Genomic DNA, 57,671 nt, shown 5'->3' on the forward strand with positions numbered 1-57,671 from the left:
CACCGTATCACTTTTTGCTGGCAGTGGTTGGGCTTGGTGAGATATGACTATAGGAATCGTAACTAATTATGCAAACATGATATGAGGTACTTCAAAGTCGTGTTAGAGTACTTCAAACTTTGTCGCACCGCGATCGAGTACACAGGTGCGTAGGCATCGCTCTCATAAATTATAAACATTGTGTAAACTTCAGGCGAAAGTTATGATATTTTTGACCGCAGCCTGATTTGTGAGAATTGAAAAACACAGATTCCCGACTTCGTAAAAGTTGTCGGGGATTTTGTTTTTTTCCAGCAATTAACAAATCTTCAGATCGGTAGATGTATTTTTGTCTAGCTATTCACTAACGATCGCATAAAATTGATTCGGATTAAATTTACATTTCTTTAAAAGACAATATGTTTGCCAGAATTCGCCGAATTTTGAGTCAATTTTTTAGTAATTCCAGAACAATCAACAACGAACCACTGAATAAAGTAAGTTTGATTGTCATTATTATAGTTGATATTTTTATCTTAATTAATGTTTTTACCGGACTCGATGATATTAGCAGATGGCATATCAGTCCAACTGAGGCTTATCCATGTTATTCAGAATGGCAAAATTACCGAGCGAAAACCACTAAAGATAAAGACTATGAAATTGTTAGACTTTCATTGCCATCTGACACGAACAATCAATTTAGTTTTCGGGGAAACTATCAACAAGCTGAAGCAGGACATCTAGGTAAGGTTTCTCAAACCTGTTTGCAATATGCAGATTACAAAGATAAGATTAAGAATTCTGAAAAGCAGCAAATTATCAAAATCATCGAGCAAAAACAGGCAAAAATTAGTAGGTTGGAACAAACCAATAGCACTGTTAAATCTCAGTATGACTCAACGCTCTTAGAAAAAATTGCCGGACAGAGTAGCGAACAATCAATTAATCAAGTCAGTGCTGAAAAAGCTAAACAGACATTAGAAGAGAATAATCGCCAAATTTCTACTCTTCAACAAGAAATTTCTACTCTTAAAAATGAACTGCTAGCTAAACCGGAAAGTATTAGTTTTATAGCCTTTATTAAAGATGACAATCGATTCCAAGAAGTTGATAAAGGCTATCAGCAAGCATCATTTTGGTATCCAAGTATCCAGCTTGGTTTTCAGTCCCTCTTTCTTTTACCACTGATTTTCATTGCCTTATCAGTTCACAAATTTGCCCAAAGAAGAGGATATGGACTCGTCTCGCTAATTAGCTGGCATTTGCTAGTTATCTTTTTTATCCCATTAATCATTAAAATATTTGAATTTCTCCAAATAGGTGCAATATTCAAATTTTTATTTGATATAGTCAGTGCCATTTTTGGCGGTTTACTTTTCCTGATAAATTATGTTTATATCTTGCTGATTCCAGTTATTGGTTTTGGAATCATCCAATTTTTTCAAAAATTTGTCTTTAACGCTAAAGTCCAAGCAGCTAGCAGAGTTCAAAAATCACGATGTGTCAATTGTGCTAAGAAAATTCGACATCTTGATACTTACTGTCCACATTGCGGATATCATCAGTACATTGAATGCCATAACTGTCATAATCTTACTTACAAGCATTTGTCGTACTGTAAACATTGTGGAACTTCTCAAGTTTCCAGTAATTTGTAATCAGTGAAGTCGTCGATCGCCTTTTTAATTTAAATATGGAAAAAGAGAAACAAATTAATAAAGAGAGTAAGTCGCCGCTTGATTTTCTCAAAAACCTGTTGATTGCTCGTTGGCGATCGCTCTTACTCCTCTTGATCGGAGTGTATTTACCTTTGCAGATTTTTGAAATCTTGACAGTGAATATATGGAAGAATCAAGCAGGCTTTCCGTGGGATGCGCCGATTCTGTTAGCGGTTCATTCTACAGCCAACCCACAGTTAGATGTTTTAGCTGTCACCCTAGCTACAATTGGGTTGCCTTGGACGGCGATGGTGATTTTGGGGGTGATCGCACTCATGTTACTACTTCAAAAACGCTGGCGATCGCTAGCTTATTTACTCACCGCCTCAGCAGGAAGCATCATCATCAACCGCACAGCAAAACAATTAATGCATCGAGTGCGTCCACAATTGTGGCAGTCCATTGCACCTGAGTCTACTTTTGCATTTCCCAGCGCTCATGCGATGACGAGTGTAACACTGGTAGCAATTTTGTTATTCTTAACTTGGGCTACTTCTTGGCGCTGGTTGGTTCTCATATTCGGGAGCCTATATATAATAGCTATTGCGTGGTGTCGTCTCTATCTGGGGGTTCATTTTCCTAGTGACATTCTCGCAGGTTGGATGGTTGCATTAGGTTGGACAATTGGTGTCAGTCTAATTATCAAACCGTATATAACTATAGCCAAATCCGTAGATGGCGATCGCCCTGAGAATGAAACTACCTTACTCCCTGAAGAAAAAAAGTTGATAAATGAGGAAGGGTAAGGGGAAAAGGTGAATTAAAACCTTTCTCTTTCTCCTTTCCCCCAAAACCCGAAAAGTATTGATCCAGAACCCTTGTAGAGACGTAGCAATGCTACGTCTCTACATTCTTTTTCACTAAATATCTCACTTTATGAATTATTTTAATTCCAGGCAATGTTAGGAAACATACCATTTAGGGAATTTTAAGTAAAAAGACGCGATTAAACCGAACTATGTAAAGTTTTGTATGGGGAAAGGGAAAAGGGAAAAGGTTAAAGGGGAAAGGGGAAAGGAAAGAATTAAACCTTTACCCCTTACCCCTTACCCTTTTCCCTAGCCGAAGGCTTTTTCCCTTACCCTTCTTAATATAGTTATATTTATTTCCGTCGGCTTACTTAAGTAAAAAATATCCGTGAACTGAGTAATGAAAGCTTCTAGTATTTGGTTTAGTTTAGTCAGTGAAATATTAATCGGTGCGATCGGCTCCAGCTTTGCTAATGCTCAAATAATTCCCGACGGCACGCTCAATACCAGTGTTTCTCAAAATGGCGATAACTTCACCATCATCAACGGTAATCGAGTTGGCAACAACCTCTTCCACAGCTTCAGCCAATTCTCAGTTCCCACCAACGGCTCGGCTTTCTTCAATAATGCTTCAGATATCCAAAACATTTTCAGTCGTGTGACTGGAGGCAGTGTTTCCAACATTGATGGTTTAATTAAAGCCAATGGTATCGCTAATCTATTTCTGCTCAATCCCAGTGGAATCATCTTTGGAGCAAATGCGAGATTAAATATTGGCGGTTCGTTTATCGGTACGACAGCCAATAGCATCAACTTTGCTGATGGTGTTGAGTTTAGCACCATTAATTCCCAAACTACCTCACTGTTGAGCATCAATGTTCCCCTTGGATTGCAAATGGGTAGCAATCCGGCATTAATCAGCGTTCAAGGCACAGGACACTCCTTGAGCAATCCCGGAGGAGCGATTCTTGCCACTCAAAATCCGAGTGCTACAGAATTGCGGCTACAGCCGGGAAAAACCCTAGCCTTGGTGGGTGGGAATCTGGAACTGAATGGAGCAACTCTCACCGCCAAGCAAGGGCAAGTAGAATTAGGCAGTGTGAGTGGTGCAGGGTTAGTTAGTTTGATCCCAACTGCACAGGGGTATACTTTGGGATATGAAGATGGGCAAAAGTTTGGTGATATTCAGCTAGCAGGGCGATCGCTATTAGATATAAGCGGGGTGAATGCAGGTTCCGTTCAAATTCGGGGGCGACACATTCAATTCAGTGATGGCTCCCTGGTGGTAGCGCGAAATTTCGGCAATCTCCCCGGTGGCGACATTCGCTTTCAGGCTACAGAGGCGATTGATTTGATTGGCACAACAGCTGATGGCACAATTCGAAGCGGGGTGCGTACTGAAGCTGTGGGTATCGGAGCTAGTGGGAACATCAGTGTGATTACTCCCAGGCTCACCCTCAAACAGGGAGGGGGGTTGAATACCACTTCAGTTAGAGTGGCTCCCAGTGGCAATATCCACATTGATGCAACAGCGATTGAACTGTCTGGCTTCTCACCAATCAATCCAAATAGCGTTAGTGTCCTTTCTACTTCTAGCTATGGTTCTGGGAGCGCTGGCGATATCTCTGTCAATGCCAATAGTTTACTGCTCTCAAATGGTGCCGCACTGACTTCAGCTACCTTTGGCAGTGGCTCTAGCGGTAAAGTGACGATTCGTAACACCAACACCACGGTGATGGGAGAAAACCCCCTCGGACTTTACAGCAACATTACCTCAATCACTTTTGCGACCGGAAACGCCAAAACTTTGACCCTAGATACCGCCAAGTTGCAAATTCTGGATGGGGGAACAGTTGCCGCCGCCACATTTTTGGCCGGGAATGGGGGAGATTTGAGCATTAACGCCACGGAATCCATCGAGATTAGGGGTCACGGTCAGAACAATAACAGCAGTATCAACTCATCTAGCATCCTACTACCTCCGCTACTGCGGCAAAAATTCCATCTACCGGATCAACTTACGGCAAATGCGGGTAATGTGAGCATTACCACGCCGAATCTGACGGTGACAGATGGTGGAACAGTCAGTGTCACCAGTCAAGGTAGCGGCAATGGTGGCAGTCTCAAGATCGCAGCCAATACCATCCGATTAGACCGTCAAGGAAGCATCCAGGCACAAACAGAATCAGGTAATGGAGGTAATATCGCCTTAGAAGTTGGGAATTTGTTGCTTCTGCGCGACAATAGCGCGATCGCCGCAACAGCAGGTGGTAATGGTGATGGAGGTAATATAAACCTTAATGCACCGATCATCGTTGGCTTAGAAAACAGTGACATTATTGCTAATGCTATTAAAGGCCGGGGGGGCAATATTCAAATCACCACCCAAGGTATCTTTGGGCTGAAGTACCGCGATCGCCTCACCCCAGAAAGTGACATCTCCGCCAGTTCTCAATTTGGGGTGAGTGGCACTGTTCAAGTTAATACTATTGGAGTCGATCCTAATTCTGGCTTGGTAGAACTACCAGCAAATGTCACTGATTCATCGCAGCAAATAGCCAGTGGTTGTTCTGCAAATCAAGGAAGTAAATTTGTCGCCACGGGACGAGGTGGAATACCACAAAATCCCAATCAGCAAGTGACGAGCGATCGCACTTGGTCTGATGTGCGCGATATCTCTGCATACCGTCAAACCCAGACAGTACAAGCACAAATACCTCAATCCTCAGAAGCTCTCATCGAAGCCACTTCCTGGCATCGTCATGCTGATGGCAAAGTTGAATTAGTTGCGGCACAATCTCCCACACATTTACAGCCGCAGTTAAGTTGTGCTGTGGTTCCCAAAAGTTAATTTGCCCTAAAAATTCAACTGGTTTAATGTCGTGCGCTCGCAAATACTTTCAGTATTCAAATAGCTTCCTTGTCGCTGGTGTTAACAACAATAGTATTTCGGGAATATTAAGCTTAGTATAAAATAAAACTAAATATGCAAGCGCTTTCTGTAATCTTGGGCTTGGTTAATCCAATACTGGCAAGTGTCATGCTGCTACCATTAGGAATCATCTTCCTTTGGAACAGCGCTGCTAATGCTCAGGTGACATCCGATGGCACAACTAACACCATTGTCAACCAAAGTGGTAAGAATTTTAATATTATTAACGGTATACAAAAAGATAATAATTTATTTCACAGTTTCAGCAATTTTTCTTTGCCTAGAGGTACTTCAGCAAATTTTGATTTAACCAACACACCAAATATTACAACTATATTTAGTCGGGTTACGGGTGGAAATGTTTCCGATATAAACGGATTAATTCAAACTCTCAACAGTAATTATCCTGTGAGTTTGTTTTTAATGAATCCTGCGGGGATTGTGTTTCGGGAAAATGCTCAATTGAATATTGGCGGATCGTTTATCAGCACAACTGCCAACAGCATCAAATTTGCCGATGGCGTTGAGTTTAGCGCTATTAATTCGCAAGCTGCCCCGTTATTGAGTATCAATGTTCCTATTGGGTTGCAAATGGGCAGCAATCCTGCACCGATTACAATTCAAGGCACAGGGTACTCCTTGGCGAATACGAGTGGACTGACTCTGGCTTCCCTAACTCGGATTCCCAGTTCTACAAAACTCCAGGTACAGCCGGGAAACACCATAGCTTTGATTGGTGGCGACATACATCTAAATGGGGCAACCTTGCTCGCCGAACAAGGGCAAATAGAATTGGGCAGTGTCAGAAGTACAGGACTTATCAGCCTGATGCCAACTGCACGGGGCTATACATTGGGATATGGTGATGTGCAACGCTTTGGCAATATTGAGCTAGTAAAGCGATCGCTATTAGATATTAGCGGCGTGAATGCAGGTTCGGTGCAAATACAGGGTAGGCAAATTCAATTCACCGATGGCTCTCTGGTACTGGCGCAAAATTTTGGCAATCTCCCCGGTGGTGACATTCGCCTTCAGGCTACAGAGTCCATTAATCTAATTGCCAAAACGGCTGATGCCACAATTCAGAGCGGAGTGCGTACCAATGCTTTGGGTATGGGAGCTAGTGGGAATATCAGCGTTATTACTCCCAACTTCACTATCAAGTCGGGAGCGGGGTTAAATAGCACAACTCTTGGAGCAGCTCCGAGTGGCAATATTTACATTGATGCAACCACCATTGAACTGTCTGGCTTTTCACCCAATAATCCTGCTGATGTCACCACGGTAAACACTAGTACATTAGGCACTGGGAATGCTGGTGATGTTTTCGTCAATAGTAATAGTCTACTAGTATCAAGCGGTGCCTCACTATCTTCGGCTACCTTTGGCAGTGGTTCTAGCGGTAAAGTGACGATTCACAACAACAATACCACAGTGATGGGAGAAAGTCCCTCTGGACTTTACAGCAACATTAGCTCAATTACATTTGCAACTGGAAGCGCCAAAACCTTGAGCCTGGATACTGCCAAATTGCAAATTCTAGATGGGGGAGCGGTTGCCACCACCGCATTTTTTGCAGGTAATGGGGGAGATTTGAGTATCAACGCTACCGAATCAATCGCCATCAGTGGTCAAGGTCGGGCAACTAATAGCAGCATTAACGCCTCCACCATCCGACCCGATCCGTCATTGCGGAAACGATTTGGTTTACCAGATATATTAACAGCGAATGCCGGCACTGTGAGCATTACCACACCGAATTTAACGCTGACGAATGGTGGGACAGTCAGTGTCACCAGTCAAGGCAGTGGAAATGGGGGCAATATTAACATCAATTCAGATACCATCCAATTAAAGAATCAAGGGTTTATTCAAGCACAAACAGAATCCGGTAATGGTGGCAATATTAAATTGTCCACCAAAAACCTGTTGCTTCTGCAAGACAATAGCCAGATAACCTCAACAGCTGGCGGTTCAGGGAATGGAGGTAATATCAACATCAATGCACCCATCATCGTCGGCTTAAAAAACAGCGACATTATTGCCAATGCAGTCCGAGGCAGAGGTGGTAATATCCAAATCACCACTCAAGGCATCTTTGGGCTGAAGTTTGGCAACCAACTCACTCCTGATAGTGACATCACCGCCAGTTCCCAATTTGGGGTAAGTGGCACGGTTCAAGTTAATACTATCGGTATCGATCCAAATTCGGGTTTAGTCGAACTGCCAGCAAAAGTCACCGATCCATCGCAGCAAATTGCTACAGGCTGCGCGAGTAGTGAAGGCAGCCGCTTTGTGGCAACGGGACGGGGTGGTGTGCCGCAAAATCCCAATCAGCAAGTGACGAGCGATCGCACTTGGTCTGATATCCGCGATATCTCTGCATACCGTAAAACTGGGGAAGTCACGGCACAAATACCTGAATCCGCAGAAACTCCTGTCCAAGCCACTGGTTGGCGACGCAATGCACAAGGAAAAATCGAGTTAATTGCAGCTAATGCGACTACACAGGTGCAACAAAAATTAACCTGTGCCGGGATTTCCAGATAACATAATAAGTAAGCCGACGGAAATAAACATAACTATATTAAGAAGGGTAAGGGAAAAAGCCTTCGGCTAGGGTAAAGGGTAAGGGGTAAGGGGTAAAGGTTTAATTCTTTCCTTTCCCCTTTCCCCTTTAACCTTTTCCCTTTTCCCTATACAAAACTTTACATAGTTCGGTTTAATCGCGTCTACTTACTGTATTCAATTAGAAATCCCCTAAGAGAATGTCTGAAAAGTTTTTTGTATACACCTAGCCCTTGGAGATCCCCCTAAATCCACGCCACTTGACGGCAGTTGACGGCAGTTGCTCCACTTGGGCAGACCCCTTGGCGCTAGCCTCTCACGAATGGGAGAAGACCGCACTGCCTCCCCGATAAATTGGGGGAGTTTGAAAGCTTTTTGCTCCCCTTAAAAAGCTATCCATTATAGAACCCATTTGATATCTTTTTTTGAGCTACAGTTACTCGACAAAATTCAACAGCAGCAGATCACACAAGCGCCTATTAATTGTTCGGAATTTTCTAAAAACGTTTCTGATGCAGTTCCCCAAGAACACATTCAAATCTTGGAGCGATTTGATGGAGCCATACTTTATGCTAATAGCGGTCATTCTTGGCAAATTTCAAAGTTTAATTCTGGTAAAACCTACGAAATCCTTGAGTCAAATTCTTTGTACTATGATATAACCCACCTAATTGCTCTTGAAGATGGGCGCTGCATAGCCTATATATTTAACTTTTGCAAGAGCGAATGTTTAATTCTTTTGGACAAGCAAACTTCAGATCATAATCAGCTCCAAAATGCCACAGTTATTGCTAAGAGCACTCTGGCAGTTTTTGAACGCATATTTCAAGTCCTATGTATATACACAGTTGATATAATTATTTATCACTAAATATAACTCGTTTGGTAGTTTCATGATTTAAGTAAGAAAATGTATACATTACTCGTATAAACTAAATAAGCTGATTATCTCAGCGATTGTATCAAGTAAAAATATAGTTCTATTAGATATGCGATCGCATATCTTCTTAAAAGAATGCCAAACTCCAACTTGAAAGATGACTCATTATGGTTCAAAAATGCAATTATCTACGAATTAGGTGTTCGCACATTTGCTGACAGTAATGGTGATGGGATTGGTGATTTTCCAGGGCTGACAGAAAAACTAGACTATTTACAAGATTTAGGTATTACTGCCATTTGGTTGTTACCTTTTTTTCCTTCACCACTTAGAGATGATGGTTACGATATTGCCGATTATACTAGTATCAATCCTATCTATGGCACGTTAGAAGACTTTAAAGCGTTTTTGAGCGCTGCTCATCAGCGCGGTATTCGGGTAATTATAGAATTAATTATTAACCATACCTCTGACCAACATCCTTGGTTTCAAAGAGCGCGTCGCGCCCCGAAAGGAAGTCAGGAGCGAGATTTTTATGTTTGGAGTGATACTCCTGAAAAATACCAGGAAGCGCGAATTATCTTCCAAGATTTTGAGACATCTAACTGGGCTTGGGATTCAGTTGCCAAAGCTTATTGCTGGCATCGTTTCTATTCCCATCAGCCGGATTTGAATTATGACAATCCCTTGGTGCGCGAGGCAGTATTTGATGTTCTAGATTTTTGGTTGGAGATGGGTGTAGATGGACTACGCATGGATGCTGTACCTTATCTCTACGAACGACAAGGAACGAACTGCGAAAACTTACCCGAAACCCATGCGTTTTTGAAGGAGTTGCGATCGCACATCGACGCGAAATTTCCTAACCGGATGTTACTAGCTGAGGCCAACCAATGGCCTGAAGATGCAGCCGAGTATTACGGTGCAGGGGATGAGTGTCACATGAACTTTCATTTTCCCCTAATGCCGCGTTTGTTTATGGCAGTGCGGATGGAAGATAATTTCCCGATTGTAGATATTCTTCAGCAAACACCATCGATTCCTGATAACTGTCAGTGGGCATTGTTCCTCCGCAACCATGACGAACTGACTCTAGAAATGGTGACAGATGAAGACCGCGATTTTATGTATGGGGCCTACGCACAAGACCCAATGATGCGGGTAAATTTAGGCATCCGTCGTAGATTAGCGCCGCTTTTGGGTAATGATCGCCGCCAAATAGAGTTACTCAATAGTTTACTGTTATCTTTGCCAGGAACCCCCGTACTTTACTACGGTGATGAAATTGGTATGGGAGATAACGTTTATCTAGGCGATCGCAATGGTGTTCGCACACCTATGCAGTGGAGTTCCGATCGCAACGCTGGTTTTAGTCGCGCCAACCCGCAACGCTTGTATCTACCCGTCATCGTTGACTCAGAATATCACTACGAAGCACTCAACGTCGAGGCACAACGGACTAATAGCAATTCTCTTTGGTATTGGATGAAACGTTTACTCGCTACTCGCAAACGGTTTGCGGCATTGGGTGAAGGGCGTTTTGAATTGCTACAGTCTAATAATCGCAAAGTTTTTGCCTTCAGTCGGATTACTTCTGAAGAACATGTTTTGGTAGTAGCAAATTTATCTCATTACGTGCAAACGGTGACGTTAGATTTATCAGCCTTCAATGGACTAATACCAGTAGAAATTTTTGGTTCCACTGAGTTTCCACCGATTACAGAATCGCCCTATTTCCTCAGCTTAAGTCCTTACGGGTTTTACTGGTTCACCTTACAACGTAAACTTAGCTCAACTCAAGAGCCTAAACCCCAAGCAGATTTAGTAACTCTGCTGGTAAATGGTTCATGGCAAAATGTGATTGGGCAACGAGAGTCAAAAAGCGTTCTAGAATCAACACTGCGGGATTATCTCTATACCTGTAGCTGGTTTGGCGGCAAAACTCAGACTGTACAATCAGTACAAATCATTGAAGCGATTTCTTTACCCTATAACCAGCAGATAGCTCAAATTGTTTGGTTGCAGGTAGACTATACCCAGGGAAATCACGAAACTTATCTGTTATTTCTCGCCTATGCAGAAGGTGAACAAGCAACACATCTTTTGGTAGAAATGCCGCAAGCTATAATTGCACGGCTTGGGGTGCAAAGTAAAATAGACACTCCTCCACCCAATACTCAAGAAGTTGGAATTTTATTTGATGCTTTAGCAGACAAGAACTTTCTCACCTCACTGCTAGATGATGCGATCGCTAATCATCACTCTTATAAAGGGATAACCGGAGAATTATTTGGTACTACTACTGATTCATTTTCCGAATTGCGCCGACAGTTAACCAATCATGAGCCGACTGTCCTGAATAAAGAAGAACAAACCAATACTTATATAGTTTATGGCGATCGCTTGTTGTTGAAACTCTTCCGTAAAGTTGAGGAAGGTTTGCACCCAGATTTAGAAATCCGGCGTTTCCTATACCAGAAAAAAGGGTTGCAAAACTCAGTTTTCCTAGCTGGTGCTTTAGAGTACCGCCGTGCAAATAAAACAGGCAATAAAACAGCCCTACCTACGACTATAGGCATATTACAAGAGTTTATTCCAGATATCCGCAGTGGCTGGGATTACACCCTTGATAGTTTGCAAAAGTACTTTGATTTAGTGACCACAGAACACGCCACTATTGCCGAAGTGCCTCTGCCATCAGGTTCTTTGTTGGATTTACAGAGAATTGAAATTCCAGAAATGGCAATTGCAACTATCACCTCTTACTTGCAAAGTGTTGAGCTATTGGGTAAATCCACAGCCCAATTCCATATAGCGCTGGCTACAAATATAGATAGCTCAAACTTTGCTCCAGAATCTTTTTCATCACTTTATCAACGTTCGATATATCAAAATGCACGTAACTTAACTGGACAAGTATTTCGGTTGTTAAAAGAACGAGTAAAATCCTTGCCAACCGATACTCAACCATTAGCATTAGAAGTTCTGAATAGCCAACAGAAAATCTTAGAACGCTTTCAGTTAGTTGTCGGACAAAAAATTACTGCATTGCGTACTCGTCATCATGGAAACTACCATTTATCGCAAGTATTTTATACAGGAAAAGACTTTATTATTCCTGATTTTGAAGGCAAAGCAGATCGTAGTCTTAGCGAACGACGCATCAAGCGATCGCCTCTACAAGATGTAGCAGGAATGTTGCTATCTTTCAACTATGCAGTTAACGAAGCTCTCCGTTATCAAAAAGAATCTGGGATGATCCTGCCTGAAAATTTACCCCTTATAGAACAATGGGGACAGTTTTGGTATACCTGGGTCAGTACTAGCTTTTTGAACTCTTATTTAGAAACTGCTAATCAAGAATCTTTCCTTCCAAACACAACAGAAGAACTAGATGTGCTGCTGTTTGCCTATCTTCTAGAACAAGCGATTGATGCACTAGGCTATGAACTAAATAATCACTCTGATTGGATAGAAATTCCACTCCAATTTATTCTGCAATTATTAAGTAAAACTGCTTAAGCAGTTTTTGAGATCGCAATCCTAAATGAGATTCAAACCATTCGTGAAATATTAAGGTCGGATACTATTTGTTAATAAACAATAGCACTTAAAATATTGCGGAAATCGCGGTTCTCAACAGAATGTTTGAGCAGTGACCGCCGTAGGCATCACTGAATCTCGACTCACAACGACTGCGCGGTAGTTGAATTTCGACTCACAACGACTGCGCGGTAGTTGAGCGTAGTCGAAACTCAGTGCAAGTCGCTCGATTACCGCCAAGCGATGCACTGAGCTTGTCGTTGTGTCGAAACTCAGTGCAAGTCGTTCGATTACCGCGCAGCCGTACCCCTCCAGGGAAGCAAGCTACGCGGAGCGTCTCGTAGAGAAGTGCGGGCTACACCTACGCGTCATCTTGATAGGCATGATTTATATCGTGTCCGGTTAAAGACTGAAAGTGATTTAGTATCGATAGTCATACTCATGTCTAGAGCGCCATTCACGTTTCTCGTATTCTCTACGTTGCCATTCACGGTGCTCACGTTCTTCACGCTCTCTGCGTAGCCATTCCTGCCTCGCTTGTTCTCGTTCGCGCCACTCATGTCGGTGATCTTTTCCCAAAATTACTTCTACTTGAGCAGATGCACGCTCTGCTAAAACACTCGAAGTCAGCAAAACACCTAACAAACAAGATGAGAGAATTCTTTTCATGTTCATAAAGATATACCTTTTATGGAACCAGAAATCTATAGTTTTAGACTTTTTTCTTTTACAAAAGGTTCAATTAGGGCAGACGGCTTTCAAAAAATATCGGTCGTGTTCTTAATTACTCGTTGTGTGGCGTGGATCTGTTTCATTCTTTTTTCAAATTGATGTCAGTAAAAATTGAGCGATCGCATTTTCGGGCAACTTGGGGTGCGAAGGTGTTGCCTATGACCCAACTTCTAACCCATTTGAACCTTTTTTCCATTCATCCGGTCTAATAAATACAAGCAACGAAACGGATAGAGGAGAACGCCTCAGGTGTTAGTTGTGCCAGCCAAGGTTAATAAAGCAAATCAATTGATTGGTGAATCAGAAAGCGAATCTGACAGTTATCTAGTACAGCAGTGTTTGCAGGGTGATACCCAAAGCTACGGTCAGCTTTACCGTCGCCATCAGCAAAAAGTGAGGTCAATCCTCTACAAACTCTGTACTCCTGCCTGCCTGGATGATGTGGTGCAGGAAGTGTTTCTGCAAGCCTGGAAAGGATTGCCCAAGTTTCGCCAAACAGCAAAATTTTCCACCTGGCTGTACCGAATCGCATGGAACATGGCTTATGACGAGCGACAGGCAGATGTTAAAAGGCGAACTCAATTACAGATTTTGAGTGAAAAAACTCCTACCCAACAGTCAGCGCCTGAGTTAATCAATCTGCATTATCAAGACCTTGTGCAACGGGGACTGGCAAACCTAAGTTTTGACCATCGCACGATATTGGTTTTGCATGATTTGGAAGAAGTACCTCAAAAAGAGGTAGCACAAATTCTAGATATTCCTCTGGGAACAGTCAAGTCACGCCTATTCCATGCTCGTGCTGCCATGCGTCAATTTCTCCAAAACGAAGGAGTACAGCTATGACTCAGCTCCCCAATGATGATTCTGACCTAATTAATTTTCTATGCCAACATTGTCCAGAAGTTCCACCAGCCTCGCCTGATTTGGAACACCAAATCTTACAACAGGTGAAAACTTCGCCTCAAGTACCCTTACGCCACTATTCAAGGCTGAGGTTAGTTCTACCCATTGCTGCTGGATTAGTAGCTGCTATAGTTGGCTACCGTGCTTTTATCCCGGCTCAACCAAGTCCGGCTGAACTTGCCACATTGGAAACTTTTATTGAAAGCAATTGGCAAGGTACAGTCAGTAACGAACATCTGGAAAGTGATATATGGCATTTTACAGATTCAGATACTGAATAGGAGAGCGCTTTGATGTTAAGTAGTCGTGTTTCCATTTTGGCGGTGGCGATGATTGTCCTTGGTAGCACTATTGCTGTGGCCAAGCCAACTTTACTTTTACACCAAGTGATTGCCCAAACCCCCACAAGTGTACCTCATCCAAATCGTGGTCAATCAGGGGGATGGCTCAAGGATTTGAATTTGACATCCCAGCAACTGCAACAGATTAAAGAAATTCGTAATCAATCCAAACAGCAGATAGCCCAAAAATCACAAGAGATACGTCAAGGGCAACAGGAATTACATGACCTGATTGCAGGGACAGCTACTAAAGAGCAAGTGCGTGGTAAATATAACCAAATCAAGCTTGTAAAGCAGCAGCTTGCTGATACCCAGTTTGAAAATACGCTTGCGATTCGGGAAGTTTTAAATCCAGAGCAACGGCAAAAATTTGCCGAACGGATGTATAAGAAAAATCCTCTATCTCCAGCCCAGCACAATTAACTCTATGATTGTAAAGCCGAAATATTGGGTATTGTTGCTGTTGATCTTACTGGGAGGAATTGACCCCAGTCATGCAGCCTCCACACCTGTTGACCCAAAAGTATTACATATAATTAATCGCCTTAGCTTTGGCCCTCGTCCCCAAGATGTGCAAAGAGTTGAGTCTATGGGTGTAGAAAAATACATTCAAGAACAACTCTCACCTGAATCGATTCCTGAACCACAAAGTCTTACCACCCAACTAAAGCAGCTAGATACTCTCCGCTTGAATCCGGTGGAACTTTTAGAATATGGCACAACTCATCTCCCAGGACAAAAACCTAGCCAGTCGGAAAAAAAAGCTGCCAACAAGTGGGCTAAACATGTGCTAGATCAGGCAGTCCAAGCACGGTTATTAGAGGCAACTAGCAGTAAGCGACAACTTCAAGAAGTGATGGTGGACTTTTGGTATAACCATTTTAATGTAGATGCTGCTAAAGGACGCGTTAGCCTCTGGGTAGGAGCTTATGAACAACAGGCGATTCGACCTTACGCTTTGGGTCATTTTCGTGACCTGTTAGGGGCAACAGCTCATCATCCAGCTATGCAGTTTTATCTGGACAACTTCCAAAATCGGGTTGACAGCCGCCCCGATGCCCAAGGTCATGTCCGAGGTTTGAATGAAAACTATGCCCGCGAACTCATGGAGCTACACACTCTCGGCGTGGATGGAGGTTATACTCAGCAAGATGTAATTGCTCTGGCGCGGATTTTAAGTGGTTGGGGTTTCAGTCGTCCCAGTCAGCAGACAGATAATAGTTTCGGATTTTACTTCAATCCAAAGCGTCATGATTTTAGCGACAAAGTTTTTCTGGGACACACAATTAAAAGCGGTGGTGAAGCCCAAGGGGAGGAAGCTTTGGATATTTTGGCTCGAAGTCCGGCAACTGCACGTCATATCAGTTATCAAATAGCTGAATATTTTGTCAGCGATGTTCCTCCGACTACTCTGGTAAACAATCTCACACAACGTTATCTTGCCACTGATGGCAATATTCGTGAGGTTCTTAACACCCTATTCCACAGCCGGGAATTCTGGGATGCAAAAAACTTTAATGCTAAGTTTAAAACACCACTTCAATTCGCTATCTCGGCGGTGCGAGCTACAGGTGTCGAAGTGAAGAACACAAGACCAATCTCCAATCTGCTCCAAGAGTTGGGAATGCCTCTATACCGTTGCCAAACTCCAGACGGTTACAAAAATACAGCTAATGCATGGTTAAATCCCGATGCAATGAACCGCCGCCTCAGCTTTGCATCAGCGATCGCCAATGGAAATTTACCCTTATCAAGCATCCCCACAAATATGCGACAGAGGGAGAGAACACTGGTACAGGAGAAAATCGCCACAGAGCAAAGACCTTTACAAAAGTCTCCCAGTATTCCTGTAGATGCTTGGCAACTAAGCAATACATTGGGTAATTCTTTTTCACTGAAAACGCAGCAGGCGATCGCCTCTAGTTCCCCTCAAATTCATAGTGCTTTAATTTTGGGAAGTCCAGAATTTATGTATCGTTAGTTACACAATTGTCAAGTTATAAAACTAAATTATCAAGTATTCACGCTTGTATTTTTTATACATATAACTCCTAGTTAATATCAGTAATTTTAATTTATGAAAAGACGTGACTTCCTCATCAAGAGTGGAATTTTTTCAGCTTCCGCAATCACAGCCGTAAGTAGCAATGCTTGGATAGCTAAATCTGCTATCCCAAACAGTGATCAGAAGCGCTTGATTGTAATTTTCCTCCGGGGGGCAGTAGACGGTTTAAACATTGTGGTTCCTTACTCAGAGACAGCTTACTATCAAGCTCGACCGCAAATTGCTATCCCCCAACCAGGAAAGGAAGGAGGAGTAATAGATTTAGATGGACGCTTTGGCTTGCATCCAGCATTAGCTTCTCTGATGCCCCAATGGCAGCAAAATAGTTTGGCATTTGTTCATGCTTGTGGTTCCCCCGATCCAACTCGCTCTCACTTTGATGCTCAACAATACATGGAAAACGCTACCCCCGGTGACAAACATACTCAAGATGGTTGGATGAATCGTTTACTAGGGGTGATTTCTCAAAAAACACCCATCCAAGCAGTAAGTGTCGGAGAAACAACACCCGAGATTTTTTCTGGACGGATGCCTGTAGCTAACATCGCATCAGGGAGAAACGCTAGCAGACTGCCAATAGATCGTCCTCAATTAGCAGCAGCATTTGACCAACTTTATAGCGGTAATGATGCCCTAAGTCAGACCTATCGCCAAGGACGGATAGCGCATCAGGCGATCATCAATGACCTGGATAGTGAAATGAATTTGGCAAATAATGGTGCACCTTTACCTAATGGCTTTCCTAGCGATGCCCAACGATTGGCACAACTAATGCTCAAAGATTCTCGAATTGAGTTAGGGTTTATGGCTTTGGGGGGTTGGGATACTCATGTCAATCAAGGTAGCACTCAAGGACAGTTAGCTCGGAACTTAAAAAAATTGGGTTCCGGTTTGGCAGCTTTGGTCAAAGGTTTGGGGAGCGTTTACCAGAATACGACGATTGTCGTGATGTCTGAGTTTGGTCGTACAGTCAAGCAAAATGATGATAGTGGTACTGATCACGGCCATGGTAATGTCATGTGGGTTTTAGGCGGTAAAATTCGTGGTGGTAAAGTTTACGGTGAATGGCCTGGTCTCTCTACAGGCCAACTTTACCAAGGTAGAGACTTGGCTATTACTACTGATTTTCGGGATGTTATCTCTACCGTGTTAGAAAATCATCTGCATCTTAATGAAGCAAAATTGAATCAAGTGTTGCCAAATTATACCTCTACTCAAAAAGTAGCATTAATTGTCAAGTAAGCAATTATTCGTTAAGACAAGAATTTACCTAATAGCATTTGCTCAACTATCCTTGTAATATCGTGTCCGGTTAAAGGCTTATCATTAAAAGCGCAAGGGGGCAGGGGGAAAAGGAGTTTTCAACTTTTTGCACAGATGCAGGAATTATAACTAATCTGCCGGACATGACATTATCATGCATAATAATGGCTCTTTTTGATCCGAAATGTATTGCAAGGTGAACACTATTCAATAGCCTCGTAAATTGGCGAAGCTATTGAATAGTGTTCACTTGAGTGAATATGATAATTGCTTATTTAGTCGTTCGATTCAACATCTATTCTACCTTCAATTCCTACTGAGTCTATCAGCTTTTCTGACGGCGTAAACTCATCAATAAACGTAATTATCACTGCTGCCGCAGGCACTGCAAGCAGCACACCTATAAATCCAAATAGTTTACCCATTACCAAAAATGTTACAATCACCATCACTGGATGAATATTGACTTGCTGACCCATCACCAAAGGCTGAACAACGTGGGCATCTATTTGATTCATTATAAAGAAAAGTATCAACACAAATACTAGTTTTAACGGTGAAATACTCAATGCTACTAATGCTGGTAAAAAAGCACCAATGACCGAACCAAAGTAAGGAATTATTTCAAATAATCCTGCAATAATCCCAAATGGTAGGGCTGACGGAATCCCCAAAATCAAAAGTCCCAACGTTGCTCCAGCACCCAGAAATATCATCGCTATTCCTGTCCCAAAAATCCAGCCTCGCAATCTTGTTTCACAAGCCTTAAGGATTCTTTTAAACCTCTGGTGATGTTGCCTTGGTACTAATCTTAAAATCCCTTTCACTAAGGAATTAGGATCGTAAGCCATGTAAAGCGCTAAAATTAACGTCGCCACCAACTCAACGGTTAAACTTAAAGCTTCACCTAAGAAAACTGGTACTCCTCCTAGCAACTGGTCGGTCAAATTCCGTAATTGTATTAGTGCTTGGGAAATGTCAGGAATAAAAGTGAATTTTTGACGCAGTTGCTCAACATCTCCTGTCAATCTATTGAGATAAGTTGGTAATGTTTTGATTAATTTTTGGGATTCAAATGTCACACTAGGTAGGACTACAGTAGCTAATACCACCACAAATCCAATGATTAATCCAATCAGTAATAAAACAGCAACATCCTGTGATTTGACTAACTTTTGTAAAAATCTTAATAGAGTTCGCAAAATTAAAGCGATCAATGCTGCAACAACTAAAAGTTCTAATACTGGTAAAAGTTGATATAAAATGTAGAGTGCCGCAGCTACTATTACTGCCAATGGCGCACCACGAGTTAACTGCGACCATCCATTGTCTGTATCTCTAGGATTCGACATTACTATCACACTATCACTTATTATGTTTTAACTTTCCAAATTTAGTGCCTGGAATAGCATAGAATTTTTCTCTTGAAAAGTAGCTGTGAGCCTATTTTTATTACTTTAGCCTATAATGACCAGATAAGTTTGATTTTTTTATTTTATGCTTTAAAGATTCCCTTCCAGATTTTCCAGATGATTTTACTGTTATCTTTTTGTTACAGTATTCTTAATTACTAATCACGAAATTGCAACCGTATAATCGCACCCTTCCCACTTGCTGCTTTCAATCCAGAAAAAGGTAAAGTTGATTGGCTGTTCCTGATTATCTTCCAGATAGTAAACCAAATGTTGCTAAAGGTAGAGTAAGCTGTTTCCACTCCATCTTTATTAGCATGAGTCCATCGAGGATCGATACCAGGTGAGCCAAAAGCCTGTACTATGACTAAGAATTTTTACCATAATTAATTTGTTGTGCAGTTCAGGACTGTAGTTGATTTTTATGAAAATTTTATTGAGAATTTTGAGAAGATTTGCGAGATGCAGTTAAGGATTTAGCTTCAATGAAAATTTGTTTGATCTCAGGATGCTTTTGGCGAATATTTGCTTCTAAATTTTCTACAGTTAAGGCTATTTCTTCACCTGTAAGATTATGGGAAAATTGAATTTCTAAGTTGAGTAATACTTCTTTTGGAGCAAGTTGCATTGTTAGCACCCGGATAACCTCTTTTACTCCTGGTTCTGTTTTTGACAAGTAACGGATATTAGCTATTGTTTGAGGATCGGCACTTTCCCCAACTAATAATCCTTTACTTTCCCTCGCTAGTACCACTGCTACTATAGCTAAGATAATGCCAATAAGAATTGAGGCGATACCGTCAAAATAAACATTATTAAATAGATGTCCTAAAAATATTCCGATTAAGGCAACGAATAAACCTAAAATTGCGGCAGTATCCTCAAATAAAATTGTGATTACTGTGGGATCTTTACTATTTTTGATTGCTTGCCAAAAATTTTGTTTACCTTTGATCGGCAAAAACTCTTTTAAAGCTACAGTCCAAGAATAACCCTCCAATAATATTGCCACACTTAACACAATATAATTCCATTTTGGGTCTTCTAAAGGACTGGGGTTAATTAAATGAGTAATTCCCTCATAAATTGACATTCCACCACCGATAGCAAAGATGAGGATGGCAACGATAAAAGTCCAGAAATAAAGTTCTTGACCGTAGCCAAAAGGATGGCTATCATTTGCTGGTTTTTGGCTTCTGCTAATTCCCAGTAAAAGTACTAGTTGGTCGCCAGTATCTACAATTGAATGAATACCTTCAGATATCATAGCCGAACTGCCAGTAATAGAGGCGGCGATAAATTTAGTAATAGCGATCGCTAAGTTAGCCCCCATCGCCGCAAAGATTGTTTTCTTAGATGAATCAGTTGCCATGATTGTAAATATTAGTTACTAAATAGGTAAGTTTTTCACAGACTGGCTTAATCACAATACCTCGCAAGAAAGAACTGTTGCGATATTCAGTAGTAAGTACACCATTTTCCCATCTGGTTTGTGTTTCACCTCGCGTCAAAATTTGCTGTGATTTGACATCAAAAATATAATGATCGCTCTCCTTTAGTCTAAAGTCCAGTGATTAATCAAATACGAGAAGGAGATGCAATTCAAACGATTCAAATACAAGACGCGATAATCGCATCTTGTACTATTTACGGGTATAACGATGTTTCACCCCAATAGGGAAATATTCAAAATCACCCATTGGTGCTAATGTAACCTGTGGTGTCCGATATTCTGCGGGAACATAATTAGCAAACTCGCTATTTAGGCGTAGCAATTGTGAAAGAATAGAAGATGCGATCGCTTCTCTTCGATCTTCACTACCCTCTACCCCTGGTGCTAACTCCACAACCACAGATAAAAATCGATTTTTGTCAGCATCTTCCTTCACCTGCAACACGAATTTACCCGTCACCCATTCTTGAATTCCTGGTTGTTCTAATCCCACCGTCACATTTTCTGGATAGATATTTGCACCAAAGTAGGAAACTGTAAAGTTAGAACGACCGAAGACATAAACAAAAGGTAGCTGATGAATACCTCTAGGTGATTGTTGAGTGTCAGAACGGAGATTTTCAAGCGGGTTAAATCCCCATTCAGCTAAAAATTGCAGCATCGCATCATAACTAATTATCCCGCCAGTATCCAAGATGTCATAACGTACTAAGGGAATACCGTTATCTCCTGAAAACAGCAATCCGCCATCTTGAACTTCAAAAAAGCGAGTGAAAGGATCGTATTGTACTAGCGTGGGTAAACGCGATTCTCTAAATAAAGCTCTCGCTGCATCGGGATTTTCTGCCAAAAAACGGCGAATGCAGATACTTAAGGGTGTTTCATTACCCAAAACTCCTGCATCCGCAGTGCCGTAAAGTGATGCAAAATCATAGCAAGGATTTTGTGAACCAACTCGTTCGCCAACTAAACTCCGCCATTCTTCACTAAATACTTCTCCCGCCATCACTAATTTAATCTGATATTGCTGCCACTCCACACCACGAGCGATACCAGTATCAATCACATCTTTTAAAAATGGCGGGTATCCCAGTAACACCACTTGTTCAAATGCTGAACCAAGTTCTTGGACAACTCGCAAAATTTCCTCTTTGTTGTTACCAGGAGTAATTACAGTGATGGGATAACCTTTGCTAGCAAGATAACGACAGCAATTGCTAGTAAACATCCCACCTACCCAAGTGCCTAAAGTGAAACAAATCACTGCTAGGGTACGTCTGGTATCTGCATAGAAACTATCGTGAAAAATCTGTTCAAAGCGTGTGGCGATTTGGAGTTCATCTGTGAAAAAACGAGGCCAAAATGTCGGTTTACCACTAGAACCTGATGAAGCAGCTATCATGTCGCACGTTTCTAGTTGTCCGTTGTGGCACAAGTCAGCTAAGGGATAACGCAGGATATAATTTTGTTTAGCGATCGCTGGTAGTTTTTGAAACTCCTCTAAGGTTTGAATAGTCGCGGGATTAATTTCCCTTTCTGCTAAAAAAGCCTTGTAGGCAGGTACATTAGCCGCCACATCGTGAAATAAACTCAAAGCTGCCGAAGTTTGAGTGTTAAGATGCCGTTGCAGTATGGTTTCTAGGGGGGTAGATAAAAAATCTTCAAATGCTTTAATTACCTGCTGCTGTCTTGATTTCGGGTTCATGATACTTTTTGTTTATCCTGAAAATAAAATCAACATCGTTAAAATAATTCTTAATTCGTAGAATATCCGAAAATGAGGGTATGCGCGTTGTAGTCATTCAATAAAACCTTAATTTATCCTTCAGCACCATGCAGCTTTATTGCAGTAAACAACACACAAATAATGGTAGTAACCGCTTTTGTACCCATTGTGGTGAACCATTACCTCTTGCTGTGGGACAGGTTGTGGATAATCGTTATCAAATTATCCGCCATCTAGGACAGGGGGGCTTTGGACGCACCTATTTGGCGGAAGATATCAGTAAATCCCATCAAACCTGTGTGCTGAAGGAATTTGCACCCCAAGTACAAGAACATCAAGATTTACAAAAAGCTAAAGAGTTATTTGAGAGAGAAGCCAATGTTCTGAAAAAACTCCAGCATCCACAGATTCCGCGTTTTCACGCCTCGCTACAAGTGAAAATAGGTACTAAAGATTTTTTCTTTCTAGTACAAGATTATGTGGATGGTGATAATTATTACCAATTATTAGAACAACGCGAAACTCAAGGAAAGACTTTTAGTGAAGAAGAAGTAATCATCCTACTGCAACAGATTTTACCTGTATTAGCCTACATCCACTCACAAGATGTGGTTCACCGTGATATCTCTCCTGATAATTTAATTTGGCGGCGTTCTGATAATTTGCCAGTGCTGATTGATTTCGGTGGTGTCAAACAATTGCCAGCTTCTCAAGGTTTTTGGCAGACTAAGTTGGTTGGAAATAACACTTTACTGGGTAAAAAAGGCTACGCCCCAGAAGAACAGTTACGACAAGGAAAAGCATTTTTTAGTAGTGATTTATACTCTTTAGCAGTTACATCACTGGTGTTACTCACAGGTAAAGAACCGCAAAAGTTATACGACAGCTATCAGGGAATTTGGGGATGGGGAAAGGAAATTCGAGTGAGTTTGCAACTGGAAGCGGTATTAAAAAAGATGCTGGCTTATAAACCAAGCGATCGCTACCAACGAGCCGAGCAAATCCTCAGAGATTTACCATCGTCAACTGCAATTAAATCCCCGGCTAATTATATTACCACCAAGATTAAGACGATGGTAGTTGCTCCGGGAAGACAACGCGCCAGTGCGGTTATTAGTAGATTCCAGAGGCAAACGCAAGCAATTGCTAAACCGAGAACTTTCCCTGTTTGGATTCGTCCTTTTGCGATGAGTTTAGGGGTAACGGCTTTAGTTGGATTAACTTTAGCGGCGGGAAATGCAGCCATTCGTGCCGTAACTTCAATCACTATCCCATCAATTTCATTACCTTCATTACCGCAAATCCCACGCTTTCCAACTGGAAAACCAGTCGCCGACAAAGGAAAAAATAGCGACCTCCAGAAAATAATCAGTCGTCGTCAAGAGTTAGAAATTACTGAAGGATTTTTTATTCGCACAGTAGACGATTTATTTTATACAAAAAAACCAGAATTAAAAGGACGTAGCCTGACATCTAAACCTGAAGATGCTGGTTTACGGGATGAATGGTCTGGCATCGCTGACGATTTATTGGATAAATTAGAACAGGCTAACCTCAGTACAGCAGCTCGTCGAAAACTGGGTAAATATACTGCACAAGATTACGAAACATGGAGACGACTTGCGCGATCGGGGCAGTTTGGGAATTATACAATTGATCGGCTAACCAAAGACACAAATGAAAAATTTGATCGGTTGTTTCCTGGTCAGCAGCGTGGGAAACTGAATCAACAAACTTTTGGTCAAATTTGGTATGCGATCGCAGCCGATCAAGTCAGTAAAGTACAATCTGGCAATTAACGGGACTGGGGAAGAGTCACAAATAACTAATGACTAATCAATACTTTTCGGGTTTTGGGGGAAAGGGAAAAGGGAAAGGTTTTAATTCACCTTTCCCCCTGGGAGCAACGCGAAAATGTGAGATCATCGCTTTTTGAAGCAGGGGGAGCAGGGGGAGCAGGGAGAGTAAAGAGAGAATTTAGTAACATGCGCGACTATAAATACTTCAAAATACACTTAATTTATTTCTCCTCCCCTGCCTCAAGAGCTTGCCCACCTCACTCTCATCGCATTGCTCCCTTCCCCCTTACCCTTTAACCTTTACCCAGACCAAAAGAGAGATTGTTAGGTTTATCCGAAAAGTATTGAATGACAAATGACAAATGACAAATAACAAATGACTAAAATATATTGTTCTAAAGGACATGAAAATTCCCCAGGTAGCCGCTTTTGTCTCCAATGTGGTGAGAATTTGTTGGATACACCCATGAGTTACGGTATCCAACCGGGATTGACTTTAGGCGATCGCTATGCGATTGTGCGTCAAATTGGCCAAGGTGGCTTCGGACGCACTTATTTAGCTGAAGATGTCAATCGTTTTCGCGAACTTTGTGTTTTAAAGGAATTTTCTCCCCAAGTTCAAACCGCTTACGTCGTCCAAAAAGCTGAAGAACTGTTTGAGAGAGAAGCAAGTGTTCTTTATAAACTGCAACATCCCCAAATTCCCCGCTTCCGCGAACTACTTCGGCTGAACTTAGGGGGCAAAGAATATCTGTTTTTGGTGCAAGATTATGTAGAGGGGGAAACTTACAACTCGTTGTTAAATACCCGCCTACAAAGGGGTTTACGCTTTACAGAAGCGGAAGTACACCAATTGTTGCAACAAATTTTGCCAGTGTTGGAATATATCCATTCCATAGGCGTTATTCATCGAGATATTTCTCCAGATAACTTAATACTTCGCACTGTTGACAAACTGCCAGTATTAATTGATTTTGGCGGTGTTAAACAAGTAGTAGCAACTGTAGCTTCCGAATATTACCAACCCGGTATGGTTGCACCTCCCCCAGCACCAACTCTATTAGGTAAAATCGGATTTGCGCCCCCAGAACAGATGCAAACTGGGTTAGTATCTCCCCACAGCGACTTGTATGCACTGGCGGCAACAATGTTGGTTTTATTGACAGGAAAACAACCCCAAGATTTAATTGATACCTACAATCTCACCTGGGAGTGGCGACGGGAAGTAAGCTTGAGTCCAATTTTGGGACAAGTATTAGATAAAATGCTATCTGCCAGACCAAGCGATCGCTATCAATCAGCCCGTCAAGTACTCCAAGCTATCAACTCGCCTCCTGCTAACTATCCCCCAACCCAATACCCCACTCCACCACAACCCACATCCGCCACCGTCGCCGTCTCCCCACCTCCTCCACCTTCTCAAACCCCCTCATATCCCTCATCTCCTCCCTCTCCCTCCTGGTGGACACCAACAAAAACCTTCCTTGTGGCGGCGTTAGTCGCTGGTAGTGTGGGATTAATTTGGTGGGGAGTCAATAGTAGACGCGATATCGGGGAAGTCAAACCTAATCCTACAGCTAGCCCCATTCCAACCAGCGAACAACCGACCGATCCTTTAGCGCAATATTCACCAGCAGAACGGGAACGCAAAGAAAAATTAAGCGATCGCCGTCAACAATTGGGTATTAACTCTAACTTCTACGTGAACTTGGTGAATCAAGTTTTTTGGGATAGAAATCCCAGTTTACGGGGACGCACTCTCAGCGATGGCCCTGAAGATGAGGGTTTGCGGGCAGAATGGGATAAAACAGCCTCAGAATTGCTGGAAAAGCTTGCACCACTGAGTTCCAATGCCCGCCGACAATTGGGAAGTTATACAACGTCTGAACGCGATCGCTGGAAAGTGGAAGTCAACAAAATCAACGTTGGTAGTCGTTCTTTGTATGATTTAGGAGATGCCGCTTTTTTCAGTGTATTTCCCGAACAGCGTGGTAAAAATTTCAAAAACCAGCCCATTGGACAAGTTTGGTACGGATTTGTTAGCGATAAACTTAGTGCGATCGTAGCTGGTAGCGCTTTCCAGAAGCTTGTCTTTGATCCAGGCACTACAGGCAAAACAGTCAACGGTACTCTCCAACCTGGTGATGGCAAAGTATTCATTGCTGGACTTGCTAAAAATCAATCTCTGGACTTGAAACTAGAAGCAAATTCCCAAGTTTTGTTATCAGTCTATTCACCCTCTGGCAAAATCCAATTTTTAGAAGATTCTAGCAAACGCAGTTTATCAACTAAATTACCAGAAAATGGATTTTATGAGTTTGTTGTGGTTTCCACAGCATCGAAACCATTAGATTATCAACTCAGCATCACGGCGGAAAATCCCACGCCTACACCAACACCAACACCAACACCCACAGAAACACCAACGCCAACGCCAATTCCCACAGAAACTTCCACTCCTACGCCTGCACCAACTCCTACAGAAACTCCCACACCGACACCGACGGTAACTCCCTAAAGTACAAATCCGATCAAAAATCTGTCCCTCTTCGAATTGGAAAGGGACACCTGAAACTTTAGTTTAAAAGAGAAAGAGGTTCGTCTAACTCACGTTAAGGGATTTACAAAAAATAAATTATCCAAATAAATGAACCACAGAGACGCAGAGAACACAGAGTGAAGAGGAATAGAGAGATTTTGCAATCGAGTTTGGGATATTTTTTTATTTGGAAATCTCTAATCAAAATCTGTTGGTAAATTTGGTTGGCGATAATGTTGGAAAAGTCGGGTGATTTGCTTTGGTGTCACACGTCCAATAGAAAGTTCTGGTAACGCATCTTCAGGGAAAAAACCTACTTCTTCAGTTTCAATACTTGATGATGGAGAACCACCAATCAGTTCACAGTGAAAAAATAGCTTGTATACATAAAATGGAAACGGTGGATGTCCCTGCTTGTCTCTGTCATAGACTGCTAGTAGTTTGATAGCGCGTGCTTGATATCCAGATTCTTCATATACTTCTTTGACAACTACCTCACTGGGAGACTCGCCAACATCAGCCCATCCACCAGGTAAAGTCCAACAGCCGTCGGCTCTTTCCTTGACTAACAAGATAGTATCGTCTCGAAAAATTGCTGCTCGCACATCAACTTTAGGAGTTGCATATCCGACTTCACGGCTAAACAAATCGAGGACATAGCTGTGTTCTACATTTGAGTAGGTTGCCATAATTTCTGTGGCGATCGCTCGTAATTGTTTGTAACGTTCAATATCAAAAACGCCTTCAGAATAGGTTAGACCATTTTGAGCGATCGCTTGTAAATTTTGCGCCCATTCCAGCCATTTAGGTTGCATATATTTTTCTTATGTCGGGGATTGGATCTTAGGTATTGGGGAAAGGTGACAGGTGATAGGTGATAGGGAATAATCTGTACCCTGTAACCTTTACCCTATTCCCTTCTTCAGTCCCTAGTCCCCAGTCCCCAATCCCTACTTACGCATCATCTAAAGCTGCAATTCCAGGCAATACTTTGCCTTCAAGTAACTCCAAGCTAGCGCCGCCGCCGGTAGAGATGTGGCTCATTTGATCGGCTAAACCAACTTTTTCTACAGCCGCTACCGAGTCACCACCGCCAATGATCGTAGTTGTGCCAGTTTTACCGATTTCGGCGAGAGTATGAGCGATCGCTTCCGTACCTGCGGCAAACTTATCAAACTCAAACACACCCATTGGCCCGTTCCAAATTACCGTTTTGGTATCTGCAAGGGCATCTTGGAAAACTTTTACTGAGTCTGGGCCAATATCCAAACCCATACCATCATCGGGGATGTTCTCAATGCTGACGGTTGTCGCATTAGCATCAGGAGCAAACTTATCTGCTGATACTATATCTGTAGGTAACAAGAAAGTAACACCCCGTTCCTTAGCTTTAGCTTCTAAAGACTTCGCTAGTTCTAACTTGTCTTCTTCTACTAACGACTTACCAACATTCAAACCACGGGCTTTGTAGAAGGTGAAAATCATCCCACCACCGATGATCAGCTTGTCGCACTTCTCCAGCAGTGTTTCAATTACGCCAATTTTACTGGAAACTTTGGAACCGCCAATAATTGCCGCCAAAGGACGTTGGGGATTTTCAATGGCGTTTTGCAGATATTCCAATTCCTTCTCAACCAAATATCCAGCCACAGAAGGACTGAGGAATTTAGTCACACCTTCAGTAGAAGCATGGGCGCGGTGTGCAGTACCAAAAGCATCATTTACATAAAAATCAGCATTAGCTGCCAATTTTTTCGCAAATTCTGCATCGTTTTTCTCTTCTTCTGGGTAAAAACGGACATTTTCGAGTAACAGCACTTGGCCATTTTGCAGGGCACCAACTTTAGCTGCAACTTCATCGCCAATGGAATCATCAGTTTTAATGACTTCTTGCCCCAGTAACTCAGACAGACGCTTGGCAACGGGAGTTAGGCGTAATTTGTCATCCACACCCTTGGGACGGCCAAAATGGCTGGCGAGAATGACCTTAGCTCCCTTCTGCGTCAAATCTTGGATGGTTGGTAGAGCGGCGCGAATGCGAGTATCGTCGGTAATGTTGCCTTGATCGTCCACAGGCACATTAAAGTCAACCCGCACTAAGGCACGTTTCCCAGATATATCAGCCGAAGATAAACTTGCTAAACTTTTTTTGGACACACCAAACTCTCCTGATTGCCTTTTTGTTATTGTTTTGAAAGTAGAACCATCAAGATTTTACCGGAGTCAGGGGTACCCAAGTGACAGATATATTTAAGACGGTATTATTTCCTATCGATCAAAGCCGGGAAACGCGGGAAGCTGCTGACGTTGTAACTAACGTAGTTAAAAAGTACAACAGTCGCTTAGTGCTGCTGTCTGTGGTAGAAGAACCGCTTCCAGATGCGCCTAACGCAGATGATCCGATGGTGTCGCCAGAGGTAGTTGCGAAACTGCTGGAAAATGCCCAATCTTTATTTTCTGGACAAGGAATTCAATCTGAAACCTTAGAAAGGCGGGGCAAACCAGCTTTTACGATCTGCGATGTCGCTGATGAAATCAGGGCTGATTTAATTATCATGGGCTGTCGGGGGCTAGGCTTGACTGAAGAGGGAGCGGATGATAGTGTTACTACTCGCGTGATTAACCTTTCCCCTTGCCCAGTGTTGATTGTACCTTAGCAGTATGTTGCCGAATACTAGTTATAGTGCGATCGCTAATTAAAAAAGAGGGGAAAAGGACGAATGTCGCGAAGAAAAGGTGAAACCCTTGCTTCTTCTCGGTGTGGGAGTGTAGAGGAAGTAGTTGATTTGTAAGTATTATTTGGTTTTTAATTCTTCACTGTGCAACCCTTACACCCAAAAGTCAGGCAGATTAAGGATTTGCGCTTTTCTTAGTGCCATTCGTCTGTATACCTAATTAAAAGTTTTTTGTTTTAAATGCCTCTTTTTGATCCAATCGGCAACCCAAAGCACAGTCTACCGATCAGCAATTTCAAACACAATTTACAGTGGAGCAGCGCCAAAAAAGACGATTTCCTCAACATTCAAGACATTAAGGGTGAACTCATCACGTTTAATGGTGTAATTATTGGAGCTGCCTAGAATGGTGTAATCAGTTTTGAAATCAGACAGAATTAGTTTGTCCCATCCCGATCCACCATTGATTGTAGCATTACCGTAACCAACATCAAATGTGTCGGCTCCACATCCACCATTAAGCAAGACATTGGCGATCGCGCCCCCTTGGTCTGAAACGGCTTTACCGCTATTATCAATTCGACGGGCTTTAAAGTAATCGTTACCGTTTCCGCCATCAATAGTGCCACCTTGGATGCCAATGCTGGCGCCATACCCAGTAAGGCTATCATTTCCTGCCCCTCCACAGATAATGCCATTAGTATTATCAATACCTATGCCTTTACTAATGCCAGTGCCGATAAGGGTATCGTTGCCATCGCCTAAACTGATGCTGCCACTGTTAATAATGCCTATACCTACACCAGGTTCATAATCCCCAAAAGGGCTATTGTCCCCTGCACCGCCGGTGCCTGTGCCAGAGATTAAGTCGTTTCCCTGCCCTCCACTTATCGTGCTACCCTTACTGTTAGAGATGCCTATACCGTTACCTGCAGGGGTATTAAGCCTATCGGGCGATGCTAACGCGCTACCGCCCTTGCCGATACCAGTAATAGAATCGTTTCCAAGACCTCCACTAATAACGCTACTATCAGTGTTGAAGATGCCTGTACCATCTCCTCCAAAAACACTACCAGTTCCAGTTCCGGAGATGGAATCCTTCCCTTCTCCTCCATTAATATCGCTGCCACCACTGTTGAAGATTCCTATACCAGCATCAGATTGTCCATTTCCAGTTCCAAAGATAGAGTCGTCCCCAAATCCTCCATCAATGCGGCTATCCTGAGTATTATTGATGCCTTTAGCAAAACCTCTGTTTCCGGTTCCGGAGATCAAATCTTTTCCGTCTCCTCCATTAATGTAGCCGCCTTGAGTGTTAGAGATACCTATACCAAGTGCAGAGCGTAGAGAGTCGAAACCGCCAGTGCCTGTGCCAGAGATAGTATCATCTCCTTTTCCTGCATTGATGATGCCACTGTTAGCAATGCCTGTGCCAGTACCTGCACTTACGTCCTCACCGGAGACACCAGTGGCACTACCCTTGATAGTGTCGTTACCCCCTCTAGTCTCAATGACTCCGTTTTTTAGAACCTCAATTCCAATTGCTGGGAATGCATTATCCTCTTGTCCCACCACTAGATCGGAACCAGAAGTGCCTATGATCGGGGGTAAAGAAACAATTAATCTGGACATAATATTAACCTTCCTCAATTGAGTGTGATAGAGTTTTAACCCCTGAGAGTCTTACTCTTTTAATAAAAATTTTTTAAGTCAGAATTCACAGATAACTCTGATATCAGGCTTTCTTTGATCAGAACTTCACAGAGTCAGAACTAGAAAGTTTCAGACTTGACAAGTATTGATTAACGAATTCTTTGTCATGATCCCAACGACCTCTATGGATGTTAATGACAAAAAACAACGTGTTATTCAACACTTGAAAAGAGTAAGCAGCTTATAAGCTGATAGTACTTACATAGCGGAAATTTACTTAGATTTATATAATCTCATACAAATCTTTGCATAATCTTCATGATTATTGCTGAAAAATGTATACAAGAGTACTGTTTTTTATCTACCCTTTATATTTTCATCTTACCGTTCGCGTAATAACCCAATTTGCGGGTTATAAAATTCTGGATGCTTTGTTACTCTCGTTTCAGGCAATTGCACATGACAAGTTGAAAGTTGTTTCAGTGCAACCGTAACTTAGAATCAACTCAATACTAAAACGGTTAACTCGTCTTCCAGTATTAAAATTAACTTATTAAATAAATATTTATGGAAGAGCCAAAGCCTTGCGAAAGCCAGTCTAAAAGTTGGATTTATCCCCTTAGACTGAACCTTCGATATATTAGTGCAATTACCTTAACCTGTCACAAATAGTGCTAAGTACTAGCATCAAGATTCACTTTTGCTGTTTGTCATTTGTATTTACAAATGACAAACAGCAAATTCTGAGCGCCAACTTCCGGCACTCAGAATTTTAGAGACAAACCTTGCATGTTTACATGCTTTGCCTAAAAGCTTAAAAACGATAGTTGCGATCGCGCACCCACATACTAACTGGGACTGCCTTACCTTGTGGATCTACTTTCGCTTTTACCACAATGGGTGGTACTTGTCCTCTGCGGGCGCGTTGGGCTTGTAAGTCGTTCCTAATCTGCTGCCGTTGGTTTTCTGGGATGTAATATGTTTCTAAGCCATAGTTAACAGAGCCATCCTGATAAACACCTTTTAAGGCTGCTTGGTTGGCTCTAAGAGTTGTGGGGCGATCGCTACTTACTCGTAATGGTCTCCAAGCTCTAGGAACACCGCGACCAGAGGATAATTGCTCTTGCAAAGTCACATATATGTTAGTTCCTTCGGGCAATCTTCTCCCACTTCCACGACCTTTGCTGACTAATGTTTGCCAACCAGGTAGTCTGCTCAAATTTGAGGTACGGGATATGTTGTAATCTAAGGCTAAAGTGTTACCTTCGATCACATTGTTAGGGTCTACAGGTACGGTTTGTAAAATCACCGTCTTACCTGTTACGTCTGTATAAACTGCTTGGGCTGGTACTGCCATAATTAGCCCTGTTTGCAGCGCCAGGGGAGCAAGTAACCGCCAAAAAGGTAAGGGCTTATTCGATTTTTGTTCACTAGCAATCAAGTAATCCCGAAAAGTCACCTTATTGGAAAATTCGGCTTCGGGAGACAAGGGTTTATTTTTAGATTCAGAAGAAGTATTACTCATGAGCGTAGTCCTAAAAAGCAGAGGTCTTGAAGAGGTTAAAAGTAACGAGATTAGGACTGACGCAGAGAAACTTTAAAAATTTTGACGCACAGAGATTTTTAGTTAGGAGTTAGGAGTTAAGAGTTAAGAGTTAAGAGTTAGGAATCATTCAATTTTAGATTTAGTTAACTTTTTCTAAATTCTGACTCCTGAATTCTGACTCCTGAATTCTGACTCCTGAATTCTTTCATCTTTTGCCCTACTTTTTACTTGTAGAGCTACCACCAGGTAGGCGACGTTCAAACCAAAGTCCAGCGCTAATTAAAGCAGAACCGCACAGGATATAGACTAGCGACTTAAAAAGTAAGTCTGTATCGTACTCCTGCACGCGACTGATAATTTGCAGTGTTACTAACAGCATACCGCCCCAAAAGGAACTTCTGTTGCTTAATTTCAATCCTTCTTGAATTAGTCCCCAGGCTAATGTTGCAAGAAGTACATTGAAAATAAAAATGCCAAGTTCATCAATCCTGCTGATAGTTTGATGCCAAAAAGGTACTATTGCAATAAAGACAAGAAATGTACTAATGACAGCAGTTGTGAAAATCACTTCGCGGCGCGGAGGATTATTTCTTTGACGCAGTAGAAACAACCATTGTAAAACCGCCAAGCCACTGAGAATCCCCAAATCGATAATCGGCAGAGACTCGAATAAGTTTGTCAAATTCGTTGGCTGATTATAAGTATAATCTGGAGATTCCCAGACCCAACGAAAAGACAAAACGTAAAAGACAACGCCGAAGCTTACCAATGCTAAATTACGGGCTAGAGATTGAAACAATCTGTAATTTATGCTTGGAAACAGTAAATCATCATAACTCCAGAATAATGCAGGTGGGAGTGCAAAAGCAAAAGATGCCACCCAAGGGGCTATATCAGCGTAATTTAGCAGTGGCAGAGGATTAAGATTGGCTTGTAAGGAGCTAGCAAAAACAAAGGCTGCTAGACCAAAAATCCAACGGGATCTACAGAAGTAGGCTAAGGGTACAAATACCAGCCATGCCAACAAAGGCAGATGTTGCACTACTAGCCGCGACCAAGTTAACTCTCCTGTTGCGTACCATAAGTCTTCTAGTCCAGTCCAATAGCCAATTTCCACAAGGATAATTGATAAAATTCCTAAAGAATTTAAGGACAAACTGAAGGCCATGACCACAACACCGAACCCCCAGGCGAGAAACAGTTGGGAAACTGAACCAACAATATTGAACATTTGGGCCATCAGCAGTAAATTTGCACCGAAGATGAAGGCGCTTAAAATTAGCAACCCTTCTCCCAGTAGGCGTTTGCTTCGTTCTGGCTTCTTTCCTTCAGGTGGTCTCCAATTGTAGAATCCGGTAATGGCGATCGCAAAAAACAAACTCATCATTAGAATAAATTTGACTTCTCGCGATCCTCCCTGCCAGTTTCCTGATACAAAGGTAATTATGCCTAAGCACAAAAGGATGCTGCCGATAGCGATCGCGATTGCTTTATTGCGATCGCGTGCAGCAGCTTCCAGGTTTTTAAATTGATAACGTTCTGCTATCTGCTCATACAGCGAAGAACTAATTAATCCTTCATCCCTCCATAGTTGTGCTTCTTTGCGTAATTTTTGCGGAAAACTATCTAAGAACATGACCTTCTCCGGTGCAGTGGGGTAGCTTGGCCATTGCGATCCCAATGGCGGTCATTATATTTTGAGTATGAAGCCAAAAGCCTTAATTACATTGTTCTTGTGTAACAGTTTGATTTTGATTTAGATACAACGTACTAATTCGTAATTCGTAATTCGTACCTCGACTTCGCTCGGCAACATAATTCGTAATTGATAATTCATCATCTATATGGAAAAACCTTCTAATTTGTTACTTAAAGTCTCACGGCGTTTGTTCGCCAATGTAGACGAGCAAGAAAAATTTATTGAGGCTTTAATAAATCCTCAGCCTTTTTTACCTAGTATTCTTTGGTGTCAAGAAAAGCCAGATACTTCACCTTTTACGGTGGAAACACCAACCTCTTGGCAACCACAATTTATAGACCGCTTATCTCTGGGAGAAAAACCCGGTCAGAATACCTTGCATGAAAAAGGATATTTCTATTGTTTAGATTTTTCTTCGGTGTTTGCGGCTACTACTTTGTTAACTATTCCTGATTCAGTGCCTTTAGTTTTTGATATGTGTGCTGCACCAGGAGGTAAAAGTATCTTCGCTTGGAGAGCTTTACAACCTGACTTACTCATCAGTAATGAAGTTATTGGTAAACGTCTGGGAATGCTAATTTCTAATTTAAAGCGTTGCCACATTAGCCCTAATGCAGTGGTTAATCGAGATTCAAGTATATTTGCCGAAATATTTCCCTACTCTAGCAATCTAGTAATAGTAGATGCTCCTTGTACAGGACAATCGTTACTTGCTAAAGGTGAAAAAGCACCCGGATGTTTTCACCCAACTGCTATTAATAAAAGTGCAAATCGGCAAAAGCGTATTATAGCTAACTCTGCTAAAATTGTTTCACCGCAAGGTTATCTTGCTTATATGACTTGCACATATTCGCCCGAAGAAAATGAGCAAGTTTGCGAATGGTTATTAGAACGCTTTCCCCATTTTAAAGCGATAGAAATTAGTAACTTATCTAAATATCAATCGCATTTAACTACAATACCTTGTTATCGGATGTTTCCTCAAGATAAATTAGGTGCTGGTGCATTTACAATTCTGTTTAAAAATACTAATGATGAGCCTAAAGAAGTAGATTTAAATACAATATCTTCGCTATATATTTACCAAAATATGAAAAAATCAAATTATCTGATGTCCGCTTGATTACTTATTAAACTTGAATAACCACACCCCGCCAAGCGGCTATCCAATACGGTTCGGTTAAAAGGGAAAGGAAAAGGGGAAAGGTTTTGAATACATCCTTTACCCTTTACCCCTTACCCATTCCTCAGACCACAAGGAAAATGAAAAATGCTTATCCGAACCGTATTAAGCAGCTATCCATTAGTCACATCTTTCTCAAGATTATCCAGACATGATATGACTTCTGAATTCTTCTTCAACACAAATTATTTTAACAAGGCATCAAAGCATTAAATCTCCCCAGCACTGCCATATCTTCTTCATCTAACTCTGTTGGAATCCCACTGCGAATTAGTTCCGAAAAGTCTTCATTGGGAACCATAACAGTCAACGTGTACAAGCGAGTAGAACCAGTATTTTTAATCAAATGAGTTCCAGTGGGAGGCACTAATAAACTATCTCCAGCTTTGATCGTGGCACTCTTGCCGTCACACATAGCGATCGCTTCCCCTTTGAGGACAAAAAACATTTCCACTGCCCACTGATGACGATTTGGCGGTGTTTGTCCACCAACATCAAAAATTTCTATACAGCAAGTCAAGGAAGTATTAGCATTTATCGAATCAAAGATAATTGCTAATCGATTAGTATCGTTAGGGCTGATACGATATACTTGGTAATCTTTGGGAGATTTGATTACCGGAATTACACAACTAGTAGCGTACATTTATTTATCCCCTCTGAATTTATCGATGGGTACGAAAATTCCTAAAATACAAGTTCTGAATCACAGAATTTTAGATTTTTAATTTTTGATTGAATAATTCAAAATTCAAAAATGTCTGATAGCAAGAGAATTTAAACCCGATAAAAAATCTAAACTCCAGTGATCTAAGAAAGAGTATTCATACATAGGATCAATCTAAAATAGTTCGACTGAGCGACTTGTGCCGAGCGGAGCCGAGGTAAGCCGAAGTCCAAAATTGATTCACTCCTCACTCTTTTGCAGTCCTGTTAAAATTGCTTGTGAGTCACTGATAAAACCGAAGCATTGTTTGACGTTGTACAATGTCGCTTGCCAACAATATTCAGGAGAAGTGGTGGCGGTGCAGTCTTTAACTAACACGCAGTCATATCCTAAGAAGTTGGCATCACATAACGTGGTTAGTACACATTGATCGGCATTAACACCAGCAAAAAATAATGTTGTTCTTCCTAGATTTCGCAAGATACTATCTAATGGAGTATCCCAAAATCCACTCATGCGGTATTTGTCCACACGAATATCTTCGGGAAGTTGTTCTAATTCGTCTACTACTGCCGCAGCCCAACTACCTGCCATGAGTACTCTAGCACCATTACTTGGTAATGGATCGCCTAATCCCACACCCTCCCCTGTGGGATTATAGACGTGACGCGAACTAGCACTAATATTGAGTAAGTCGGGACGATTCCCCCAATTTACCCAAATAACTGGAACACCAACGTCACGCAGTTCGGGAAGTAAGTTATTCAAAGGTTCAATGGGCTGACGCGCCGGAATTACGTCCACGCCGATATGCGCTAACCAGCCATCAGGGTGACAGAAGTCGTTTTGCATATCAATGATGAGGATAGCAGCTTTTGCCAAGTCTAGATGCAGGGTTTTAGTTTCTGTTGATAAAATAACGGGTTGTGGGGGCTTTTGAGGACGAGTAATATCTGCGATCGCATCATTCACTGTCCACGCATTAGGTGCAACTCCCAATGTCCGTAATGGTAAATTCATAAAATTCCAATACCCAACACCATTTTCTATTTTGTAACTTGAAATTTAGTTGAAAATACAATTACTTAATCAAGGTTAAATATGGCAAATTTCACTATCCAGAATGTTTTGATTGCCGTCGGTGATGATTATGCAACGGTAGATGTACAGATTGTAGATGGTGCGATTGCAGCCATTGCCCTAAATCTACAAGTAATTGGCACTGCCATAGATGGCAAAAATAAGCTGCTGCTACCCGGCTTTTTCAACGCCCACACTCACTCATCAGAGATGTGGCAGCGAGGAATCATGTCAATGTTTCCTTTAGAATTATGGTTGGCGGAACTGTATGATTTTGCCCCTCTCGATCCCGAACAGGTTTATCTCAGTGCTTTGGGTACTGCGGTGGAAACTCTACTTTCCGGTGGTACAAGTGTAGTAGATCACTTAGTCTTAATTCCCGGACTTGAGTTAGAAACGATCGCCACTGCAACTCGCGCTTACACAGAAGTGGGAATTCGTGCCTTTATTGCCCCCTTAATTCAAGATGAGTCCCTCACCGCAGGCATCCCATCCGGGGAATCAGCCCAAACTCATGAGCCTTATTTTCGCTCAACTGCGGCAACATTGGAAATTATCGAAGAAGCGGTGCGACAGTTTCATCGCCCAGATGAAGGTGTAAATATATTAGTTGCACCAACAGGGATTCAATTGTGTACTGATGCTTTATTTCAGGGGTGTACTGAGTTAAGCGATCGCTACAATCTTTGTCGTCACTCCCATTTACTCGAAACCAGGGCACAGGAAAAACTCGCCGAAGAAAAGTACGGTTGTACTGCTGTGGAACATTTGAAAAGAATCGGGTTTTTGAGCAATAAAACTTCACTAGCTCATTGCGTCTGGTTAAATGATACTGATATCGCCATCCTCGCCGAAACTCAATCTACAGTTGTTCACAATCCCTTAAGTAATTTACGTTTAGGCAGTGGCATCGCCCCAATTTTAAAATATCGCCAAGCTGGAGTAAATGTAACTTTTGGTTGCGATGGTGCTTCAAGTAATGACTCTCAAGACTTGTTAGAAGCTATTAAAATAGGTTCTATTTTACATAATGTTACAGACTCAGATTATCAACACTGGATTACACCCAGACAAGCAGTAGAAATGGCATCATTGGGAGGTGCAAAGGGGTTGAATATAGCAGACAAACTTGGTTCCTTAACTGTGGGCAAACAAGCAGATTTGGTACTTTATGACCTCACCAATTTATCGTTACTACCGCGTACAGACCCCATTGGCTTATTAGTCTTAGGCCGTCCCACCAATGTTGTTGATAGTGCTTGGGTAAATGGTAAGCAAATTGTTGCTGATGGGAAAGTTACTACAATTAATGTTGATGAATTGCGACAAGAATTATTTAACCGCAGTCAATGGGAGACAAAACGCAAGTCTGAAACCGTCGCGCAAATTGAGGCTCATTATCGCACGGTTATGGGGTTGTGAAAGACTAATAAATACAGAACTGCGGCAAAAATTCGTGCTTTGGTGTTTAATTTCGGTTAGAAAATGGAGAAATATACTTAGAAATGTTGACGACTATAGTCTCTAACATTACACTAGAGCTTGAATGATGAGTTTTTAGATATGAAATCCTATCGCAACTTATGAGTGAAAAAAACAATCATAATCAAATAGGTCAGCAATTATTAGAAAGCGATTCTAGCAAGGAAGAAGATAAAAATCACAAAAATTGGTGGATTGAAATTGTTTCATTTTTAGCAGTAGGCTATTTGATTTTTAGCCTAATTAGCCCAATATTTCTCAAAGAAGGACAACAACCAAGAAAGATAGAAACTCCTGACATTATAATCATTGCTATTGTTTTATTGTTTAACTCTGGTTTGCTCAATAGAATAGAGGATTTTGCTATTTCTAAGGATGGCGGCTTTACAGCTAAATTTAAGGAACTAAAGCAAGAGGTCAATAAACAGAAGCAAGAGGTCGATAAACAGAAAAGACAAATAGATGAGCTACAAGCACAACAGCTAGAACAACTAGAAAAACAGCAAAAAAATTTAGAACAAACACAAGCTTTTATGTTTGGTTTTTTGATTGCCAAGAAGGATTATGAGAAGATCGATCAACTCTATAAACACTCTAAAGCAAAGACAAGTTATGACTTTTATGTATCAAACAATGTAGGTGATGAGTTAAGGCGGTTACGAGATTTTAAATTAATTAAAACGAACTCTGGTTATATCAGTGATGTCGTTCAAGCGAGTAATTATGGTCAAAAATCAATCGATTTGACTAAATATTTTCATGTTACAGATTTAGGTGAACAGTTTTTGGCAACTCGTGAAGCGCTACAGTTTAGGAGCCAGCAAGAAATGACAAATGCTCAGGAAACTCCAAAAGTTGAGTAGGTCATCTATAGAGTTCTTTTCAATCTTATCTACCACCAATTATCTTAGTCGTTATGTCGTTGTGTGTATCTTTAATATAGTGAGTACATTTCAGGATTGGTTCTGGGAAATCAATGAGTGCAGACAAGGCCCTCATTACTATTTCAATGCTACTTTTGCTCCGTCTGATGCTGAACGCCTTGCTGCTTTGGTACGCCAGCATCCACTATCTGGCTTTGAACACTGCCATTTTGTTGGCAAATTAATCAATGCGCCATGTGGAGACGCCAATTATCAAGGTTCTTACGATTTGTATGTTGACCAGAGCAACTATGCTGAAGTCATGTCGGGAATACAAAGAGATGAGCCTATAGTTACTGTCGCACACTATACTTGGCAAATTATTGGTGTTTGCGATCGCAATTTTGGCATTGAGTCTGGTTATGGTGGGATAACTGGCACAGACAACCAAACTGACACCTCACTAATTATGGCGCTGGCACAGTCACCAGAACTCACTTTAGTTGATTGGAGAGTGGTTGCTGGGGGAGACGGTTACGCATTGGTGTTTTTTAGAAGTGGCACATCAGCCAGAGAATTGCTTGCTTACTTGCAGATGCAGCCACAAAAGCCTGACTTTGTACAAATAGAAAAAGAGTTATGTCTGGCTCTATCAGATCCAGCATTGTCTAAAATTTATCGCTTGGGCGAGTGCAAAATCAATGGTTGGCAGCTGGAAGTGGTCGTTTTGCATAAGATTGAAAAAACCACAAGCTATGGTGGCGAAGGATGGGACATGACAGCGCACACCACCAAGCTTTACAAAGTTGCCCAAACTGTTAGCGATAAGTGCAAGGTTCCGGGTTGTGCAGGAGGTGCTGCACATGCCCCCAATGACTTCTACACACTCATTGGCAGCCATCTCAGCTTTGGCTACTCGCGCCAGGAAGATTGAGGTCAAAACTAGCTCAATTATGGAATTATCCCATAATTTGACGTGCGATCGCTAAATTATTATTTACACCATCAATACTCTAGTAATTGCCTAAAAAGCAATAAAAAAGGCGGATTTTTGTGTATGCTCTGTGACTAAGTGCCTTAGCGATACATTTCCGGGAGTAAACATGGAACGCGTCATTTCTGCGTTGGGAATTTTAGTTTTTATCGGTATATCCTATGCCTTCTCTGTTAATCGTCATGCGGTGCGTTGGCGAATAGTGGCATGGGGTTTGGCATTGGAGTTTGTGTTTGCGTTAGTAATTCTTAAAACTCCTTGGGGTTTGAATGTGTTTAAATCTCTGGGAGATATTGTCAGCCAATTTCTAGCATTTTCTGATGTTGGTGCCAAATTTGTCTTTGGAGAAAATTTTAAGGATCATTTCTTTGCCTTTCAAGTGCTGCCGACAATCATCTTTTTCTCTGCCTTTATCAGCGTCTTGTATTACTACGGCATTTTACAGCGAGTCGTAAATGTGATGGCATGGGTAATGATGAAGACGATGAAAACATCAGGTTCTGAATCCTTATCTTGTGCAGGTAACATCTTTTTGGGGCCAACAGAATCGGCGCTGATAGTTAAACCTTATATAGCGAATATGACGCAATCGGAACTCCATGCCGTAATGACAGGTGGTTTTGCCACAATTGCTGGTGGAGTACTAGGAGCATATCTTTCCTTTGGGCTACCAACAGAACACCTGATTGCTGCTTTCTTTATGACTGCTCCCACATCGTTGGTGGTATCAAAATTACTTTACCCAGAAACAGAAGTATCAGAGACGGTTGGTAAGGCAAAAGCACACGTAGAAACCAATTATGTAAATGTGATTGATGCTGCTACTAGCGGAGCAATTGACGGCGTGAAGCTAGCAGTTAATGTTGGGGTGATAATTATCGCTTTTTTAGGATTATTGGCTGCCCTGAATGCCCTGCTGGCTTGGTTGGGGGCATTTGTCGGCTTAGAACAACTTTCATTGCAGTGGATTTTATCTTTTATTATGGCTCCCGTGGCGTGGCTGATGGGCGTACCTTGGGCTGATTGTCGGCAAGTTGGGGCTTTATTGGGTACAAAGACAATTCTTAACGAGTTTATTGCTTTTTTAGATTTGAAAGCACTAATTGAAAGCGGTAAAATTTCCCAACGCGCAGTAATTATTTCGACTTACGCATTATGTAATTTTGCAAATCTAGGTTCAATTGGCATTACCATTGGCGGCATTACGGGGATAGCACCAAATCGCCAGCATGATTTAGCTCGCATGGGTGTAAAGTCAATGATTGGCGGTTTGTTAGCGGGTTTTATCACCGCTTGTATTGCTGGGATGTTGATTTGAACTGCGGACTCACTTTCAAACAAAATAGCTGTTTTCCCCTGACTTTTCACGCTATATAAATTCGTGTTTTTCTAAAAGTTTCCTAATATCATGTCCGGCTAATTAGTTACAGTTACCACATCTATGCAAAAATCGGAAAACACTCTTTTCCCCTGCTTCCAACAATAATTGCGGTCTTAATGATAAGTCTTTAACCGGACACGATATAAGCCCTGATTTTTATTCTCCTCTCTTATATTTTCATTAACTTTTAGCTATTGAGAATTAAGCTTTGGAAAAAATCATCAATGGCACGAAGACTTATGTGAAACCTCCTGCTGGTTATTAGTTGGAGGTAGGGTATAGGGCTTCATCCCACACCCAATACCCTACACCCTTTCATCAAGTAATCTCAGGAGTTTTCGCTTATCAAGCGTGCCACTCAAAAAAGTTATACATTTTCAGAGATTGTCTTTTTACTTAAAGCTTCTGTCTTCATTTTTGCATTTACTTTGGAATATTTGCTGAGGGCAGGAGTGCTTAAATCTATGTTTTCTTTTGAAGATGTTGAAATGGACGAATTAGAGCTAACCTCTTCTGGTTCTGAATCTAAAGATGTTTTTCCTTCCCACGAGTAATTACATATTTTAATATGAAGTAGTGTACCAAATGTGGCATTAATTACAAAGGCAAAGGAATCTACGAAGATTATGTCTATAGCCCGATCAATCATGAGTCCCTCTTGATCTAATAAAAGTATCAAGTGATGTTTGAATCTGAATTTGACTACACAAGGCATAATGCTGATTCCAGAAATCTTCAGAAATACTTGTAAATTAGCTTTGTAAGTCTAATTACATATATAAAAGGTATTATGATGATTAGGGATTAGCTTCTGCTAAGGTCTAGCACTTTGGTTTTCAAATTTCAATATCAGCTTATTAGATACGACTATTATATAAATTTCTTACACAGGGACAGATGAAAAAAGTCATGAACATAACCATGACTTTAGCCATTTTCTCTATCTTCTACCCATTGAACAATATCATCCCATTGTGATATCTGCGACAAGCCGGCTACGCGTCTACGCACTCAACTTTAATGTGTCGGCTGGCTGTGGTTGCTGATGTGTTTTATTGCCTTTGGGGAAGAATTCATTCAATTTACTAACGGCAAATATTGGTAGAGACCACGTGGCGTTGGGAGTTGAGGAGGTGCTGGAATAGGCTAGCAGTTGAGAACGTTCCCTGAAAGGGTTGCCTCCGGCATCGCTAACCATTCCAATCAAGCAGCATACCGTCCAGAATCGTAACCTTCCACTGTAGAAACTTCGCCATCTGAAGCCTACAGCATATCCATACAATTCATTTTTACTTTGTTGCCGAGCCTCGATAAATTCGCTCCATTTGCTCTGGAGAAAGCACTGTCATCGGAAACCATTCATGTGTAGAAATAGGAAGATCCTCAGACGATTGAGACGGTCGTTGTTGAGTTTTAGTGAAATGTATTTCCACATTGTTAGCTAAAGGTGGGTTAAGTAATGTCTCATCTATCTCCGATGAGAGAAACTGATTTTGAGGCAAGACATAGGCGTGTTTTCCTGGATCGTATGCCAAAATTTCTCCTGTCTCGATTTGATAAATCCAAGCATAAATATTAAGTTGCCCTTGGTGGAGCTTAGAGCGGATCACCGGATAAGTTCGTAAATTTTCTATTTGGGTGAGTACATTCTCAGCAATAATTATTTCTAAGAGTTCTTCGCCTTCGTATTGGCTATAATTGTCTTTCACCAGTCGTCGGGTTGCCTCTGTATACTTGAGCCAGTCATGTACAAGCGGCATTTCTACCCGCAAACTGTCTAACTTCATTAACCCTTTCATAGCACCACAATGGGAGTGACCACAGACAATAATTTGCTGAATATCTAATGCTTGAATAGCATATTCAATTGTTGCCCCTTCACCGCCATTAGTCGCACCAAATGGTGGAATAATGTTGCCTGCATTGCGGATAACAAACAATTCGCCTAACCCGGCTTGTGTAATCAGGTTGGGATCGATACGCGAATCTGAACAGGTAATAAATAGTACTCTAGGCTTTTGACCATGAGAAAGTTGTTCAAACAGTTCTTCATGAGCGGAAAAATAACTACTTTTAAATTCGCGCAAACCTTTAATCAATCTTTTCATAGGAGTACCTAAGTCAATAAGTAATACTTGGAAGTTTTCTTGAAGAAGTCAAAATCAAGACGCTCTCTACGAGACGCTAGCGCGAACGCAGACTCGCTTGCCGCCGGCGCTATCAGTCGGGGATTCAAACCCGTCACTGAATTGTTGCACCACCAAATTTTCAATTTGGTGGGGGCCTTAAACCCAGTTATTTATCCGCCAATCGTACAGAATACCCTTTTTGTATGCTGACGCCTCGGCGGAGCGTCTCTGTCTCTGCTCCTAAGTCTTGAATTCTGTTTCGATAAAATTTGAGTTCTCAAATTAAGGAAGTACTACGGGTATTATATATATATTATATAAACAGATTGGCTTCATTGATAAGCTTTTGCCATTGCACTATCGCCTTAATCAAAGGGTGAAATTTATTCTCGTAACTATTAATCAATACCTTTATCAAGGTACAAGAGTTTAGCACCGATTACAACAATGAGAATACTACACAAAGAGGTAGGAGACTAAAAAATTTTGGTTAGTAAAATTGACTCAGGCTTATAAAATATTTTTTTGTAAAAATACTTGGTAAAAGTACATTTGTCTAGATTAGTTAGTACCACTAGAAAAACTGTCATAGTCGCAATCAGGTAAGTAATCACCTGAGAAATATATTAATAAGAGTGATCTAAGAATCTCCCTATAGTAATGTACCAAATTTTACTAGTAACATAAATAGTTTTCTGTAATAATCAACAACCAAAAGCGGGAACTATACTTTTGATACACTTGCCCTGGTAGTTATGGTTAAAATTGTTAGATTTTATGTTTAAAATAGCGGTGCTTGTTTTTGTAGTGTTGTCTATGTTTTATCTTCTAATTTTCAAAGATTCTGACACGTCTATGGTTTATATGCTTGGCGCACTAGTTTGTACATTATTATTAATAAATAATAAACTCTCACCGAGAAATTAGCTCGCTCAAAGAAATAATATTTAATCAAAAATGTTTGCGACATTAATGCCAGCATCCGCTTTTAAGAACGAATTAACATCGGGTCATAAATTTGGCACTCTTGAACACCATACTTGCCTAAAATCAAGCTAGCGTGCTCAAGTTCATTGTCTGTGCCACTAACAATCAATATGTAATTACCTTGCTCAATTTGCTCATTGTAAAAGCGTACCCAGTCATCTGCTATTCCTAGCCTCATCCCGTCAAAGCGATCGCTTAAAGTAACACCTGTTGAGTCAATCAGTTGAGGAAAGCCTTTGCTAATTAAGGAAATCTGGCTTACTGGAAAACCTGCGACACGCATCTCGTTAATTGCCGCTTCAGTATTTTCTATATGATTAAAGTAACTAATAGCATACTTGGTCATCATTCCGCTTTTATTAGGAATGGCACTAGCAGAAGTCGTCGTAGTCAAATAATTTGTAGTTCCATCTTCACCGCCAAGATACTCGTAAATGCCGAACTCTTCAATACCCCAACGGCGTAGTATTGCTTCTACTTTAGCAATTTCTAGAGACGTACAATCGACGATTATTAAATAGTGTCCATCCTCTACTCGCTCGTTATATGCTCTAGCTTGCTCTGACGACATTCCCCAACCAACTAATGCACCAGCAAAAGTCCCAGTTGCAGCACCAATACTAGCTCCGACAAGGGTTGTAACCAAAGCAGTTGCAGCTGCTCCGGCCAGCATTATTGGCCCAACTCCAGGGATTGCTAAAGTTCCAAGACCTACCAATAAACCAGTCAAACCGCCAACAGCGCCCCCAGAAAGCCCTCCTACTGTTGCACCTTCGTCAGTTTTATCATCAGCACCCTCTTGAACTTGATTATCGCCAATGTCATGGTTGCGATCTGAATTTTGTACAAGTACAGATACTTTTTCCATCCCCAAGCCAGCATCTCTCAACTCATGTATTGCCCGCTCTGCATCTATCCGATGAGTAAATACGCCTACAGCACGTTGATATTGACTTAAAACCATTATTACTCCTTGGTAGCATGGGAAAGATTAATCACTGACAAAGTTAATTCTCCAGCATCTGTAATATTAAATACAAATTTGTTCAGTTCAAAACTATCTTTAGTAATAAAATATATTTACAGATGGTGTAATCACTACCTCGTTACTCAACCAGCACTTATCCACATCTACGCAAGCGATCGCCCACTGCGGAAATTTCACTCTTCTATCTCTTGATGGTTATCACCAGCGTCAGCACTGTTGACGAGACAGGGAATAGGGAAGAGGGAAGAGGCAATAGGCAACAAGCCTCTTTGAGTTGTACTGAATTTTTTCAGAAATCAAATATGAGTTCTATAGCAATTAGGAATTAGGAATTAGGAATTAGGAATTGAGGTAAAGCTATCTGTTTCGAGAAAGGATAAAAATGATAGGGGCTGACTCATATTAGCAGCAAAGCCCAAAATTCCTGGATCTCGATGTTCGTAAAGTAATTGTCCTTTGCTATCAAACAAAAAAGTTCCACCACGCTGAGTTAAGTAGGCAGAATTAGGTACATAAGTATGCCAATTGCTCAGAATTTCCACCATATTCCGTAGCCGTAGAGTAGCTAATTCAAAGGGACGTTGAAACCCATTTCCGCCAGCTAATTTGAAAAACGAGCCTTGAAAAGTAGGTAGAGGAGTACCTTGAATAATTTCATCATCTTCAATCAGTTGAGGGGCTTGACGATCTCCCCTATATCCCCGAAAAACTTCTCTTAGCGTTCCAGGACTTCCAAACCCTGCACACATTAACAGTAGATTTAGCCAAGCTTTCTGGGCAGGGGAAAGTCCAGCCAGAGTCAGATTCAGACCTGAATAAAGTTTGAGTTGGTGATGTAGTTCTCCATTAGGTTCAACAAATAAATTGTCGGGTGGAAATCCTGTATATTCACAAAATCTTTTTCCAGAGGCGCGATCGCCAATTCCCACTGCACGAATAGCGAGTTTTTCAGGAGGCAATTTTTTAGCTTCACGCTGTAACCACCACGCATATTCAAGACTATCAAAATCCCCAAGTTGTGGCCAGACTAAAATCAGGATATATGAGGCAGTCTCACAATTTTCTAGTAGGGGTCGGGTCATGCCATCACTAACACGCTGAAGTTCGGTCTGACTAAAGATAGTGTAGGGATTCATTACAATAAATTAACCGCTATTTAGCTATTCCATTTTAGTCCAATTGATTAAAATTCACGTTGATTTTTATGTTTTAAAATTTTGCTACTCGTTCTACTCAACCATCACTCCACTGGGTGGGGGGAGGCGCGGTGGAACCTTCTCTGCGAGACGCTGCGCGATCGCCCTGATTATCTGCTTTGACTTCTACAGCCGAAACCGAGTTTTTAGCCCAGCAGCAAAATGTCTAGTAGTTCGCCAAGGAAAATTGGCGGGGTAAAGGGGCAGGGGGAAAGGGAAAAAATGTTATTCCTTTACCCTTTAACCTTTACCCAATTCCTGCGCCCTCACTTAACAATTTTGGCTTGGCAGACTACTAGTATGCGTTAAGGAATTCCGAAATACCCTAATTAGCAGTTGTAGAGTTTAGTGATAGTACATTAAGGGTAAAAATATGAAATCTATAACTAAGGCATCTGCTTTAAAAGAATACTACTCTGAGAATGGTTGGCGTACCCAGCCTTACACAATAACTTATATTGAAGACGCTGATGCAGATACTTGGGAAGCTAAAACTGATAAACCTGATGCTTGGAATGATGTTAGAGTCCTTTGGGTTCCGGCTGAAGATAAAATAGTGATGAGTGCTACCGCTACTACTGAACCAGGTGTAAGAATGGTAGAAAACCCAGTTATGTCTGCTGGTGCTTTTAGGATTCAGCTAGATACACTCTTTAAAGAATGCTGGGAAATAGGTAAACATATTACAGCGCACTCTAATCAAGAAGCTTTAGTTCAATGTGATGAGATATCTGGCTTTAGAGATTATAATAAAGATTTTAAGAGGACAGGAGATAAATTATATACTGGTTTATTCGGTGTTAACCAGCACACAACAGCAAACAATGCAGAAGGAGATGCCCCTATTAGTGTCGGTGGGTGGTCTGCGGGATGTTTAGTTGGGCGTTATCCTAGCACTCATTACAATGTTTTTATGCCCAACTGTAGAAATTCAGGGCAGAAGAAATTCGATACTGTGGTTTTAGATGGTACTAAATTTTGGAACTGGTTAAAAGCTAAAGGTTACTCTCTAGTTTAATTTATTAACGATCTAACTCAATACGCTTGGATTAGTGCCAAAAAGCTTGAACTGTGTAGGTTGGATTGAGAAACGAAACTCAACATTTCTGGGGCTTTGTTGGGTTGCGCTTTGCTTAACCCAAGCGTATTGCGATATAACTAGGGTATCGTCAATAATATTAAGTAATAAAGGTTCATGAGATTACGGAGCCTTTATTACTAATATTAATATCGAAGTTATATTTAAGTCTTGAATAAATTTTCGCTCTTGAACACGTAGTCTGGTACAAGTAGTCAAATTGACTTTTACAGTCACAATTTAAGTCAAGCGATCGCATGAGGAAAGCAGTAGCCGTAATCTTGGCGGTAATACCAATTCTGTATGAAGATGCGCCAAACTCCAAACTATATAAAGAACGAACCGCAAAGGGCGCAAAGGACACAAAGAAAGAAGGAAGCCAAGAGAATTTGGCGTAGCCTCACAAAGAAATGGTATAAATGCTTGCTGAGAGCGCTCCACAGCAAAAAAACCTGGTGTTAAATACCGAGTTAATAATTAAATATAAAGTCAAGTAATCAAGCGGACATTATATCAATAGACTTCTTGCAGAAGTCGGGAAAAGGGGGAAAGGTTTGTTATTTTCCCTTTCCCCTGGTTGGTGAGCTTGCCGAACCATAACCTTTTCCCACCTCTTGCAAAAAGAACTTATGCAAGAGGTCTAATCTTTTAATTGATATTGAACGTTTGATTCCTCTTGTACGTAATTATTATTTTGATATTCATTTTGCTTAGTAGAAGATGTGAGTTCTTCCAGAATTTGAATTGCACCACTAATCCGCAGTAAGGTATCGCGCAGATTTGCTTGTTTCACCTCTAAATCTGCCATAACTTTTTGTCCTGATACCAATTCGGCTTTGAGTTCAGTGAGACGTTTTTCTAATTGTTCTTTCATTATTTACTTAAGTTCCTTTGACTTTGCTATTCAGGGAAATAAATGTGCCAGTACCGGAATATTGGGGGGTAGCGTCGGGTATGGGACTGGGTGTAGAGGGTTTTTGTGCGGGGACTGTGACTTGAAATTTGGCTTTAAATGAAGCACCTTTGAGCAGTACTGCTTTCCCACCAGATTTAGTCTTTTTGGCTTTTTGCTTGCTAGCAAGGGATTCAATAGACAGTATCCCAACTCCAGGGGTAGTATATTGGGAAGTTATATAAGGACAACCAGGGACGATGACTTTTTTTTCGTCGCCATCTACACAGACTAGTTTCTGGTTAATTTTATCTTTGCCTGTGCCAATTAGATCGCCTGGACGGACGGTGACAATGGCTTGGCCAAAAGTTTTGTTAAACATGGCTTGATCGCCAGTGATGAGAATGAAGTCAGCCATAGAGTCATATTGAGTTGCAAATATATTTTATAAGCTTGGCGATCGCACTAACTAGGAGAACCAATACATCTTGCTTTGGCGACTATATCAGCACCTCCACTTCCCTGTTTTCCACCAAGATACCAATATCCGTCACTTCCTATATAAGTAAAAACTTGTTCGCCACTACCAGCAAATTTTCCTTGCATATATGTTAAGAATGCGACGCATTTACTACTGTGTCCCATCTTGACATCACTTTGACCATTCTTCCATACATATTCGTCAGAATACCATATCTTTCCCTGTACTTCTCCACTGGGAGTAATGGTTACTGCATCTACAAGATTTCTTTGTGTACTACCTTTCGTTTGCGTTCTAATTCTCAAGCCAATATCTCGATTGGATGAGTCGTCTCTTGCTTGAAGAAAAGCAATATTCTGTTGTCCATATTCCTTGAGTTGGACATGACCCGATAAGTCAATATTCGTTGTACTGTTAACAGATACACCCACCGATAAAGAACCAGTTACAGTTAAATTTCCAGCAAAAGAAGAATTTCCTGTTCCTTTGACTGTTAACCCACCATCTACAGCAGTGCTTAACAACATTCTTTCAATATTTTGATTATCTCGCCAAGAATGATTGCCGTTAGCTGTATAGAATAAAGTAGAACCATTAATACCGAAACCATATCCGCTCCAAAGTTGTAATTTCAGTTGGTTTGTAGTTCCATTATCTGAAAAAATAATTTGTTGACTGCCATCAAGATTAACTTTACCTTCCTGAATAGTCAGACTACCTTGAAGCAACTGATTACCTTGCACATTTAATTTGTAGTCCCCCGGATTATTGATGCCAATAGCAACATTGCCAGTATTATTTATATACAAAGCTGTACTTTTAGAGCTACCACTTCCTACTCGGATATTTAATCCGTTAAAGACATTCCATTTGGCTCCATCCCATATTCCTTCATTATCTATGTTGGACAGGTTATTATACAGTACGTGGTTATAGTCTCCTGTTGCAGCAAGAAATAATGCACCACGCTTACTATTATCTGCTGCAAGGGATAAATTTTTACCTATAACATTACCATTAACAGTTAAATCGCCAGCAATAGTTCCAGAGGTGATTTTATTTGCTGATAAATTAGGAACTCTGTCAACATTTAGTGTTCCAGAAGTTATTTTATCAGTTGATAAATTAGGAACTCTGTCAACATTTAATGTTCCAGAAGTTATTTTATCAGTCGATAAATTAGGGATTCTGTCAACATTTAATGTTCCAGAAGTTATTTTATCAGTTGATAAATTAGGAATTCTGTCAACATTTAATGTTCCAGAAGTTATTTTATCAGTCGATAAATTAGGAATTCTGTCAATGCTTAATATTCCAGAAGTAATATTTTTTGTATCTATTGTTCCTGAGATTGTCCCAGCTACTATTAAATCCCCATCAATTTTTAAGCTACCTGTTAAAACTGCTAAGTTTGGATTGGTATTTCCTCCAGAACGAAGAGTTAAAGCTTTACTATTAGAATTTGGTAACAATAAACCAGAATATTCTCGAATGTTAGTATCAAGAGTAATGGTATTTTGAGCTATTGTCAGTTTTCCTAGCTTGACGCTATTTTCAGGAATTGTAGTCGCAAATCCCAAAATAGGTTTTTCAATCCAACGAGTATAGCTATCTGGTACATCTTTTTGCTGTTGAACTTGTCTATCTTGAGCATATTGGATGTAGAGTATGCCATCAGTGAGATTTTTGAAATCGGAAAATGTAGTATTTTCTTTTAAAATAATTAAATCGCCGCTACTATTGATAGCCGATCCAGATTTAATTTGAACAGATTTTGCATCCTGAATAACTGTAACTTCCAGTCCTTCAATAATTCCTGAAATATGAAGACTTTGATTATGGTAGCGTTGGCGATCGCTAAGATATTTATGTTGAATTTCAAAGTCATCTTCTAACAGATATTGCCCTGCAAAATAGTTAGGACGTTCATTACCAAAGTTAGTGAAATCAGTAGTTTTAGCCATGTTTTATCCTGAATTTAGTTCAATGATTGACTATTTGTTCCTAGAATGGTGTTACCAGAAACAATTTTACCTTCCTCGTTTTTACGGCAAATTTGTAAAATATTATAGGGAGAGACGGCTGTGAGGTTAAAGGTTTGCTCTAGTATTTTATAAGTAGATAAGCGCTGATTAATATTTAAGGAAGCTTGAATAGTGACTTTACCAGCAATATCAAGATTATTGAGGTTTTTGATTGTCACTGTAAATTTATCTATAGTTTGCATAAACTCTTGGTAGTAGAGGGTACGCTGAATTCTAATTGTATTATTTTCTCTAAGAGTTTCTGGTGTTAATAAATAAAATCCTGAAACATCATCTTGAAGGCGAACTGTGATTTGATTTAATAAATCTGAGTTGATTGTATTTGGTTGGGTAATTTCTACAATTGCTTCAAATTCTAATTTTTCGATAATTGCAGTTATATTAGGTTGTAAATCTTGAATTTTCGGTGGATCAAACAGGATGAAACTATAGGGTTTAGTCCATATAAATTCTGTCAACTTCATTCCCGATTGTTGCGGCTGAATATCTTGTTTAAAAATCGTATTTCCGGCAATAATTTCTCTTTTCTCATTTTCACAACAAATTTTTAGGACTGGTGATAAATTTACAGGTTGTTCTAGGAGGGTATTGTTATATTCAATTTCATTAATTGAAAAATACAGCTTAATAATTAAATTGCCCACGAACTGTTTATCGGTTCGGTTTGATAATATAACATTGAAACCTGCTAAGTTTTCTTGTAAATGCTGATAGTTTAACTTTTGTTTAATTGAAAATGATTGATTATTGATAATTGCTTCTGGTGAGTAAGAGGTAATTAATTGTGAGTTTCCTTGGATCTGAATAGCTAACTGGTTCGCTAATTGATTAATGGGAATACTATTAATGTTGTTGGGAGTAATTGTGACTTCTATGGCAAAGGTTTGATTTTTTGGAGATGCAAACAATTTGCAAGGATAAGCAACGTGCGATCGCTGAGTTAGCTGCATCGTTGGCACAAGAATTTTTAGGGAATAAAATGTCTGTGCAGGCTTTTCTCTATCGATAATTGCTTTAGCAATTTTAGCCTGTCGCCAATACTTATCAGGATCTCGGTCTTTGAGAGTTAGTTGAACTTGAAAATAATTTGGAAAATTATCAAATTGATCGAAGACTTCAACTTTTTCTCCAAATCCTGAATTTTTTAAATAAATACTCAAAATTTCAATTAACCCTGCTTTTGTTCCTCGCAAACCGTATAGGCGAACAATTTGTTGAATAAATGCTTTTTTTACCTCTACTTCCCAATCATCGCGTAAACTTAAGGCTACCCAACCCGCTAACCAAGGTAAAAATTCTTTTGGAGTATGTTGAGGATTAAAATAAACATGAATATTATCAATAATTTCTTCTAATCCTGGTGGGCTTTGAGTCTTGGCTGTAATAATTTGCTCTTGAATCGGAGTTTCACTTAATCCACTGAGAATTTTTTCAAATGACAGTAACAGTTGAGCAATAAAAACATCTTTTTGGAGAATTGCTGGTAAATATTGATGATATGTACTAATCGATTCAGATTTTTTTCCGTTCATTACCAACTTCTACAAATATTGTAAATTTGCTATCTTTTAGATTGATTTTAACTAACTGATTATCTGCTAAATTAATTTCCGATTTAGAGTTATTATTCTTATCTTTAATTTGCAGGTTTTCAACATAATCTACACCTTCTAAATCATCTAATAATTTATATAATTCTGATAGATAGACACTCCGGCCAAAAGGCCATCCTTTTCCCTGCCAATATTTTTGCGATCGCAGGGGTTCAAAAAATATCTTGACTTCCTCTTCTGCCTGTGTTTTAACTGTTTCTGCTTGTGCGCCATCCTGAAGCACTAATTCTGTTTCTATAGATATGGATACATACTCAGGTTCTAAGATATGCAGGCGAGTAGTTAATAGTCTGCGATCATCAAGAAATCTAAATAAAGGTTCATATTTATTTACTTGAGTTATTTCGTTATCTTCAGGAACAACTACTAAACTAATATGCCCTTTAGCAAAGTTATCAGATGTTGACTCTAAATTACGTTGTGCTAAACATTTAACCCTAGCAATTTTTAAATTATTAGCATCTTGTGATTTATTCCAATCGATAAGTACCAATTTTTCAAAATCTTCTGGAGTAACGGCTCGATAAATTTTGCGTACTTCTAATAAAGTCTTTTGAATTTCTGATTGTAAAATGTTTTGTCGTTCCTGGCTAGAAATATTAATGGGTAAATTCCATTCTTCTCCTTTAAGTAAACTCAAAAAACTAGCATAATTTTCATCAGGAATTTGATTAACTCGGTAGAGAACCATTTCTGTTAACCATGCTAATAATTCAATCAGGATAATTCCCGTATCTGTAGGATTATGATCTGTCCATTCCGGGTATTCAAGCGGAATCTGAGAAATTGCCTCTTCTAGTAAGTTGGCATAGCTGCGATCGTCGAGATTGGGTAAGGGTAGAGTCATGATTAGAGGAGTGGGGGATGAGGAAATAGGCAAATAGGCAATAGGGAATAGGGAAATAGGTAATAGACAAATAGGTAATAGGCAAATAGGCAATAGGGAATAAAAAGAATAGGGGTAAGGAACAGTTTTTAATTTTTTAAATTTTTGAGAAGAGAAATAATCATTTTAGTTTCTTCTTGAAGATGTTGGAGAATCAATTCTATATCTTTTAGAGTGCATAACCCTACTCTGGAAGATAAAATAAGATGAGTTTGTAATTCATTAATTGAGCCTTGACTGATGTTTAAAAATCTTGCATAATCACCAGGCGATCTTCTGCCATAGCCTTCCGCAATATTGACTGGAATAGAAACGGATGCTCTTCTTATTTGTTGAATCATTCCGAAAAGTTCATCTCTAGGAAAATTTTTCGTTAATAAATAACATTTCTCAGCAATTTCCATACCTTTTTGCCAAATTATTAAGTCTTTAAAATCCCGAATACCTGACATCTTTTTACTCTTTTTTCACTCCTTATATTCATCAAGCTATTGCCCATTCCCTATTGCCTATTGCCTCTTCCCTATCCCCCACTCCCTATTGCCTATTGCCTATTGCCTCTTCCCTATTCCCCCATTCCCTATTGCCTCTTCCCTATCCCCTATTCCCCTCTACCTTGACGTTATGATTGCCAGAATAAATTAAAGAATCAGCACTTAGTAATGACTTGCTTTCTGTTGCAGGTAATTCCACCTCTAGGGAATTAACATGATCTACTCCCGCAATGGATTGAATAATGGCGTAAAAATCTGATTTTTGTGGGTAGCGTCCAAATTGCCACCCCTCCCCTGTTCCTCCAGTTAAGGGATGGAGAAAGGCTTCTAAGTATTGTCTAACGCTGTTTCTCAACATGTCTGCGTCTTCGATCAACACAGGAGTGATAGTTGTAGTTACAGTTACTTCTCGCCATTTTGGGGCTGTAACCACTAAATCTACTGTCCCCGCACAACGGGATAGAATGTAGGTTTCGACTTGTTTTAGTAAAGCTAAACTAGGGGTTGGTTGGCGATCGCTACTGTAGGGCAGAATCATTAGCTTAACTTGCCCTGCACGGCGGTTAATTTCCCGCATCATTTTTTCAAAGTTCTCTGCTTCAGTAGCATTAATTGTCTGCAACTTTTCCCGGAGAATATCTTCAAATAGCACATTTGGTTTAGTCGGATCGAGCCAAAGTTTTTCATTCAAAGGGCTAAAATCAGTTGTCAGCAAATCTGGTGTAACTACTTTGACTCTAGCCACATCTGTAGAAGCTTCGTAAGCTAAATCTGCTATATCCTCAAAAGTGACAGCGCGATCGCGGTGACGTAATTGTTTTGGTACTCGTTCTTTCAGGCGATCTAAAGTTTCCTGTTGCGCCCCACCTGCTGCTGCTTCCAGGTTAATTACCCGATCGATGTAGGGAATGGTAGTTTTCAGTTGGCTAATGGTTTGTGCAGTGACGTTCCCCTGTTTACCTCCTCCAGTCTGATAAAAAGACAGTCGAATATTATTACGTCCTCTGGGGGGAATCATCCCGACTTGTCCGTTTCCAAAGCGAATTTCGCCTGTTTGCCGATCTAAAGTGTAATGGCGATCGCTCGCACTAGAATCGTAAAAATCTGCTACTTCCTGCCAAAGTACCCAAACTTCATCAATTTCTCCCAAATTATCTTTAATTACCTTGATGCGATCAGATTCTATGTTAAGGGGAATTTGTGCTTCTTGAATTTCTAACTGCTGTCCCATCAAAATGGGAATATTATTGGCAATAAAGACCTGATTTGGATCGTAGTTACTTGAACCTAATACTTCTTCTCGGAGACTAATTGCCTGAACTGCCCAAGTGGTATTAGTTAACAAGCGACGTAAACGAGGTTTAACCCGAAAATTACCTGATACCCAACGCACTCGCAACCAATATAGTTCTTTGCCAAAGTTTTCTCCTGGGCTAAAGTCTGCGGGAGCAATAAATCTAATTAAACCTGGTTGAAAAAATGCTTGAGTTTCGTCCTCTACTCCTAATGCTTGCCAACCCAGAGTACTAGAATATTCCCAAATTAATTGGGGTTGCTGCGAACGAATCACTGGGGTATTCTGAGGATAATCTTGTTGTAGAGGTTGATTGGTGGTAACTAGATTTTTACTAATATTAATAATAGTATAATTATCGTATTGTTTGGCGTTGAGTGGGTTCTGAATTTGTAGGCGATCGCCTGTTTGCCAACCAGTTATATCAGCAATTTGCAGCGTTTTATCTCCAGTATTTACTGTTGATACAAGGACGGTTTTTTCTGTAATATCAGCAGATAATTCATTTGGTAATGGGGCTGCAAACTGTGCATAAAGAGTAACTGTTTTATTATTAAATGAATTATCAAACCCCAAATAGAGGGTTGGTTCTCGATCTATGGTAGATGTAAAGGGCTGAAAAGAACTCAAATTTTCTGGAGAAGAATAGGTAAAATCATTTTCAGCAAAATAAATAGCTTTTTCTGTCAAAGTAAATTTGTAGGTTAATTTTAATGACTTAATTAGAGGTGGATCGTAAGTTGGAGGAATCGTTTCCGTGATAATTAACTTACGCATGATTCGCGTCCCAACCCCTAAAGTAGTGTTCAAAACTCCGGTTTCTAGCTTCAGCCTATTAGTCTCTTTGATAATTTGTGTAATTTTATTTTCTTCTGGGAACCCTCCAGTATAAGGAAGAATACGAATCGCATCGCCAGTTTTAAATAAATCTAAAGTATCAACTTCAATTTCGTTGGCTCCTTGTTTGAATTCCTTTCGCAGAACTGCCAAGTCATCATAAACAGGATACAGGCGCTCATCTGCGGCTTTACCATAATGACCTTGAGTAATTCGAGCGCGAACCCAATAACGAGTTTCTCCGTTTACAGTGCTAGGAGAAGGTATATTTTCTGCATTGGGAAATTGTAATTTCGCTTGGATAGTATCTTTTTCAGTAAACTGAATTGCTGATGATTGTGCTATCCATTTCGGTTGGTTATTTTGATCTGCTATTTCTTGCCATACTTGACCGTTACCAATTTCCCAAACAATTTTTAAATCATTTATATTTATAGGTTTATGAGTTAAATTTATATCAATACTAATAGTTACATTCGGCTTAATAAATGTATCGTTTAAAGCGATATAAAATGTATCATTAAGTTCGGGCTGTTCACCAAAAGGATAAAAATCTTTGGTAAGGTCTAAGGAAGTAGTATTAAACAAGCAAGATTCAGGAATTAAGTTAGATTGCTTGATGTTGATAATACCTTGAATATTGGTAACTTGAGGTAAGTTTTCTAATAGAGAAGATATATTATTTAAATTGGCTTGTAACCATTTTGCTGTTTTTCCTTGAAGCTCATAAGGAGCCGGAATAGGTAAATTGCCAAAAGTAAAAGTGATAGTCGATTGATTATTGTTCTGACTTTGGCTAGGAGTTGGAATGGTTTGCCATTGAGAACCATCCCAATAAGACCAATTAAGCGGTATTTGTAATTGATCGACACTTTCAACCGTATTATTAGTAGTAATAATTAGTTGTAGTTCCTTTAACT

Annotated in this window: 43 protein-coding genes (1 of these 43 running past the window's edge); 19 read left to right on the plus strand and 24 right to left on the minus strand. The window is 40.6% G+C overall.

Annotation, left to right across the window (positions count from 1 at the left end):
* Positions 1-398: 398 nt before the first annotated feature.
* The 5 genes from RMX98_RS20490 to treS all read left to right on the plus strand — a co-directional run bounded on the left by RMX98_RS20490 (position 399) and on the right by treS (position 12,351).
* The gene (locus tag RMX98_RS20490) at positions 399-1,640 is read left to right on the plus strand and encodes a hypothetical protein (protein ID WP_322680266.1); all 1,242 of its coding nucleotides are present in this window, start codon (positions 399-401) and stop codon (positions 1,638-1,640) included.
* Positions 1,641-1,675: 35 nt separating this feature from the next.
* Positions 1,676-2,446: a phosphatase PAP2 family protein gene (locus tag RMX98_RS20495; protein ID WP_322680265.1), complete on the plus strand. Its 771-nt coding sequence runs from the start codon at positions 1,676-1,678 to the stop codon at positions 2,444-2,446.
* Positions 2,447-2,849: 403 nt separating this feature from the next.
* Positions 2,850-5,300 (plus strand): S-layer family protein, encoded by a 2,451-nt coding sequence (locus RMX98_RS20500; RefSeq protein ID WP_322680264.1) that lies wholly within the window; start codon positions 2,850-2,852, stop codon positions 5,298-5,300.
* A gap of 135 nt (positions 5,301-5,435) precedes the next feature.
* A complete protein-coding gene (locus tag RMX98_RS20505; protein ID WP_322680263.1) occupies positions 5,436-7,931 on the plus strand; it encodes an S-layer family protein in 2,496 nt (831 codons plus the stop codon).
* A 1,033-nt stretch (positions 7,932-8,964) separates the two neighbouring features.
* On the plus strand, positions 8,965-12,351 hold the full coding sequence (treS, locus tag RMX98_RS20510; protein WP_322680262.1) for a maltose alpha-D-glucosyltransferase: 3,387 nt from the start codon (positions 8,965-8,967) through the stop codon (positions 12,349-12,351).
* Positions 12,352-12,792: 441 nt separating this feature from the next.
* Here treS and RMX98_RS20515 read toward each other — a convergent pair whose 3' ends face one another.
* A complete protein-coding gene (locus RMX98_RS20515; protein ID WP_322680261.1) occupies positions 12,793-13,047 on the minus strand; it encodes a hypothetical protein in 255 nt (84 codons plus the stop codon).
* A gap of 306 nt (positions 13,048-13,353) precedes the next feature.
* On the opposite strand from RMX98_RS20515, the gene RMX98_RS20520 reads away from it, so the two are divergent.
* The 5 genes from RMX98_RS20520 (at position 13,354) to RMX98_RS20540 (ending at position 17,658) form a co-directional block, all read left to right on the plus strand.
* Positions 13,354-13,950, plus strand: a complete 597-nt coding sequence (locus RMX98_RS20520; RefSeq protein WP_322680260.1) for a sigma-70 family RNA polymerase sigma factor — start codon at positions 13,354-13,356, stop codon at positions 13,948-13,950.
* On the plus strand, positions 13,947-14,291 hold the full coding sequence (locus RMX98_RS20525; RefSeq protein ID WP_322680259.1) for a hypothetical protein: 345 nt from the start codon (positions 13,947-13,949) through the stop codon (positions 14,289-14,291). The genes RMX98_RS20520 and RMX98_RS20525 overlap by 4 nt, the downstream gene beginning before the upstream one ends.
* A gap of 12 nt (positions 14,292-14,303) precedes the next feature.
* Positions 14,304-14,774, plus strand: a complete 471-nt coding sequence (locus tag RMX98_RS20530; protein ID WP_322680258.1) for a Spy/CpxP family protein refolding chaperone — start codon at positions 14,304-14,306, stop codon at positions 14,772-14,774.
* A 4-nt stretch (positions 14,775-14,778) separates the two neighbouring features.
* Entirely contained in the window at positions 14,779-16,332 is a 1,554-nt protein-coding gene (locus RMX98_RS20535) for a DUF1800 domain-containing protein (protein ID WP_322680257.1), read from the plus strand.
* A 96-nt stretch (positions 16,333-16,428) separates the two neighbouring features.
* A complete protein-coding gene (locus tag RMX98_RS20540; RefSeq protein ID WP_322680256.1) occupies positions 16,429-17,658 on the plus strand; it encodes a DUF1501 domain-containing protein in 1,230 nt (409 codons plus the stop codon).
* Between the two features lie 296 nt (positions 17,659-17,954).
* Here RMX98_RS20540 and RMX98_RS20545 read toward each other — a convergent pair whose 3' ends face one another.
* The 4 genes from RMX98_RS20545 to RMX98_RS20560 all read right to left on the minus strand — a co-directional run bounded on the left by RMX98_RS20545 (position 17,955) and on the right by RMX98_RS20560 (position 22,249).
* The gene (locus RMX98_RS20545; RefSeq protein ID WP_322680255.1) at positions 17,955-19,031 is read right to left on the minus strand and encodes an AI-2E family transporter; all 1,077 of its coding nucleotides are present in this window, start codon (positions 19,029-19,031) and stop codon (positions 17,955-17,957) included.
* Positions 19,032-19,249: 218 nt separating this feature from the next.
* Positions 19,250-19,456, minus strand: coding sequence for a hypothetical protein (locus tag RMX98_RS20550; RefSeq protein ID WP_322680268.1), 207 nt, complete (start codon positions 19,454-19,456; stop codon positions 19,250-19,252).
* Between the two features lie 68 nt (positions 19,457-19,524).
* On the minus strand, positions 19,525-20,463 hold the full coding sequence (locus RMX98_RS20555; protein ID WP_322680254.1) for a cation diffusion facilitator family transporter: 939 nt from the start codon (positions 20,461-20,463) through the stop codon (positions 19,525-19,527).
* Positions 20,464-20,734: 271 nt separating this feature from the next.
* Positions 20,735-22,249, minus strand: a complete 1,515-nt coding sequence (locus RMX98_RS20560) for a phenylacetate--CoA ligase family protein (protein ID WP_322680253.1) — start codon at positions 22,247-22,249, stop codon at positions 20,735-20,737.
* Between the two features lie 128 nt (positions 22,250-22,377).
* On the opposite strand from RMX98_RS20560, the gene RMX98_RS20565 reads away from it, so the two are divergent.
* Positions 22,378-24,069: a serine/threonine-protein kinase gene (locus RMX98_RS20565; RefSeq protein WP_322680252.1), complete on the plus strand. Its 1,692-nt coding sequence runs from the start codon at positions 22,378-22,380 to the stop codon at positions 24,067-24,069.
* A 376-nt stretch (positions 24,070-24,445) separates the two neighbouring features.
* Positions 24,446-26,587: a serine/threonine-protein kinase gene (locus tag RMX98_RS20570; protein ID WP_322680251.1), complete on the plus strand. Its 2,142-nt coding sequence runs from the start codon at positions 24,446-24,448 to the stop codon at positions 26,585-26,587.
* Positions 26,588-26,805: 218 nt separating this feature from the next.
* Here RMX98_RS20570 and RMX98_RS20575 read toward each other — a convergent pair whose 3' ends face one another.
* Both RMX98_RS20575 and RMX98_RS20580 read right to left on the minus strand, forming a co-directional pair.
* A complete protein-coding gene (locus tag RMX98_RS20575; protein ID WP_322680250.1) occupies positions 26,806-27,423 on the minus strand; it encodes an NUDIX hydrolase in 618 nt (205 codons plus the stop codon).
* 139 nt (positions 27,424-27,562) lie between these two features.
* The gene (locus RMX98_RS20580; protein WP_322680249.1) at positions 27,563-28,765 is read right to left on the minus strand and encodes a phosphoglycerate kinase; all 1,203 of its coding nucleotides are present in this window, start codon (positions 28,763-28,765) and stop codon (positions 27,563-27,565) included.
* Between the two features lie 89 nt (positions 28,766-28,854).
* On the opposite strand from RMX98_RS20580, the gene RMX98_RS20585 reads away from it, so the two are divergent.
* Complete coding sequence (locus tag RMX98_RS20585; RefSeq protein WP_322680267.1) at positions 28,855-29,265, plus strand: universal stress protein; 411 nt, start codon at positions 28,855-28,857, stop codon at positions 29,263-29,265.
* Positions 29,266-29,589: 324 nt separating this feature from the next.
* On the opposite strand, the gene RMX98_RS20590 is transcribed toward RMX98_RS20585, so the two are convergent.
* From RMX98_RS20590 to RMX98_RS20600, 3 genes are all read right to left on the minus strand, one after another.
* Complete coding sequence (locus RMX98_RS20590) at positions 29,590-30,915, minus strand: calcium-binding protein (protein WP_322680248.1); 1,326 nt, start codon at positions 30,913-30,915, stop codon at positions 29,590-29,592.
* Positions 30,916-31,750: 835 nt separating this feature from the next.
* On the minus strand, positions 31,751-32,461 hold the full coding sequence (locus tag RMX98_RS20595) for a GDYXXLXY domain-containing protein (protein ID WP_322680247.1): 711 nt from the start codon (positions 32,459-32,461) through the stop codon (positions 31,751-31,753).
* A 238-nt stretch (positions 32,462-32,699) separates the two neighbouring features.
* Positions 32,700-34,118, minus strand: a complete 1,419-nt coding sequence (locus RMX98_RS20600; RefSeq protein ID WP_322680246.1) for a DUF2157 domain-containing protein — start codon at positions 34,116-34,118, stop codon at positions 32,700-32,702.
* A 208-nt stretch (positions 34,119-34,326) separates the two neighbouring features.
* On the opposite strand from RMX98_RS20600, the gene RMX98_RS20605 reads away from it, so the two are divergent.
* Positions 34,327-35,304, plus strand: coding sequence for an RsmB/NOP family class I SAM-dependent RNA methyltransferase (locus tag RMX98_RS20605; protein WP_322680245.1), 978 nt, complete (start codon positions 34,327-34,329; stop codon positions 35,302-35,304).
* Between the two features lie 250 nt (positions 35,305-35,554).
* Here RMX98_RS20605 and RMX98_RS20610 read toward each other — a convergent pair whose 3' ends face one another.
* Positions 35,555-36,010 carry a cupin domain-containing protein gene (locus RMX98_RS20610; RefSeq protein WP_322680244.1) on the minus strand — a complete coding sequence of 152 codons (456 nt, stop codon included), beginning with the start codon at positions 36,008-36,010 and terminating at the stop codon, positions 35,555-35,557.
* Between the two features lie 261 nt (positions 36,011-36,271).
* Entirely contained in the window at positions 36,272-37,051 is a 780-nt protein-coding gene (locus RMX98_RS20615; protein WP_322680243.1) for an isochorismatase family cysteine hydrolase, read from the minus strand.
* Between the two features lie 81 nt (positions 37,052-37,132).
* Here RMX98_RS20615 and RMX98_RS20620 point away from each other — a divergent pair, with 81 nt between their 5' ends.
* From RMX98_RS20620 to RMX98_RS20635, 4 genes are all read left to right on the plus strand, one after another.
* A complete protein-coding gene (locus tag RMX98_RS20620) occupies positions 37,133-38,533 on the plus strand; it encodes an amidohydrolase (protein ID WP_322680242.1) in 1,401 nt (466 codons plus the stop codon).
* 161 nt (positions 38,534-38,694) lie between these two features.
* A complete protein-coding gene (locus RMX98_RS20625) occupies positions 38,695-39,456 on the plus strand; it encodes a hypothetical protein (RefSeq protein WP_322680241.1) in 762 nt (253 codons plus the stop codon).
* Positions 39,457-39,535: 79 nt separating this feature from the next.
* A complete protein-coding gene (locus RMX98_RS20630; protein WP_322680240.1) occupies positions 39,536-40,390 on the plus strand; it encodes a hypothetical protein in 855 nt (284 codons plus the stop codon).
* A 169-nt stretch (positions 40,391-40,559) separates the two neighbouring features.
* Entirely contained in the window at positions 40,560-41,768 is a 1,209-nt protein-coding gene (locus RMX98_RS20635; RefSeq protein ID WP_322680239.1) for a NupC/NupG family nucleoside CNT transporter, read from the plus strand.
* A 430-nt stretch (positions 41,769-42,198) separates the two neighbouring features.
* On the opposite strand, the gene RMX98_RS20640 is transcribed toward RMX98_RS20635, so the two are convergent.
* The 5 genes from RMX98_RS20640 to RMX98_RS20660 form a co-directional block, all read right to left on the minus strand.
* A complete protein-coding gene (locus tag RMX98_RS20640; protein WP_322680238.1) occupies positions 42,199-42,480 on the minus strand; it encodes a hypothetical protein in 282 nt (93 codons plus the stop codon).
* Between the two features lie 354 nt (positions 42,481-42,834).
* A complete protein-coding gene (locus RMX98_RS20645) occupies positions 42,835-43,029 on the minus strand; it encodes a hypothetical protein (protein ID WP_322680237.1) in 195 nt (64 codons plus the stop codon).
* A 91-nt stretch (positions 43,030-43,120) separates the two neighbouring features.
* Complete coding sequence (locus RMX98_RS20650) at positions 43,121-43,939, minus strand: carbonic anhydrase (protein ID WP_322680236.1); 819 nt, start codon at positions 43,937-43,939, stop codon at positions 43,121-43,123.
* 1,009 nt (positions 43,940-44,948) lie between these two features.
* On the minus strand, positions 44,949-45,911 hold the full coding sequence (locus tag RMX98_RS20655) for a hypothetical protein (protein ID WP_322680235.1): 963 nt from the start codon (positions 45,909-45,911) through the stop codon (positions 44,949-44,951).
* A 356-nt stretch (positions 45,912-46,267) separates the two neighbouring features.
* The gene (locus tag RMX98_RS20660; protein ID WP_322680234.1) at positions 46,268-47,071 is read right to left on the minus strand and encodes a peroxiredoxin-like family protein; all 804 of its coding nucleotides are present in this window, start codon (positions 47,069-47,071) and stop codon (positions 46,268-46,270) included.
* Positions 47,072-47,504: 433 nt separating this feature from the next.
* On the opposite strand from RMX98_RS20660, the gene RMX98_RS20665 reads away from it, so the two are divergent.
* Complete coding sequence (locus RMX98_RS20665; RefSeq protein WP_322680233.1) at positions 47,505-48,149, plus strand: hypothetical protein; 645 nt, start codon at positions 47,505-47,507, stop codon at positions 48,147-48,149.
* A gap of 700 nt (positions 48,150-48,849) precedes the next feature.
* Here RMX98_RS20665 and RMX98_RS20670 read toward each other — a convergent pair.
* The 7 genes from RMX98_RS20670 to RMX98_RS20700 form a co-directional block, all read right to left on the minus strand.
* Complete coding sequence (locus RMX98_RS20670; RefSeq protein WP_322680232.1) at positions 48,850-49,083, minus strand: hypothetical protein; 234 nt, start codon at positions 49,081-49,083, stop codon at positions 48,850-48,852.
* Positions 49,084-49,090: 7 nt separating this feature from the next.
* Positions 49,091-49,519, minus strand: coding sequence for a hypothetical protein (locus RMX98_RS20675; protein ID WP_322680231.1), 429 nt, complete (start codon positions 49,517-49,519; stop codon positions 49,091-49,093).
* A 47-nt stretch (positions 49,520-49,566) separates the two neighbouring features.
* Entirely contained in the window at positions 49,567-51,546 is a 1,980-nt protein-coding gene (locus RMX98_RS20680; RefSeq protein ID WP_322680230.1) for a hypothetical protein, read from the minus strand.
* Positions 51,547-51,560: 14 nt separating this feature from the next.
* Positions 51,561-53,159 carry a phage tail protein gene (locus RMX98_RS20685; protein ID WP_322680229.1) on the minus strand — a complete coding sequence of 533 codons (1,599 nt, stop codon included), beginning with the start codon at positions 53,157-53,159 and terminating at the stop codon, positions 51,561-51,563.
* Positions 53,140-54,087 carry a baseplate J/gp47 family protein gene (locus tag RMX98_RS20690; protein WP_322680228.1) on the minus strand — a complete coding sequence of 316 codons (948 nt, stop codon included), beginning with the start codon at positions 54,085-54,087 and terminating at the stop codon, positions 53,140-53,142. The genes RMX98_RS20685 and RMX98_RS20690 overlap by 20 nt, the downstream gene beginning before the upstream one ends.
* A gap of 128 nt (positions 54,088-54,215) precedes the next feature.
* Entirely contained in the window at positions 54,216-54,578 is a 363-nt protein-coding gene (locus tag RMX98_RS20695) for a four helix bundle protein (protein WP_322680227.1), read from the minus strand.
* Positions 54,579-54,720: 142 nt separating this feature from the next.
* Positions 54,721-57,671, minus strand: the 3' portion of a protein-coding gene (locus RMX98_RS20700; RefSeq protein ID WP_322680226.1) for a baseplate J/gp47 family protein. 586 nt of this gene lie beyond the right edge of the window; the window shows 2,951 of its 3,537 coding nt (coding positions 587-3,537); its start codon lies beyond the right edge, outside the window — the gene reads right to left on this strand; it ends in the stop codon at positions 54,721-54,723.

It is taken from the genome of Nostoc sp. DedQUE02 (assembly GCF_034531035.1).
GTDB lineage: Bacteria > Cyanobacteriota > Cyanobacteriia > Cyanobacteriales > Nostocaceae > Nostoc.

Bases quoted from the DNA above. Each gene is read 5' to 3' on its own strand.
- RMX98_RS20590 (WP_322680248.1), bottom strand. From the start codon at position 30,915: ATGTCCAGATTAATTGTTTCTTTACCCCCGATCATAGGCACTTCTGGT.
- RMX98_RS20605 (WP_322680245.1), top strand. From the start codon at position 34,327: ATGGAAAAACCTTCTAATTTGTTACTTAAAGTCTCACGGCGTTTGTTC.
- RMX98_RS20680 (WP_322680230.1), bottom strand. From the start codon at position 51,546: ATGGCTAAAACTACTGATTTCACTAACTTTGGTAATGAACGTCCTAAC.
- RMX98_RS20655 (WP_322680235.1), bottom strand. From the start codon at position 45,911: ATGGTTTTAAGTCAATATCAACGTGCTGTAGGCGTATTTACTCATCGG.
- RMX98_RS20690 (WP_322680228.1), bottom strand. From the start codon at position 54,087: ATGACTCTACCCTTACCCAATCTCGACGATCGCAGCTATGCCAACTTA.
- RMX98_RS20670 (WP_322680232.1), bottom strand. From the start codon at position 49,083: ATGAAAGAACAATTAGAAAAACGTCTCACTGAACTCAAAGCCGAATTG.
- RMX98_RS20565 (WP_322680252.1), top strand. From the start codon at position 22,378: ATGCAGCTTTATTGCAGTAAACAACACACAAATAATGGTAGTAACCGC.
- RMX98_RS20695 (WP_322680227.1), bottom strand. From the start codon at position 54,578: ATGTCAGGTATTCGGGATTTTAAAGACTTAATAATTTGGCAAAAAGGT.
- RMX98_RS20525 (WP_322680259.1), top strand. From the start codon at position 13,947: ATGACTCAGCTCCCCAATGATGATTCTGACCTAATTAATTTTCTATGC.
- RMX98_RS20625 (WP_322680241.1), top strand. From the start codon at position 38,695: ATGAGTGAAAAAAACAATCATAATCAAATAGGTCAGCAATTATTAGAA.
- RMX98_RS20500 (WP_322680264.1), top strand. From the start codon at position 2,850: ATGAAAGCTTCTAGTATTTGGTTTAGTTTAGTCAGTGAAATATTAATC.
- RMX98_RS20640 (WP_322680238.1), bottom strand. From the start codon at position 42,480: ATGATTGATCGGGCTATAGACATAATCTTCGTAGATTCCTTTGCCTTT.
- RMX98_RS20575 (WP_322680250.1), bottom strand. From the start codon at position 27,423: ATGCAACCTAAATGGCTGGAATGGGCGCAAAATTTACAAGCGATCGCT.
- treS (WP_322680262.1), top strand. From the start codon at position 8,965: ATGCCAAACTCCAACTTGAAAGATGACTCATTATGGTTCAAAAATGCA.
- RMX98_RS20505 (WP_322680263.1), top strand. From the start codon at position 5,436: ATGCAAGCGCTTTCTGTAATCTTGGGCTTGGTTAATCCAATACTGGCA.
- RMX98_RS20665 (WP_322680233.1), top strand. From the start codon at position 47,505: ATGAAATCTATAACTAAGGCATCTGCTTTAAAAGAATACTACTCTGAG.
- RMX98_RS20570 (WP_322680251.1), top strand. From the start codon at position 24,446: ATGACTAAAATATATTGTTCTAAAGGACATGAAAATTCCCCAGGTAGC.
- RMX98_RS20610 (WP_322680244.1), bottom strand. From the start codon at position 36,010: ATGTACGCTACTAGTTGTGTAATTCCGGTAATCAAATCTCCCAAAGAT.
- RMX98_RS20560 (WP_322680253.1), bottom strand. From the start codon at position 22,249: ATGAACCCGAAATCAAGACAGCAGCAGGTAATTAAAGCATTTGAAGAT.
- RMX98_RS20660 (WP_322680234.1), bottom strand. From the start codon at position 47,071: ATGAATCCCTACACTATCTTTAGTCAGACCGAACTTCAGCGTGTTAGT.
- RMX98_RS20535 (WP_322680257.1), top strand. From the start codon at position 14,779: ATGATTGTAAAGCCGAAATATTGGGTATTGTTGCTGTTGATCTTACTG.
- RMX98_RS20545 (WP_322680255.1), bottom strand. From the start codon at position 19,031: ATGTCGAATCCTAGAGATACAGACAATGGATGGTCGCAGTTAACTCGT.
- RMX98_RS20490 (WP_322680266.1), top strand. From the start codon at position 399: ATGTTTGCCAGAATTCGCCGAATTTTGAGTCAATTTTTTAGTAATTCC.
- RMX98_RS20650 (WP_322680236.1), bottom strand. From the start codon at position 43,939: ATGAAAAGATTGATTAAAGGTTTGCGCGAATTTAAAAGTAGTTATTTT.
- RMX98_RS20675 (WP_322680231.1), bottom strand. From the start codon at position 49,519: ATGGCTGACTTCATTCTCATCACTGGCGATCAAGCCATGTTTAACAAA.
- RMX98_RS20540 (WP_322680256.1), top strand. From the start codon at position 16,429: ATGAAAAGACGTGACTTCCTCATCAAGAGTGGAATTTTTTCAGCTTCC.
- RMX98_RS20685 (WP_322680229.1), bottom strand. From the start codon at position 53,159: ATGAACGGAAAAAAATCTGAATCGATTAGTACATATCATCAATATTTA.
- RMX98_RS20595 (WP_322680247.1), bottom strand. From the start codon at position 32,461: ATGAGTAATACTTCTTCTGAATCTAAAAATAAACCCTTGTCTCCCGAA.
- RMX98_RS20615 (WP_322680243.1), bottom strand. From the start codon at position 37,051: ATGAATTTACCATTACGGACATTGGGAGTTGCACCTAATGCGTGGACA.
- RMX98_RS20515 (WP_322680261.1), bottom strand. From the start codon at position 13,047: ATGAACATGAAAAGAATTCTCTCATCTTGTTTGTTAGGTGTTTTGCTG.
- RMX98_RS20600 (WP_322680246.1), bottom strand. From the start codon at position 34,118: ATGTTCTTAGATAGTTTTCCGCAAAAATTACGCAAAGAAGCACAACTA.
- RMX98_RS20620 (WP_322680242.1), top strand. From the start codon at position 37,133: ATGGCAAATTTCACTATCCAGAATGTTTTGATTGCCGTCGGTGATGAT.
- RMX98_RS20555 (WP_322680254.1), bottom strand. From the start codon at position 20,463: ATGGCAACTGATTCATCTAAGAAAACAATCTTTGCGGCGATGGGGGCT.
- RMX98_RS20530 (WP_322680258.1), top strand. From the start codon at position 14,304: ATGTTAAGTAGTCGTGTTTCCATTTTGGCGGTGGCGATGATTGTCCTT.
- RMX98_RS20635 (WP_322680239.1), top strand. From the start codon at position 40,560: ATGGAACGCGTCATTTCTGCGTTGGGAATTTTAGTTTTTATCGGTATA.
- RMX98_RS20495 (WP_322680265.1), top strand. From the start codon at position 1,676: ATGGAAAAAGAGAAACAAATTAATAAAGAGAGTAAGTCGCCGCTTGAT.
- RMX98_RS20645 (WP_322680237.1), bottom strand. From the start codon at position 43,029: ATGGTTAGCGATGCCGGAGGCAACCCTTTCAGGGAACGTTCTCAACTG.